Source organism: Curtobacterium sp. MCBA15_004 (assembly GCF_001865055.2).
In the GTDB taxonomy this organism is placed as follows: Bacteria; Actinomycetota; Actinomycetes; order Actinomycetales; family Microbacteriaceae; genus Curtobacterium.
In genome coordinates this window covers 2,347,097-2,404,767 of the sequence record NZ_CP126266.1, presented here as the reverse complement: position 1 = coordinate 2,404,767, position 57,671 = coordinate 2,347,097, and the positions used below count along the sequence as shown (strand labels likewise).

46 protein-coding genes (2 of these 46 running past the window's edge) are annotated in these 57,671 nt (G+C 73.4%); 25 read left to right on the top strand and 21 right to left on the bottom strand.

The features are described 5' to 3' along the window. Together QOL16_RS11125 and QOL16_RS11120 are read left to right on the top strand one after the other, a co-directional pair. Positions 1–1,649, top strand: the 3' portion of a protein-coding gene (locus QOL16_RS11125) for a phospho-sugar mutase (protein ID WP_370692575.1). It extends 43 nt beyond the left edge of the window; only the last 1,649 of its 1,692 coding nucleotides appear in the window; the start codon falls outside the window, past its left edge; its stop codon occupies positions 1,647–1,649. Positions 1,650–2,075: 426 nt separating this feature from the next. Further along, positions 2,076–3,029, top strand: a complete 954-nt coding sequence (locus QOL16_RS11120) for a hypothetical protein (protein ID WP_139266400.1) — start codon at positions 2,076–2,078, stop codon at positions 3,027–3,029. A gap of 157 nt (positions 3,030–3,186) precedes the next feature. Here QOL16_RS11120 and QOL16_RS11115 read toward each other — a convergent pair whose 3' ends face one another. After that, on the bottom strand, positions 3,187–4,956 hold the full coding sequence (locus QOL16_RS11115; RefSeq protein ID WP_071284652.1) for a biotin carboxylase N-terminal domain-containing protein: 1,770 nt from the start codon (positions 4,954–4,956) through the stop codon (positions 3,187–3,189). Positions 4,957–5,052: 96 nt separating this feature from the next. After that, positions 5,053–5,850: a nucleoside triphosphate pyrophosphatase gene (locus tag QOL16_RS11110; protein ID WP_071284651.1), complete on the bottom strand. Its 798-nt coding sequence runs from the start codon at positions 5,848–5,850 to the stop codon at positions 5,053–5,055. Positions 5,851–5,864: 14 nt separating this feature from the next. On the opposite strand from QOL16_RS11110, the gene QOL16_RS11105 reads away from it, so the two are divergent. From QOL16_RS11105 to QOL16_RS11090, 4 genes are all read left to right on the top strand, one after another. Then, complete coding sequence (locus QOL16_RS11105; protein WP_071247664.1) at positions 5,865–7,124, top strand: class I SAM-dependent RNA methyltransferase; 1,260 nt, start codon at positions 5,865–5,867, stop codon at positions 7,122–7,124. A gap of 162 nt (positions 7,125–7,286) precedes the next feature. After that, on the top strand, positions 7,287–8,003 hold the full coding sequence (locus QOL16_RS11100; protein WP_065960621.1) for a response regulator transcription factor: 717 nt from the start codon (positions 7,287–7,289) through the stop codon (positions 8,001–8,003). A 5-nt stretch (positions 8,004–8,008) separates the two neighbouring features. After that, a complete protein-coding gene (locus QOL16_RS11095; RefSeq protein ID WP_071284650.1) occupies positions 8,009–9,301 on the top strand; it encodes a sensor histidine kinase in 1,293 nt (430 codons plus the stop codon). Beyond that, positions 9,298–10,347: a hypothetical protein gene (locus QOL16_RS11090; RefSeq protein WP_071247710.1), complete on the top strand. Its 1,050-nt coding sequence runs from the start codon at positions 9,298–9,300 to the stop codon at positions 10,345–10,347. The genes QOL16_RS11095 and QOL16_RS11090 overlap by 4 nt, the downstream gene beginning before the upstream one ends. Before the next feature lie 490 nt (positions 10,348–10,837). Here QOL16_RS11090 and QOL16_RS11085 read toward each other — a convergent pair whose 3' ends face one another. Both QOL16_RS11085 and QOL16_RS11080 read right to left on the bottom strand, forming a co-directional pair. Beyond that, the gene (locus tag QOL16_RS11085; RefSeq protein ID WP_071247670.1) at positions 10,838–11,098 is read right to left on the bottom strand and encodes an acyl-CoA carboxylase subunit epsilon; all 261 of its coding nucleotides are present in this window, start codon (positions 11,096–11,098) and stop codon (positions 10,838–10,840) included. A 31-nt stretch (positions 11,099–11,129) separates the two neighbouring features. Next, complete coding sequence (locus tag QOL16_RS11080) at positions 11,130–12,725, bottom strand: acyl-CoA carboxylase subunit beta (RefSeq protein WP_065960629.1); 1,596 nt, start codon at positions 12,723–12,725, stop codon at positions 11,130–11,132. 74 nt (positions 12,726–12,799) lie between these two features. On the opposite strand from QOL16_RS11080, the gene QOL16_RS11075 reads away from it, so the two are divergent. The 3 genes from QOL16_RS11075 to QOL16_RS11065 all read left to right on the top strand — a co-directional run bounded on the left by QOL16_RS11075 (position 12,800) and on the right by QOL16_RS11065 (position 15,562). After that, positions 12,800–13,663, top strand: a complete 864-nt coding sequence (locus QOL16_RS11075) for a biotin--[acetyl-CoA-carboxylase] ligase (RefSeq protein ID WP_071247678.1) — start codon at positions 12,800–12,802, stop codon at positions 13,661–13,663. 4 nt (positions 13,664–13,667) lie between these two features. Next, the gene (locus QOL16_RS11070) at positions 13,668–14,186 is read left to right on the top strand and encodes a PH domain-containing protein (RefSeq protein ID WP_065960633.1); all 519 of its coding nucleotides are present in this window, start codon (positions 13,668–13,670) and stop codon (positions 14,184–14,186) included. Between the two features lie 68 nt (positions 14,187–14,254). Further along, on the top strand, positions 14,255–15,562 hold the full coding sequence (locus tag QOL16_RS11065; protein ID WP_071284649.1) for a UDP-glucose/GDP-mannose dehydrogenase family protein: 1,308 nt from the start codon (positions 14,255–14,257) through the stop codon (positions 15,560–15,562). Between the two features lie 93 nt (positions 15,563–15,655). Here the strand turns inward: QOL16_RS11065 and QOL16_RS11060 are convergent, their stop codons facing one another. After that, the gene (locus tag QOL16_RS11060; RefSeq protein ID WP_071284648.1) at positions 15,656–16,291 is read right to left on the bottom strand and encodes a hypothetical protein; all 636 of its coding nucleotides are present in this window, start codon (positions 16,289–16,291) and stop codon (positions 15,656–15,658) included. A gap of 94 nt (positions 16,292–16,385) precedes the next feature. Then, positions 16,386–16,868 (bottom strand): GtrA family protein, encoded by a 483-nt coding sequence (locus QOL16_RS11055; protein ID WP_065960636.1) that lies wholly within the window; start codon positions 16,866–16,868, stop codon positions 16,386–16,388. A gap of 157 nt (positions 16,869–17,025) precedes the next feature. On the opposite strand from QOL16_RS11055, the gene QOL16_RS11050 reads away from it, so the two are divergent. After that, positions 17,026–18,162, top strand: a complete 1,137-nt coding sequence (locus QOL16_RS11050; RefSeq protein ID WP_071284647.1) for a 5-(carboxyamino)imidazole ribonucleotide synthase — start codon at positions 17,026–17,028, stop codon at positions 18,160–18,162. A gap of 70 nt (positions 18,163–18,232) precedes the next feature. Further along, the gene (gene purE, locus QOL16_RS11045) at positions 18,233–18,700 is read left to right on the top strand and encodes a 5-(carboxyamino)imidazole ribonucleotide mutase (protein ID WP_065960703.1); all 468 of its coding nucleotides are present in this window, start codon (positions 18,233–18,235) and stop codon (positions 18,698–18,700) included. 250 nt (positions 18,701–18,950) lie between these two features. On the opposite strand, the gene QOL16_RS11040 is transcribed toward purE, so the two are convergent. The 3 genes from QOL16_RS11040 to rfbB form a co-directional block, all read right to left on the bottom strand. After that, the gene (locus tag QOL16_RS11040) at positions 18,951–20,093 is read right to left on the bottom strand and encodes a glycosyltransferase family 1 protein (RefSeq protein ID WP_065960641.1); all 1,143 of its coding nucleotides are present in this window, start codon (positions 20,091–20,093) and stop codon (positions 18,951–18,953) included. Between the two features lie 142 nt (positions 20,094–20,235). Then, on the bottom strand, positions 20,236–21,087 hold the full coding sequence (gene rfbD, locus QOL16_RS11035) for a dTDP-4-dehydrorhamnose reductase (RefSeq protein WP_065960705.1): 852 nt from the start codon (positions 21,085–21,087) through the stop codon (positions 20,236–20,238). A gap of 14 nt (positions 21,088–21,101) precedes the next feature. Further along, the gene (gene rfbB, locus QOL16_RS11030) at positions 21,102–22,088 is read right to left on the bottom strand and encodes a dTDP-glucose 4,6-dehydratase (protein WP_065960644.1); all 987 of its coding nucleotides are present in this window, start codon (positions 22,086–22,088) and stop codon (positions 21,102–21,104) included. Positions 22,089–22,179: 91 nt separating this feature from the next. Between rfbB and QOL16_RS11025 the strand changes: the two genes are divergently transcribed. Together QOL16_RS11025 and rfbA are read left to right on the top strand one after the other, a co-directional pair. After that, the gene (locus tag QOL16_RS11025; protein ID WP_065960647.1) at positions 22,180–22,788 is read left to right on the top strand and encodes a dTDP-4-dehydrorhamnose 3,5-epimerase family protein; all 609 of its coding nucleotides are present in this window, start codon (positions 22,180–22,182) and stop codon (positions 22,786–22,788) included. Between the two features lie 10 nt (positions 22,789–22,798). After that, positions 22,799–23,662, top strand: a complete 864-nt coding sequence (gene rfbA, locus QOL16_RS11020; RefSeq protein WP_071284646.1) for a glucose-1-phosphate thymidylyltransferase RfbA — start codon at positions 22,799–22,801, stop codon at positions 23,660–23,662. A gap of 91 nt (positions 23,663–23,753) precedes the next feature. On the opposite strand, the gene QOL16_RS11015 is transcribed toward rfbA, so the two are convergent. Beyond that, entirely contained in the window at positions 23,754–24,605 is an 852-nt protein-coding gene (locus tag QOL16_RS11015) for a glycosyltransferase family 2 protein (RefSeq protein ID WP_065960650.1), read from the bottom strand. Then, positions 24,602–25,723, bottom strand: a complete 1,122-nt coding sequence (locus tag QOL16_RS11010) for a glycosyltransferase family 1 protein (protein ID WP_065960652.1) — start codon at positions 25,721–25,723, stop codon at positions 24,602–24,604. Before QOL16_RS11010 ends, QOL16_RS11015 begins: the two co-directional genes overlap by 4 nt. 76 nt (positions 25,724–25,799) lie before the next feature. Between QOL16_RS11010 and QOL16_RS11005 the strand changes: the two genes are divergently transcribed. Next, positions 25,800–27,212: a glycosyltransferase gene (locus QOL16_RS11005; protein ID WP_065960654.1), complete on the top strand. Its 1,413-nt coding sequence runs from the start codon at positions 25,800–25,802 to the stop codon at positions 27,210–27,212. 90 nt (positions 27,213–27,302) lie between these two features. On the opposite strand, the gene QOL16_RS11000 is transcribed toward QOL16_RS11005, so the two are convergent. Genes QOL16_RS11000 through QOL16_RS10990 form a run of 3 tightly spaced genes read right to left on the bottom strand, consistent with a single transcriptional unit; the run spans position 27,303 to position 30,373 of the window. After that, positions 27,303–28,244 carry a glycosyltransferase family 2 protein gene (locus QOL16_RS11000; protein WP_065960657.1) on the bottom strand — a complete coding sequence of 314 codons (942 nt, stop codon included), beginning with the start codon at positions 28,242–28,244 and terminating at the stop codon, positions 27,303–27,305. 5 nt (positions 28,245–28,249) lie between these two features. Then, complete coding sequence (locus tag QOL16_RS10995; protein WP_065960659.1) at positions 28,250–29,458, bottom strand: ABC transporter ATP-binding protein; 1,209 nt, start codon at positions 29,456–29,458, stop codon at positions 28,250–28,252. Between the two features lie 3 nt (positions 29,459–29,461). Beyond that, the gene (locus QOL16_RS10990; protein WP_083230068.1) at positions 29,462–30,373 is read right to left on the bottom strand and encodes an ABC transporter permease; all 912 of its coding nucleotides are present in this window, start codon (positions 30,371–30,373) and stop codon (positions 29,462–29,464) included. A gap of 274 nt (positions 30,374–30,647) precedes the next feature. Here QOL16_RS10990 and QOL16_RS10985 point away from each other — a divergent pair, with 274 nt between their 5' ends. The 3 genes from QOL16_RS10985 to QOL16_RS10975 all read left to right on the top strand — a co-directional run bounded on the left by QOL16_RS10985 (position 30,648) and on the right by QOL16_RS10975 (position 38,676). Beyond that, positions 30,648–32,555, top strand: a complete 1,908-nt coding sequence (locus tag QOL16_RS10985) for a glycoside hydrolase family 99-like domain-containing protein (RefSeq protein WP_254780265.1) — start codon at positions 30,648–30,650, stop codon at positions 32,553–32,555. Between the two features lie 49 nt (positions 32,556–32,604). Further along, on the top strand, positions 32,605–35,655 hold the full coding sequence (locus tag QOL16_RS10980) for a glycosyltransferase (protein ID WP_071284642.1): 3,051 nt from the start codon (positions 32,605–32,607) through the stop codon (positions 35,653–35,655). 282 nt (positions 35,656–35,937) lie between these two features. Then, on the top strand, positions 35,938–38,676 hold the full coding sequence (locus tag QOL16_RS10975; RefSeq protein ID WP_071284640.1) for a hypothetical protein: 2,739 nt from the start codon (positions 35,938–35,940) through the stop codon (positions 38,674–38,676). 545 nt (positions 38,677–39,221) lie between these two features. Here the strand turns inward: QOL16_RS10975 and QOL16_RS10970 are convergent. Beyond that, a complete protein-coding gene (locus QOL16_RS10970) occupies positions 39,222–40,901 on the bottom strand; it encodes a DUF2142 domain-containing protein (RefSeq protein WP_071285280.1) in 1,680 nt (559 codons plus the stop codon). Between the two features lie 213 nt (positions 40,902–41,114). Here QOL16_RS10970 and QOL16_RS10965 point away from each other — a divergent pair, with 213 nt between their 5' ends. Both QOL16_RS10965 and QOL16_RS10960 read left to right on the top strand, forming a co-directional pair. Next, complete coding sequence (locus QOL16_RS10965; protein WP_216093102.1) at positions 41,115–41,876, top strand: polyprenol monophosphomannose synthase; 762 nt, start codon at positions 41,115–41,117, stop codon at positions 41,874–41,876. Then, positions 41,873–43,135: a lipopolysaccharide biosynthesis protein gene (locus QOL16_RS10960; protein ID WP_175473139.1), complete on the top strand. Its 1,263-nt coding sequence runs from the start codon at positions 41,873–41,875 to the stop codon at positions 43,133–43,135. Before QOL16_RS10965 ends, QOL16_RS10960 begins: the two co-directional genes overlap by 4 nt. Before the next feature lie 125 nt (positions 43,136–43,260). On the opposite strand, the gene QOL16_RS10955 is transcribed toward QOL16_RS10960, so the two are convergent. From QOL16_RS10955 to QOL16_RS10935, 5 genes are all read right to left on the bottom strand, one after another. Further along, on the bottom strand, positions 43,261–44,280 hold the full coding sequence (locus QOL16_RS10955; RefSeq protein WP_071285284.1) for a glycosyltransferase family 2 protein: 1,020 nt from the start codon (positions 44,278–44,280) through the stop codon (positions 43,261–43,263). Next, positions 44,277–44,777, bottom strand: coding sequence for a DUF2304 domain-containing protein (locus QOL16_RS10950; RefSeq protein WP_071285286.1), 501 nt, complete (start codon positions 44,775–44,777; stop codon positions 44,277–44,279). The genes QOL16_RS10955 and QOL16_RS10950 overlap by 4 nt, the downstream gene beginning before the upstream one ends. Beyond that, positions 44,774–45,511: a glycosyltransferase family 2 protein gene (locus tag QOL16_RS10945; RefSeq protein ID WP_065960675.1), complete on the bottom strand. Its 738-nt coding sequence runs from the start codon at positions 45,509–45,511 to the stop codon at positions 44,774–44,776. Before QOL16_RS10945 ends, QOL16_RS10950 begins: the two co-directional genes overlap by 4 nt. 50 nt (positions 45,512–45,561) lie before the next feature. Then, positions 45,562–47,028 (bottom strand): hypothetical protein, encoded by a 1,467-nt coding sequence (locus QOL16_RS10940; protein WP_305410840.1) that lies wholly within the window; start codon positions 47,026–47,028, stop codon positions 45,562–45,564. A gap of 213 nt (positions 47,029–47,241) precedes the next feature. Next, positions 47,242–48,555: an O-antigen ligase family protein gene (locus QOL16_RS10935; protein WP_139197499.1), complete on the bottom strand. Its 1,314-nt coding sequence runs from the start codon at positions 48,553–48,555 to the stop codon at positions 47,242–47,244. Between the two features lie 120 nt (positions 48,556–48,675). Here QOL16_RS10935 and QOL16_RS10930 point away from each other — a divergent pair, with 120 nt between their 5' ends. Further along, entirely contained in the window at positions 48,676–50,079 is a 1,404-nt protein-coding gene (locus QOL16_RS10930) for a hypothetical protein (protein ID WP_071285133.1), read from the top strand. Between the two features lie 145 nt (positions 50,080–50,224). On the opposite strand, the gene QOL16_RS10925 is transcribed toward QOL16_RS10930, so the two are convergent. Beyond that, the gene (locus tag QOL16_RS10925) at positions 50,225–51,604 is read right to left on the bottom strand and encodes an O-antigen ligase (protein ID WP_071285134.1); all 1,380 of its coding nucleotides are present in this window, start codon (positions 51,602–51,604) and stop codon (positions 50,225–50,227) included. 56 nt (positions 51,605–51,660) lie between these two features. Here QOL16_RS10925 and manA point away from each other — a divergent pair, with 56 nt between their 5' ends. From manA to QOL16_RS10900, 5 genes are all read left to right on the top strand, one after another. Then, positions 51,661–52,869 (top strand): mannose-6-phosphate isomerase, class I, encoded by a 1,209-nt coding sequence (gene manA / locus QOL16_RS10920; RefSeq protein WP_071285135.1) that lies wholly within the window; start codon positions 51,661–51,663, stop codon positions 52,867–52,869. 84 nt (positions 52,870–52,953) lie between these two features. After that, positions 52,954–53,916: a UDP-glucose 4-epimerase GalE gene (gene galE, locus QOL16_RS10915; protein WP_071285150.1), complete on the top strand. Its 963-nt coding sequence runs from the start codon at positions 52,954–52,956 to the stop codon at positions 53,914–53,916. Between the two features lie 227 nt (positions 53,917–54,143). After that, complete coding sequence (locus QOL16_RS10910; RefSeq protein ID WP_370692522.1) at positions 54,144–54,473, top strand: WhiB family transcriptional regulator; 330 nt, start codon at positions 54,144–54,146, stop codon at positions 54,471–54,473. 140 nt (positions 54,474–54,613) lie between these two features. After that, positions 54,614–57,529 carry a glycosyltransferase family 2 protein gene (locus QOL16_RS10905; protein ID WP_139266486.1) on the top strand — a complete coding sequence of 972 codons (2,916 nt, stop codon included), beginning with the start codon at positions 54,614–54,616 and terminating at the stop codon, positions 57,527–57,529. Further along, on the top strand, positions 57,526–57,671 hold the 5' portion of the coding sequence (locus QOL16_RS10900) for a DUF5719 family protein (RefSeq protein WP_071285136.1). 1,258 nt of this gene lie beyond the right edge of the window; only the first 146 of its 1,404 coding nucleotides appear in the window; it begins with the start codon at positions 57,526–57,528; its stop codon lies off the right edge, out of view. The genes QOL16_RS10905 and QOL16_RS10900 overlap by 4 nt, the downstream gene beginning before the upstream one ends.

Genomic DNA, 57,671 nt, shown 5'->3' with positions numbered 1-57,671 from the left:
CGTCCGACGTGCTCGCGGTCGCGCGTGACTGGGCCGACCAGGACCCCGACGACGAGACCCGGGGCGAGCTGCTCGCGGTGCTCGACCGCGCCACGTCGGGAGACGCCGACGCCGAGGCCGAGCTGCGTGCCCGGTTCGCCGGACGCCTTGCCTTCGGGACCGCCGGGCTGCGCGCCGAACTCGGGTACGGCCCGCTCCGCATGAACCGCGTGGTCGTCTCGCAGGCCGCCGCGGGCCTCGCGCGCTTCCTCGTCGGCACCGGGCGGGACCGCAGCGTGGTCATCGGCTACGACGGCCGCGTGAACTCCGACGTGTTCGCCCGGGACTCCGCCGAGGTCATGCGCGGCCTCGGGCTCGAGGTCACCCTGCTGCCGTCGGCGCTCCCGACCCCGGTGCTGGCGTTCGCGGTCCGGCACCTCGGCGTCGGGGCCGGTGTCATGGTCACGGCGAGCCACAACCCGCCGCGGGACAACGGCTACAAGGTGTACCTCGGCGGGGACGACGACGGCTCGCAGATCGTGCCGCCGGTGGACGGCGAGATCGCGGACGCGATCGCCGCCGTGGCGGCGACGCCGCTCGGCGACCTGCGACGCGCGACGGACTACGTGACGGCGGGCCCGGACCTGGCCGCGGCGTACGTGGCCGCGACGGCCGCGATCGTGCCGGCCCCGCGCCTCCCGGTCGATGCCCAGCCGAAGGTCGTGTACACGGCCATGCACGGGGTCGGGTGGGAGACCGCGCGCGCGGTCTTCGCCGCCGCCGGCTTCGCGGAGCCGGCGACCGTGCCGGAGCAGATCGAACCGGACGGTGCGTTCCCGACGGTCGCGTTCCCGAACCCGGAGGAGCCGGGGGCGATGGACCTGGCCGAGGCGCGGGGCGCCGCGGTCGGTGCGGACCTCGTCATCGCGAACGACCCCGACGCCGACCGCCTGGCGCTCGCGATCCCGACCGGCGACGGGTTCCGGCGTCTCTCCGGGAACGAGGTCGGGTGGCTGCTCGGCTGGCGTGCTGCCCAGCGCGCCGCCGAGGCCGGGACGGGCGGGACGCTCGCGGCGTCGATCGTGTCCTCGCCGGCACTCGCCCGCGTCGCGGCGGCGCACGGTCTGGAGTACCGCGACACCCTCACCGGCTTCAAGTGGGTGTCGCGCGTGCCCGGACTGGTGTTCGGGTACGAGGAGGCGCTCGGCTACCTCGTCGACCCGCATGTGGTGCGCGACAAGGACGGCATCTCGGCGGCGCTCGAACTCCTGTCGCTCGCCACGTCGCTCGCCGAGCAGGGCCGGACGGTCGCCGACCAGCTCGATGCCTTCGCCGCCGAGTTCGGTGCCTTCGCCTCCGGGCAGGTCGCGACGCGGGTCGACGACCTCTCGCGCATCGGCGAGGTCATGGCGGCCCTGCGTTCGAGCGCGCCGACGTCGCTCGGGGGCCGCGCCGTGCAGCGGGTCACGGACTACGACGCGGGGGTCGAGGGCTTCCCGCCGTCCGACATCCTGCGGTACGACCTCGACGGGGGCGCACGCGTCATCGTGCGTCCGAGCGGGACGGAGCCGAAGGTCAAGGTGTACATCGACACCGTCGCGGAGTCCTCGGCCGAGGCGCAGGCCCTCGTCGACGCCATCGCCGCGGACGTGCGCCCGCTGGTGTCGTAGGGCCGCGGCGGCGCGGCTGTAGCGGCGCCCCGGGACGCTCGCGGCATTCGCACAACGGGAAGCACGTCGCGCCACGCAATTGCCTGGTGCGACGTGCTTCCCGTTGTGCGTGTGCACGTCGCACCACCGGTGCGCGGCCGCACCCCGTGCCTCGACGCCGCCGTGCCGGACGCCGCCGTGCCTCGACGCCGCCGTGCCGGACGCCGCCGTGCCCCGTCGCCGCCGTGCCGGACGCCGCCGTGCCCCGTCGCCGCCGTGCCGGACGCCGCCGTGCCCCGTCGCCGCCGTGCCGGACGCGGGCCCTCACCGCGGGGCGCCGCGCTCCTGCCGGCGCGCGTTCCTCCACAGGACGGAGTACCGGCGCGACGGTCCACAGCTCGGCCGTCGCGCTGTCGAGAACGTCGGACGTCGGTCACCGTTGCGGTCATGGCCAGGTTGGAGATCGTCGTCGGCGGTGGTGCGGACCCGAGTGGGAGGCGCGGCCGTGACCTCCGCGACCGCGCGCTCCGGGGTGAGCTCGTCCGGCTCGCACCGGGCCGGTTCGTCGACGCCGACGAGTGGCGACGAGCGACCCCCGGCGAACGGCACATCGCCCGCATCAAGGCCGTCCACGACCTGCTCGCCCCGCGGCTCGTCGTGTCCCACGCATCAGCGGCAGCACTCCACGGGCTGCCGTGGCCGGGGGAGTTCCCGGTCGCGGTCGAGGTGCTCGACCCCCTCCGCACCACCGGCCAGACGCTCCGCACGGTCCACAAGCGTGCCGGAGCCGGACGGCGGTTCCGCACGGACTCGATGATCGCGAACGGGCGCTCGCTCACCGACCGGGCGAGCACGGTCGCCGACCTCGCCGTCGCCTACCCGATCCGGACGAGTGTGCCGGCGCTCGACGTCGCCCTGGCCGCCGGGACCGACCGGGCGGACGTCCTCGCCGCGCTCGACGCCGCCGGGTCGGTGCAGTTCCGTGCCCGCGCGGAGCGTGCGATCGCGCTGGCGGACGGGCGGTCGGGGTCGCCGGGGGAGTCGGTGGCGCGGGTCGCGCTCGACGAGGTCGGTGCGCCGGAGCCGGAACTGCAGCACCGGTTCGACGACGTCGACGGGCTCATCGGCGTCGTCGACTTCTGGTTCCCGGAGCAGGGCGTCGTCCTGGAGTTCGACGGGCGCGTGAAGTACACCGACCCGTCGTTGCGCCGAGCCGGGCAGACCGCGGCCGACGTGGTGGTCGCCGAGAAGCACCGGGAGGACCGGATCCGTCGGCGTCCCGAGGTGCACGGCTTCGGTCGCATCGGCTTCGCGGAGACCGACGACACCGAGCGCCTCCGCGACGTCCTGCGCGTGCTCGGGGTGCCCACGACCCGGCGACGCTTCACGACCGTGCGGTGACACGACATGGTGCGACGTGCCCCCGAACAAGCAGGAGCACGTCGCGCCACGGGAAGCCGTGGTGCGACGTGCTCCGGGTTGTGCGAGGGCCACCAGCGCCGCGCGAGCCAGCGCCGCGCGACGCGCGCGACGCGCGCGAGCGCGCAGCAGCGCCGCGCTACGCCAGCTCGAGCAGCACGTGCCCGGACGACACCGTCTGGCCGACGGGGGCGTTCAGCCCGGTCACGACGCCGTCGCGCGTGGCCTGCACGGGCTGTTCCATCTTCATGGCCTCGAGGACGACGAGCAGGTCGCCCTTCACCACGGTGTCACCCTCGGCGACCGCGACCTTGACCACGGTGGCCTGCATCGGCGAGGTCACCGAACCGGACGACGCGAGCCCGCCCTTCACGGCCGACGACCGGCGCTTCGGGGGAGCCGAGGGACCCGCCGGACGACGACCGGCGACGGACCCGCCGACGATCGACGGCATCGTGACCTCGATGCGCTTGCCCTGCACCTCGACGACCACGCTCTCGCGGGCGGCCGGCTCGGGCAGCTCCTCGGTCGCGCCGCTCCACGCGGGGATGTCGTTCTGGAAGTCGGTCTCGATCCACTGCGTGTAGATGCTGAACGGCTCGTCGTCCGACGTGGCGAACGCCGGGTCGGAGACGACCGCGCGGTGGAAGGGGAGCACGGTCGGCAGCCCGGTGACCTCGAACTCGGCGAGGGCGCGACGGGAGCGCTCGAGCGCCTCCTCGCGCGTCGCACCGGTGACGATGAGCTTCGCGAGCATCGAGTCGAACGAGCCGGAGACGACGTCGCCGGACACGACACCCGAGTCGACGCGCACGCCGGGGCCGGACGGGGCGTGGAAGGTGTGCACGGGGCCGGGAGCGGGGAAGAAGTTGCGCCCCGCGTCCTCGCCGTTGATGCGGAACTCGAACGAGTGGCCGCGCGGCTCGGGGTCGGCGTAGTCGAGCGTGCCGCCCTCGGCGATGCGGAACTGCTCGCGCACGAGGTCGATGCCGGTGACCTCTTCCGAGACGCAGTGCTCGACCTGCAGGCGGGTGTTCACCTCGAGGAAGGACACGGTGCCGTCGGCGCCGATGAGGAACTCGCACGTGCCGGCCCCGACGTAGCCGACCTCGCGGAGGATCGCCTTCGACGACTCGTACAGCCGCTCGGTCTGTGCCTCCGTCAGGTAGGGGGCCGGGGCCTCCTCGACGAGCTTCTGGTGCCGGCGCTGCAGCGAGCAGTCGCGCGTCGACACGACGACGACGTTGCCGTGCTCGTCGGCGAGGCACTGGGTCTCGACGTGGCGCGGCTTGTCGAGGTACTTCTCGACGAAGCACTCGCCCCGGCCGAACGCGGCGATCGCCTCGCGCGTCGCCGAGTCGAAGAGCTCCGGGATCGACTCGCGCGTGCGGGCGACCTTCAGGCCGCGACCGCCGCCACCGAAGGCTGCCTTGATCGCGACGGGGAGGCCGACCTCGTCGGCGAACGCGACGACCTCGGACACGTCCTGCACGGGCTCGATCGTGCCCGGGGCGAGGGGTGCGCCGACCTTCTCGGCCACGTGCCGCGCGGAGACCTTGTCGCCGAGGCGCTCGATCGACTCCGGCGACGGGCCGATCCAGACGAGCCCGGCGTCGATGACGGCGCGGGCGAAGTCGGCGTTCTCGGCGAGGAACCCGTAGCCCGGGTGCACGGCGTCGGCGCCGGAGCGACGGGCCACCGAGATGATCTTGTCGATGACGAGGTAGGTGTCCGCGCTCGTGGTGCCGTTCAGCGCGTAGGCCTCGTCGGCGAGGCGGGCGTGGAGGGCGTCACGGTCCTGGTCGGCGTAGACCGCGACCGACGCCTTGCCCGCGTCGCGGGCCGCGCGGATGATGCGGACGGCGATCTCGCCGCGGTTCGCGATGAGGACCTTGCTGATACGGGGCATGGTTCGTCAGCCTATTCGCGCCGACGAAGCGAGAATTGACCGGCATCCACAAAGAACGACGCCGAACAAGTGCGGATGTCTACGAAGGACCGACGGCTACGCCGACCACAGCTCGTGCCAGGCGACGCCGAAGCCCCGGAGCAGCATCGCGCGCAGGACCGGCAGCGAGAGCCCGACCACGGCGGACGGGGCACCGTCGATCCGCGAGATGTAGGCGGCCGCCCGCCCGTCGATCGTGAAGGCACCCGCGACCTCGAGGGGTTCGCCCGTCGCGACGTACGCGTCGACCTCGTCGAGCGACACGTCGTCGGCGAAGGTCAGCACCGCGCTGTCCACCGCCACCACGTGGTCGCCGGCGGCCACCAGCGTCGACCCGCCGGGCGCGACGTCGCCCAGGTGGCCGGCCGTGCCGAGCGGCCCGCCGCCCGACACGTCCACCTGTCGGACGGGAGGCACGGTGCCGGCCCGCCCCGCGCCTCCCGTCCGTCCGCTGGCCGGGTCGGCGACCCGGTCCGCCCGACGGTCCACGACGCAGTGCCCGCTCCACAGGGTGCCGCCGCCGGCGGCGAGAATCTGCCGCCAGCGCTCACGGGCGACCGCGGGCTCGTGGGGCTTGCCGTACAGGACCCCGTCCACCTCGAACGCGGAGTCGCCACCGAACACGAACCCGTCCACGGGCGCGCCGGCCACCGTGCCGTCGGCGACCGCACCGGCCTTGGCGACCGCGAGCATCGCGACGAGCTCCGGGCCGGTCAGCGGTCGGCCGAGCGCGCCCTCGGCGGCGGCGACCGCGGCGTCCTCGTCGACGCCCGGGGCGACGAGCACCGGCTCGATCCCGGCCTGGGCCAGCAGTGCACGACGGGCGGGGGAGGTACTCGCGAGGTACAGACGCATGGGAACATCGAACCATGGGTGAATCCGTCGGAACGCTGCTCGAACTCGACGTCACCGGGATCGCCCACGGCGGCATCTCGGTGGCACGGCACGAGGGGCGCGTGGTGTTCGTCTCCGACGCCGTCCCGGGTGAGCGGGTCGTCGCCCGCGTCACCGAGGACCGCAAGAAGTCCTTCTGGCGCGCCGACACCGTCTCGGTCGTGACCCCGAGCGAGCACCGCGTCGAGCACGTGTGGGCCGAGGCCGCTCTCGACCGCGACCCCGCCGAGCGCGCCGGGGGTGCCGAGTTCGGGCACATCGCGCTGCCGCACCAGCGCACCCTCAAGCACGACGTCCTCGTGGACGCCTTCGCCCGGTTCGCCCGTACCGACCTGACCGAGGTGCTCGGCCACGACGTGGTGGTCGAGGCCGCGCCCGGCGACGACGCGGCGGGTGGGCTCGGGTGGCGGACCCGCGTGCGCCTGCACGTCGCCGAGGACGGCACCGCCGGCCCCTTCGCCGCACGCTCCCACTCCGTCGTCCCCGTCACGTCGCTGCCGCTCGCCGCGCAGGTCGTGCAGGACGCCGCGCCGCTCGCCCGCGGCGCGATGCCCGGCGCGGAAGTCGTCGACGTCATCGCCCCGAGCGGTGCCGAGGGCGCCCGCCTGGTGATCGACGACCAGGCCCCGTCGGTGGTGCGCGAGCGCGTCGGCGAGCGGTCGTTCGCGGTCGACGACACCGGGTTCTGGCAGGTGCACCGGCAGGCTCCGGCCGTGCTGACCGCGGCCGTGCAGGACCTCGTCGACCGCGACCGCCTCGACCCCGAGGGGCAGCACCTCGACCTGTACGGTGGGGTCGGCCTGCTCGCCGCCGCCCTCGGCGACCTCGTCGGACCGAAGGCGCGCATCACGAGCGTCGAGAGCGCACCGCGCGCCACCGAGCACGCGCAGGAGAACCTGGCCGAGTGGATCGGCGCCCGCGCCGAGACCGGGCGCGTCGAGCGGTGGCTCACCCGGACCGCCGCTGCCGCGTCGCGGCCGGAGCAGGAGCGGTTCCGCGCCGGCACGGTCGTGCTCGACCCGCCGCGCTCGGGTGCCGGACGCGAGACGGTCGTCCAGATCGCGGCGCTCCAGCCGGCGCAGGTCGTCTACGTCGCCTGCGACCCGGTGGCGCTCGCGCGCGACGTCGCGACCTTCGCGGACCTCGGGTACCGCCTGGAGGCGCTGCGTGCGTTCGACCTCTTCCCGCACACCCACCACCTGGAGGCCGTGGCGCGCCTGGTGCCGGTCGCCTGACGGCGGGTGGGCGGTCGCGTCCGCAGCGCCGGAGCGGGCTCACGGGCGGCAGTTGCGTCACGGGGTGGTGCGGAAACGCCGACGACACCCGTCGCCGGTATCCTCTCCCTGTGATCGCTCCCGGTATCAGGGATCGGGAGCGCATCGGAACGAGAGGCCACCGTGGCAACAGGAACGAACACCAGCACCGGAGCGACGAGCGTGGCGACAGGGCCCGTGCGCGTCGCGATCGTCGACGACCACGAGTCCGTGCGGCTCGGCATCCAGGCAGCGTGCCAGAACGAGGGCTTCGAGGTGGTGCTCACCGCCGCGAGCGTCCCGGAGTACATCCAGCAGTTGGGAGACCGCGAGGTCGACGTCGTCGTGCTCGACCTCTCCCTCGGTGACGGCTCGACCGTGACGGCGAACGTGAAGGGCGTGCAGGGCACCGGATCGGCCGTCCTCGTGCACTCCATCGCCGACCGGGTCGCGAGCGTGCGGGAGGCACTGGCCGCGGGGGCGGCCGGCGTGATCCCGAAGTCGTCGGCGACGAAGACGGTCATGGCGGCGGTCGCGACCGTCGCCCGCGGCGACGTGCTCAACAACCTCGAGTGGGCGAGCGCCATCGACGCCGACCGGGACTTCGCGAAGGCCCAGCTCGGCCGGCGGGAGCGCGAGATCCTGCACCTGTACGCCTCGGGGCTGCCGCTCAAGCTCGCGGCCCAGCAGCTCGGGATCGGGTACTCCACCGCCCGCGAGTACCTCGACCGCATCCGCGTGAAGTACGTCGAGGTCGGGCGTCCCGCGCCGACCAAGGTCGACCTGCTCCGCCGGGCCGTCGAGGACGGCATCCTGCCCGGGCTCGACTCGGGCATCGACCCCGACACCGACGGTCGCTGACCCGGATGGACACCACGGCGGCACCGGTGCCGACCGACGGCGACGCGACGGGCGGGGGACCGGCAGGCCGGGCCCCCGCCGTCGCCGAGCCGGCCCCGTTCGGCGTCGACCCGTCGCGGAGCGTGCGGCCCGCCGTCACGCAGGCGTCGGTCGAGCGGGTCTTCGCCGTGGTGATCGCCGGCGCCGCGATCGGCTTCGGTGCCGTGAACGTGCCGAACGTCGTCCGCCAGCTGCAGTACCTCGACCCCGTGTGGGGTCCGGTCGCGGCGGGCGTGATGGCGGCGTCGTTCCTGTTCGTCGGGGTGACCGCGTTCGTGCAGCGGTACGCCCAGGTCGCGCAGATCGTCTGCGCGCTGCTCTTCCTGGTCGTCCTCGTGACGTGGCCGCTCACGGTGCACACCGCGCTGCCGGCCTCCCAGCCGCCGTGGCCGTGGTGGTTCTGCACCGTCGCGTCGACCGCCGCGGCGATGGGCTTCGCACCGTGGCGTGCGACCGTCTACGTCGCGCTGGTCCCGGCCGTCTACGTCGCGATCCGGCTCACCCCGGTCGGTGGCGAGGCCGGCGCCGGCGCAGTGCTGGACGGCCTGTACACGGTCATCCTCAGCGGTGGCGTGCTCGTCATCGCGGTCCTGCTCCGCCGTGCGGCCACCGCGGTCGACGTCGCGCAGGCCACCGCGGTGCGCCGCTACTCGCTCGCCATCCGGGCGCACGCGACCGAGGTCGAACGCGTCCAGGTCGACGCCATCGTGCACGACAGCGTCCTCACGACGCTGCTGTCCGCCGCCCGGGCCGAGACGCCCGAGGCGGAGGCGCTCGCCGCCCGGATGGCCCGGAACGCCGTCGACCACCTCGACGCCGCGGCCGCCGACGTGCCGGGCGACGCACCGCCGGTCTCGTCGACCGAGCTCCGCGCGCGCATCGTCGACGCGGTCGCCGGGCTCGCCGCGCCCGTCGCGGTGCGTGCAGCACCCGTCGGTGGCCTGCGGATGCCCGCGACCGTGGCCGATGCGCTCGCCTCCGCCGCGGTCCAGGCCGCCGTCAACAGCGTGCAGCACGCCGGTGGGCCCGAGGTCGACCGCTGGGTGCGCGTCGAGCAGCGGGGATCGGCCGTGCACGTCGAGGTCGGCGACGACGGGGCGGGCTTCGACCCGTCCGCCGTCCCGGCTGCCCGGCTCGGGGTCCGGCGGTCGATCGTCGAACGCGTCGTGATGGCCGGCGGCACCGCCACCGTGCAGAGCGCCCCCGGCGCGGGCACCAGGATCCGCCTGTCGTGGACGGCGACGGGAGGTCGACCGTGAGGATCTCGGTCCCGGCCGGCATCGCCATCGGTCTCGCGTCGCTGTTCTCCGTGTACCACCTGGTGCTCGCCACGGTCTCCCTGCCGCGCGTCGCCGACGCCGGTCCGGTGGTGGCCTGCATGGTCCTGTACGCCGCGGCCACCGGGGTCGCGCTGTTCCTGCCCGGCCGGGTGCTGCCGGTATGGGCCGCGTGCTTCGCGCTCGCCACCGCGCTCGTGATCCCCGTGATCGAGGCACCGGTCATCGACCTCGCGCGGGACCACGAGCACACCACCTGGTGGGTCGCGGCGGTCGGCACGCTCATGGTCGTGCTCGTCGTCCGTGGGCGGCGCGCGTTCGCCTGGGTCGGCGTGGGGTTCCTCACGCTGTTCTCGGTCGGGTGGGCGGGCCTCCCGGCGCTCCAGTCGCTCGGTGTGGCGGGCAGCGTCGCCTGGGTCGTGATCGCCAGCGGGTTCGCCATCGCGATGGAGCGGGCGGTCCGGGTCACCCGGGACTTCGTGCTCGCCGAGCAGGAGACTGCCGACTGGCAGGCCGCCCAGGACGCGCACGTGTTCGAACGGCAGTTCCGCCTGAGCCAGACCACGCGGATGGCGCTGCCGATGCTCGAGCGGATCATGGCGACCGGCGGGGACCTCTCCGACGACGAGCGCGCGGAGTGCCTGCACCTGGAGCAGGCGATCCGCGACGAGATCCGCGGCCGGTCCCTGCTCTCCGACGACGTCCGCGACGAGGTGATGCGCCTCCGTCGGCGTGGGGCGACCGTGCAGCTGCACGACGACGGCGGTCTCGACGACCTGGAGATCGACGACCTGCGCCGCGTGCACGCCCGACTGGCCGACGCGCTCCGGCAGGCCCGCGAGGCCGACAACGTGATCGTCCGCACGGTGCCCGAGGGCTCGGACGCGGCCGTGACCGTGGTGGGGCTGCGGCTCGACACCGCGGCGAGCGAGTCCGCGGCGCTCGGTGCCGGGCACGACGACGGGGACGGCGACGAGGACGACTCGGTCGTGGTGTGGCTCGAGATCCCGCGTCACGCCTCGGTCTGAGCGCCGGGGGGAAGGGGGAACGGGCCGGACCCCGAGGGGACCGGCCCGTTCGCGACCCGGGCCTGAGCGGCAACCCGAATACCGCCCTGGCCCGTAGCTGGCCGGTGACGTCGTACCCTAGTCAGCCACCGACCAACGATGTTCTTCAACGAAGGACACCGAACACGTACGACTATGCCGTGGCCGTCGACACGTGTCAGTCGTCATTATGGGGGACAATCTGCGGCGTTCCGCGCGATCCGCGTTCTCCGTGCCCCCCGTTCGAGGGCAGACCGACCCCTGAGTGCATCCTGCAACGGCACGGGAACGGGTCGCTGTGCCGCCCGGAGCGGGGTACATCGCCGCGCGTGACGGTGGACGCAACGAGACCCCCGCCGGTCGACGACGGGGGTCTCGTGGGTGTGGGTCGGGTGACGTCCGGCACCGGGTGCGGACCGTCGGCGGGCCCGGACCGACGACGGCGGCGCGGATCGCGACGGGTCGGACCGCGTCAGCGTGTCGCGCGCTGCCAGGCGCCGGGGCCGTGGTCGAGCGGGCGGCGCAGCCCGCGGGCCGAGACCTCCCACCCGGAGCGCGGGGAGACGGCGACCTCGGCGGCACCGAGCGCGGCGGCCTCGTCGGCCTGACGCTGCAGGACCGCGACGACCGCGGCGAGTTCCTCGGGCGAGGGCTCCCCGGCGACGACCCGCACGTCGGCGACCGACACGGGCTCCTCGGGCACCGGCGGGACGACCGCTGCGTGGCGGCCCATCAGCGCACGTCCCCGGTGTGTGCGACCCGGCTCACAGCGGGATGTTCCCGTGCTTCTTCGGCGGCAGCGAGGCACGCTTGCCGCGGAGCGCCCGCAGCGCCTTGATGACGGCGACGCGCGTCGCGTGCGGCTGGATGATGCCGTCCAGCTCGCCGCGCTCCGCCGCGAGGTACGGCGAGGCCACGTTGTACGTGTACTCGTTGGCCAGGCGGGCCCGCACGGCGGCGACGTCCTCGCCGGCCTCCTCGGCCCGCTTGATCTCGGCCCGGTACAGGATGTTCACCGCGCCCTGGCCGCCCATGACGGCGATCTCGGCGGTCGGCCACGCCAGGTTGATGTCGGCGCCGAGCTGCTTCGAGCCCATCACGATGTACGCGCCGCCGTAGGCCTTGCGGGTGATGACCGTGACGAGCGGCACGGTGGCCTCGGCGTAGGCGTACAGGAGCTTGGCGCCGCGGCGGATGACACCGGTCCACTCCTGGTCGGTGCCGGGCAGGTAGCCCGGCACGTCGACGAGCGTCAGGATCGGGATGCCGAACGCGTCGCAGAACCGGACGAAGCGCGCGGCCTTCTCGCCGGCGTCGATGTTCAGGGTGCCGGCCATCGCCTGCGGCTGGTTCGCGATGATGCCGACCGTGCGGCCCTCGACCCGGCCGAAGCCGATCAGGATGTTCGGCGCGAACAGCGGCTGGACCTCGAGGAAGTCGCCGTCGTCGACGAGGTGCTCGATGATCGCCGTGACGTCGTACGGCTGGTTCGTCGAGTCCGGGATGACCGTGTCGAGCTCGTGGTCGGCGTCGGTGGTCTCGAGCTCGGGGACGACGTCGTACGCCGGGGCGTCGGACAGGTTGTTGTCCGGCAGGAACCCGATGAGCGACCGCGCGTAGTCGAGCGCGTCGGTCTCGTCCTCGGCCAGGTAGTGCGCGACGCCCGAGACCGCGTTGTGGGTCTGCGCGCCGCCGAGCTCCTCGAAGCCCACGTCCTCGCCCGTGACGGTCTTGATGACGTCCGGGCCGGTGACGAACATGTGGCTCGTTTTGTCGACCATGATCACGAAGTCGGTGAGCGCGGGGGAGTACACGGCGCCACCGGCGGCCGGGCCCATCACGATCGAGATCTGCGGGATGACGCCCGACGCCTGGGTGTTCAGGCGGAAGATCTCGCCGTACTTGCCGAGCGCGACGACGCCCTCCTGGATACGGGCGCCGCCGGAGTCGAGGATGCCGATGATCGGCACGCCGGTCTTCAGTGCGTGCTGCATCACCTTGACGATCTTCTCGCCGGCGACCTCGCCGAGGGAGCCGCCGAACACCGTGAAGTCCTGAGCGTAGACCGCGACGTTGCGGCCGTGGATCGTGCCGACGCCGGTGACGACCGCGTCGCCGTACGGGCGCTTGGCGTCCATGCCGAACGACGTGGTGCGGTGGCGGACGAACTCGTCGAACTCGACGAACGAGTTGTCGTCGAGGAGCTGCTCGATGCGCTCCCGGGCGGTGCCCTTGCCCTTCGCGTGCTGCTTCGCGATGGCGGCCTCGCCCGCGGCGGTGACGGCCTCGTGGTAGCGGTCGCGCAGGTCCGCGAGGCGACCGGCCGTGGTCGAGAGGTCGGGGGTGTCTCCTGTGGTCACCCGCTCACCCTACCGGCGGCCACGACGGCGCCGGTTGGAGGACCCCCACGGTTCCTGCCCGTAGATTTGCGTGCATGTCCACACCCGAGCAGCCGACCCTCCCGCTTGCCCGGAGCGTGGTCGCGGCCGCCGGCGGGACCTTCGACGCCCCGGCGCGCACCGGCTCGACCAACGCCGACCTGCTCGCGGTCGCCGTCGACCGGCCGCACGGCAGCGTGGTCGTGACCCTCGACCAGACCGCGGGCCGTGGCCGCCTGGACCGCACGTGGTTCGCTCCGGCCGGCCAGACCCTCGCGCTCAGCCTGCTCGTGCGCGCCGACCTCGACGACCGCGACCGCGGCTGGTTGCCGCTCGTCGCCGGGCTCGCGATGCGCGACGCGGTGACCGCGGTCCTGCCGGACGCGGACGACGTGCGCCGCGCCTCCCGGCCGACCGGTGACCAGGAGACGGCGGGCCGGACGCCGGAGCCGCGCGTGCTCGTGAAGTGGCCGAACGACGTGCTCGTCGACGGCCGCAAGGTCTGCGGGATCCTCTGCCAGGTCGCCGCGGACGGCAGCGTCGTCGTCGGCGCGGGCGTCAACCTGACGATCCCCGCGGACGCGCTGCCGACGCCGACCGCGACATCGCTGACGGTCGCGGGCGCGACCGGCGGGGCGGCCGACCTGGCCGACGCGGTCGCGTCCGGCTTCCACACGGCCGTCCTGGAGGCGGTGGCCGCCCTGGTCGCGGGTGGTGCGGCCGCCGACGGGGTGCGGTCGCGGGTCCGTGGTGCGTGCGGCACGATCGGCCGCCGCGTCCGTCTGGAGCTGCCCGACGGCAGCGTCACCGAGGCGGACGCCACGGGCGTCGACGACGACGGCCGCATCACGATCCGGGATCGGGACGGCGCGGAGAGGGGCGTCGCGGTGGGGGACCTCACCCACCTGCGGTATGCATGACGGCATGACCGCCGAGCCGCCGCCCGAACGCGTCGTCGCCCGGCTCCGGCCGCACGCGCGGCGGCTCGTCCGTCCGGCGGTGTTCGTCGTGCTCGTCGCCGCGGCGGGTGGGTTCGGCTTCGGGGTGTTCCGCGCGCAGCTGGCGTGGGTGAACGTCGTGGTCGCGGCGGTGACGCTGCTGCTGGTCGTGCTCGGCGGCCTCGTGCCGCTGTTCCGCTGGATGTCGGAGCGGTACGTCGTCACCACGCGGCGGCTCGTCGTCGTGCACGGCCTCGGGACCCGCACGCGCCGGGAGCTCCTGCACTCGCGGGGCTACGACGTGACCGTCCGGCGTCGAGGCATGCAGGGGGTGTGGCGGTCCGGGGACGTCCTCGTCTTCCCCGGCGACGAACCGCCCGTGGTGCTCGGCGACGTCCCGCACGCCGACCTCGTGGTCGCCGTGCTGCACGACCTGGTCGAGGGGTACGAGGCCCGGCGGCGGCACCGGGAGCCCGACTGGGACGAGATCGTCGGCGGATACTGAGGCGAGCGAGCCTCGACTTCGGCGCGTTCCGCCAGGTTCGCGGCCCCGCGGTCCGGTACCGTCGTCCCGTGCGCATCTCCGTCATCGGCTGCGGGTACCTCGGTGCCGTGCACGCCGCCTCCATGGCCAAGCTCGGACACGAGGTCGTCGCGCTCGACGTCGACCCGGACAAGATCGGACGGCTCGCAGCGGGTGACGCCCCGTTCTTCGAGCCCGGACTGCCCGAGACCCTCGCCGAGGCCCTGGCCTCCGGCCGGATCGAGTTCACGACCGACCCGTCCCGCGTCGCGGGCGCCCGGGTGCACTTCCTGGCGGTGGGGACCCCGCAGGGGCCGAGCGGTGCCGCGGACCTCACCTACGTCGACGCCGCCGTGACCGGGCTCCTGCCGCACCTCGCGCCGGGCGACCTGGTCGTCGGCAAGTCCACGGTGCCCGTCGGGACCGCCGCGCGGCTCGCCGAGCGCGTCCGTGCGGTGCAGCCCGAGGCGACGCTCGTCTGGAACCCGGAGTTCCTCCGCGAGGGCTTCGCGGTCCAGGACACGATCACGCCGGACCGCTTCGTGTACGGCGTGCCCGCCGGCGAGGCCGGGCAGCGCGCGGTCGCGGTGCTCGACGAGGTGTACGCCCGGGCGCTCGCCGCCGGCATCCCGCGGCTCGTGGTCGACCTGCCGACCAGCGAGCTCGTGAAGATCAGCGCCAACGCCTTCCTCGCGACGAAGATCTCGTTCATCAACGCGATGGCCGAGATCGCCGAGGTCGCCGGGGCCGACGTGACGGCGCTCGCCGACGCGATCGGCCACGACGACCGGATCGGCCGGAAGTTCCTGAACGCCGGACTCGGGTTCGGCGGGGGCTGCCTGCCGAAGGACATCCGCGCGTTCCAGGCCCGCGCCGACGAGCTCGGCGTGGGGCAGTCGCTCGCCTTCCTGGGCGAGGTCGACGCGATCAACCTGCGGCGTCGCGCGCACGTCGTGACCCTCGCTGAGGAGCTGCTCGGCGGCTCGGTCGCGGGCCGTCGGATCGCGGTGCTCGGGCTCGCGTTCAAGCCGAACTCCGACGACGTCCGGGACTCGCCGGCGCTCGACATCGCGGCGCGGCTCGTCGAGCTCGGTGCGACCGTCGCGGCCCACGACCCGGCCGCGATCGGCACCGCGCGCCGCCTGCGTCCGGAGCTCGAGTACGCCGACCGCGCCGAGGACGCACTGGCCGGCGCGGACGTTGTGCTGGTGCTGACCGAGTGGGCGGCGTACCGGTCGCTCGACCCGCAGGCCGTCGCCGGGCTCGCTGCCGGGCGCATCGTCCTGGACGGGCGGAACTGCCTGGACCGGGACGCCTGGACGGCGGCGGGCTTCACCTACCGCGGCATGGGGCGCTGAGCGCGGGCGGACGCCCGGGTGCCGTGGTGCTCGGTCCCGTCCGTGCGCCCGGATCCGCCCCGGGCCCGGCGCCGGTGCCCGCCGTGGAGCCGCTCAGCCGACGGTCGCGGTGCCGGTCGTCCCGTCGACGCTGACCGTGCTGGTGGCCGAGCCGTCGGCCACGGTCGCGGTCCACACCGGTGCGGCCGTCGACCCGCCGAGCACCAGGGAGCGCAGCTCGCTGCCCGGCACGGCGGCCTCGGCAGCTGCCGCCGCGGGCCCGGCACCGGTCTGCACCGCTGCCGCGAGGGCGACGGTCGAGGCCTGCGCCGCGGCGTCGACCTGCTTCGGGAACGGACCGGACGTCACGCGGTCGAGGACCGCCGAGACGACCGACTGCGTCTGCGAGCCGTCCGGCCCGACGACGACGACCGTCCAGGAGTCACCCGATCCGGCGATCGAGACGACCGTCCCACCGCCGGCGGCCGCGACGCCCTGCGCCGCGACCTTCGAGAAGTCGACCTCGTCCGGGTGCTCGACGCCGCTGCCGTTCCCGGTGCCGCTCGTCGCGGTCGCGTCGGGCCCGGTGGCGTCGGTGGCCGAGCCGTCCGGTGACTGACCGGCGCTCCGGCTCGGGGCCGGGTCCCCGCCCTCGGTGCAGGCCGCGAGCCCGAGACTCAGTGCGAGTCCGAGCCCGAGGGCGGCGACGATCGGGACGGTGCGGACCGGGACACGGCGGGATCGGCTCATGCCCCGATCCTCGCAGCGTCGGCGCGGACGCACCACGCGCGGTGCCGGAGGGTCGACGGACGGAACACGATCGTGACCTGGCGGGGTCGTCGGCTCAGCTGCCGGACACGACCTCGTCGCGCGGTGCAGCCACCTCGTCGCGGGTCTGGACGTCGCGCTCGGGGTGGTACACCCACACCTTGTAGAGCCAGAAGCGGAAGGCGGTGCCGAGACCGAGGCCGATCACGTTGCCGGAGATGTTGTCGGCGAGGGCCGACGTGAACCCGAGGGCGTAGTGCGAGATCGCGAGGCAGCCGAGGGAGATGGCCATGCCGCCGAGCGACACCACGACGAACTCCACGCCCTCGCGGGTCGCGACCGATCGTCGCTGGTCGCGGAACGTCCAGTAGCGGTTGCCCATCCAGTTCACGAAGATCGCGACGACGGTCGAGATCACCTTCGCCCAGAAGGGTCCCGAGTGCACCTCGTCCGGGTTGAGCACCGTGGCACGCAGCAGGTTGAAGATGCCGAAGTCGACGACGAAGCCGACAGCGCCGACGATGCCGAAGCGTGCGAGCTGGGCAATGAGTCGCCGCAAGGTCTCTCCAAGATCCGTAGAGTTGTCGCAGACCGTGCAGGGTACGGCCTGTCCGGGTCTGCCGGTCGGTCCGCGCCCGACCGGGCGTGGACAACAGCTGCCCAGTATAGACAATCCGCTGTCACCGGACGGTGGGACGACGGAAGGAACACACAGCATGGCGTTGCGGGTCGGGGTCATCGGTGGAGGTCAGCTGGCACGGATGATGGTGCCGGCCGCCGTGGAGCTGGGCATCGACATCCGAGTGCTCGCCGAGGGGCCGGGCATGTCGGCGGCCATCGCGGCGACCGCGGAGGGCGACTACCACGACGCCGAGACCGTGCTCGCCTTCGCGCGGGACGTCGACGTCGTGACCTTCGACCACGAGCACGTGCCGCAGGACGTGCTGCGTCGGCTCGAGGAAGCGGGCGTCGCGGTCCGGCCCGGACCGGCACCGCTCGCGGTCGCACAGGACAAGATCGTGATGCGCCGACGCCTCAGCGACCTCGGGATCGCCGTCCCGGACTGGGCAGCGGTGCACGACGCCGAGGAGCTCGGCCGGTTCCTGGCCGACCACGGGGGTCGTGCCGTGGTGAAGACCCCGCGCGGGGGCTACGACGGCAAGGGCGTCCGGGTCGTCTCGGACCCCGCCGACGTCGCCGACTGGTTCGTCGCGGTCGCCGAGGCCGCCGGTGACCAGGCCCTGCTCGTCGAGGAGCTCGTGCCCTTCACCCGGGAACTCGCGCAGTCCGTCGCCCGTCGCCCGTCCGGCGAGGTCGTCGCCTGGCCGCTCGTCGAGACCGTGCAGCGTGACGGCGTCTGTGCCGAGGTGCTCGCCCCGGCCCCGGACAGCGCCGGGCGACTCGCGGACGTCGCCGAGGAGACCGCGGTGCGGATCGCGACCGAGCTCGGCGTCACCGGCGTCCTCGCCGTAGAGCTGTTCCAGACCGCCGACGACCGTCTGCTGGTCAACGAGCTGGCGATGCGTCCGCACAACACCGGGCACTGGACGATCGACGGCGCGACGACGAGCCAGTTCGAGCAGCACCTGCGGGCCGTGCTCGACCTGCCGCTCGGCGCGACGGGCGCACACGCCCCCGCGGCCGTGATGATCAACGTGCTCGGGGGGCCAGGCGACGGCGACCTCGCGGCGCGCTACCCGGCAGCGCTGGCCGCCTTCCCGGAGGCGAAGTACCACTTCTACGGCAAGGCGCCGCGGCCCGGCCGCAAGATCGGTCACGTGACGGTGCTCGGTGACGACCTCGACGACGTCGTCTACCGGGCGCGCTCGGCCGCCGCGCACTTCGACGACTGAGCCGGCCGGGGCGCTCGGCTAGGCTCGTGCCGTGACCGGAAGCGCAGCCGCCCCCCTCGTCTCGATCATCATGGGTTCCGACTCGGACTGGCCCACCATGCGGGCCGCCGCGGACACCCTCGACCAGCTCGGCATCCCGTTCGAGGCGGACGTCGTCTCGGCACACCGGACCCCCGACAAGATGGTCCGGTTCGCCCGGGCCGCCGCCGGCCGGGGGATCCGCGTCGTGATCGCCGGGGCCGGGGGTGCCGCGCACCTGCCCGGCATGGTGGCCTCGATGACGACCCTGCCCGTGATCGGCGTGCCGGTGCAGCTGGCACGCCTCGACGGCCTCGACTCGCTGCTGTCGATCGTGCAGATGCCGGCCGGGATCCCGGTCGCCACGGTCGCGATCAACGGGGCTGCGAACGCCGGGCTGCTGGCGGCGCGCATCATCGGGTCGTCGGACCCCGCCGTCGCGGAGCGCCTCGCCGAACACGCTGCGGAACTCGAGCAGCTCGTCGAGGAGAAGGCCGCTCGCCTGCGCGACGCGCTCTGACGGCGGGCCGGTCCCACACCGGGCACCGCTCGCCACCGTCGCGATCGGGCACCGGGTGACCGCCCACCGGGCGCAGGCCGGACGGCGGGGCCGACCCGCGCCTCCCGGCCGGGACCCGGTGACCACCGGACGGACCGTCCGCCGCAGGGGCGACCACCAGACGGACCGTCCGCCGCAGGGGCGGCCACCAGACGGAGCACCCGCCGCAGCGACCGCGCCGATCCGTCCGCGCGCCGAGCGGTCGGCGCGCCTACAGGTCCGCGTGCAGCTGCCAGGTCGCGACGGCGCTGTCCCGCCAGTCGTACATGCGCGCCCGGTCCGGCCCGGCGATCGCCATCCGGTCCGCGAGCACCCGGTCGCTGACGACCTGGTAGACCGCCTGCGCGAGCCGCTCCGGGTAGGAGTCCCGCGGGTCCCGCTCGACGGTGACGCCCGCGTCCGCGGCGACCTCGCGCACCGCGGGGTCGTCCGAGTGCACGACCGGGGTGCCGAAGTGCATCGCCTCGATGACCGGCAGGCCGAACCCCTCGGCGAGGCTCGGGAACACGAACACCGTTGCCCGGTCGTAGGCGACGGCGAGGTCGGCGTCCGACAGCCGGCCGAGCACGAGCAGGCGCTCGCGGGGGAGCCCTGCCGCCTCGGCGAGCCCGTACACGTCGACGTCGCCCCAGCCGTCCGGCCCGGCGATGACGAGCGGCACGTCCGAGGGTGCGTCCGGGTGGGCCATGGCGGTGATCAGGTGCCGGAGGCCCTTGCGCGGTTCGAGCGTCCCGACCGCGAGCACGTAGCGCTCCGGGAGCCCGAGGCGCTCGGCGCGCACGTCGGCGTCGACGGGCACCTGCAGTCGCGGGCTCGGGGCGCCGCCGATGACCCGGAGGCGGTCGTCGAAGCGCCGGATCTCGTTGAGGGCTGCGGCGACCGCGTGGGTCGGCACGACGACGGCGTCGGCGTGCTTCCACGCACGGTGCACCATCGCCTTGTGGAAGTGCACGCCGCGGGGCGTGAGCGTCTCGGGGTGTGTCCACGGCACCGTGTCGTGCACCGTGACGACGACCTGTCGGCCGGGCTCGGCCACGCGGTCGTGCCGGACGAGGGGAGCGAGCACGCTCGGCGCGTGCACCAGGCCCTGCGCGGCGGAGCCGACGATCCCGGCCTGCCACGCCAGCGAGAGCTCGCGGCGGGGGAGCGCGAGCCGCTGCAGCTCGGTCAGCCCGGGGAGCAGCGTCGTGATGCGCTCGAGGTCGGCCGGCGAGCACGCGGACACGATGCCCTCGACCTCGCAGCCGGACGGTGCGGTGGCGATGAGCTGCCGGGTCAGTTCCTCCGCGTAGCGGCCGATCCCGCCGGGGACCGGGGCGATCACCTGGTCCACGATCATGCGGAGGGTCGTCATTCGGGTGGTTCCTTCCGGGGCGGACCGACCGGCGGCGCGGCCCGTCGGGCCCCGACACTACCAGGGGCGGTCTGGAGGCTCGGGGCCGGGTCGCGGGGGCGCACCCGGCCCGTCGCGCGGCGACGGGCCGGGTACGGGTCGGTCAGCGGCTGAGCGCGCCGGCCTGGACGGCCGCGGTCAGTGCCTCGCGCCAGTCGCGCATCGGTGCCATGCCCGCGCGCGCCCAGCCCTCGTGCCCGAGGACGCTGTACGCGGGCCGGGCGGCGGGACGCACGAAGGCGCCGCTGTCGGTCGGCAGCACGCGCTCCGGGTCCAGACCGTTCTCGGCGAAGATCGCCCGGGTGAAGTCGAACCAGGACGCCTGGCCCGCGTTCGTGCCGTGGTAGATCCCGGCGGGAGCGTCCGAGCGGGCGAGCTCGACGATCCGGGCCGCGAGGTCGCCGGTCCACGTCGGCTGCCCGACCTGGTCGGTCACGACGCTGACGGTCTCGTGCGAGGCGGCGAGCCGGAGCATCGTCGCGGCGAAGTTCGGCCCGTGCGCGCCGTAGATCCACGCGGTCCGCACGACGTACGACGAGTCCGGTGCGATCTCGCGCACCAGGCGCTCGCCGTCGGCCTTGGTGCGGCCGTAGGCGTTGATCGGGTCGGTCGGGGCGTCCTCGGCGTAGGGCGCGGTGCCGTGGCCGTCGAAGACGTAGTCGGTCGACACGGTGATCAGTCGCGCACCGTGTCGCACCGCCGCACGGGCGAGCAGCTCGGGCCCGGTGGCGTTGACCGCGTGCGCGTCGTCCTCGTGCGTCTCGGCGTCGTCCACCTTGGTGTACGCGGCCGAGTTGATGACGACGTCGTGCCCGGCGACGGCCGCGTCGACCGCGTCCGCGTCGGTGACGTCCAGGTCGGCCCGGCCGAGGGCCGTCACCGACTCACCCGCGAGGGCGTGCTGCAGGTCCTGGCCGAGCATGCCGCTCGCGCCGGTGATGAGGTACCGGGTCATGGTGTCGGTCCGGCTCACGCGAGCGCGGCCCGCTCCTTCAGCGGCTCCCACCACGAACGGTTGTCGCGGTACCACTGCACGACGTCCGCGAGGCCCTGCTCGAAGGGCACCTGCGGCTCGTAGCCGAGCTCGGCCTGGATCTTCGAGATGTCGACCGAGTAGCGGAGGTCGTGACCGAGGCGGTCCTGGACGCGGTCGACGTACGACCAGTCCTTGCCGGTGGCGTCGAGGAGCAGCTGGGTGAGCTCCTTGTTCGTCAGCTCGGTGCCGCCGCCGATGTTGTAGATCTCGCCGGCGCGACCGCGGGTGAGCACCATCGCGATGCCACGCGTGTGGTCGTCGACGTGCAGCCAGTCGCGGATGTTGTCGCCCTCGCCGTAGAGCGGCACGTGGCGGTCGTCGATCAGGTTCGTCACGAAGAGCGGGATGACCTTCTCGGGGAAGTGGTACGGCCCGTAGTTGTTCGAGCAGCGCGTGATCGAGAGGTTCAGCCCGTGGGTGCGGTGGTAGCTCCGCGCGAGCAGGTCGCTGCCGGCCTTCGATGCCGAGTACGGCGAGTTCGGCTCGAGCGGGCGCTCCTCGTCCCACGAGCCCTCGCTGATCGAGCCGTAGACCTCGTCGGTGGAGACGTGCACGAAGCGCTCCGTGCCGTGGCGCAGCGCCGCGTCGAGCAGACGCTGGGTGCCGACGACGTTCGTCTCGACGAAGATGCCGGAGTCGCGGACCGAGCGGTCGACGTGCGACTCGGCGGCGAAGTGCACGATCGCGTCGACGGTCGGGACGACCTCGTCGAGCTTCGCGGCGTCGCGGATGTCGCCCTGCACGAAGGAGTAGCGCGGCGAGTCGGCCACCGGTGCCAGGTTCTCGAGGTTGCCCGAGTAGGTCAGGGCGTCGTAGACGACGACCTCGGCCCCTTCGAGGCCGGCGTAGGCGTCCTCGAGGGTTCTGCGGACGAAGTTCGAGCCGATGAAGCCGGCCCCTCCGGTGACGAGGATCTTCACGCGCTTGTTCCTAACAGTGATCGGTTCGACGGTCGGCGGGCAGTCTAGCGGGAGCGTGTCCGCACCGACGGCCGGTTGCTAGGGTGTCCGGGTGCAGATCCGCGAACTGAAGATCCAAGGCGCGTGGGAGTTCACCCCCGTCCAGCACGGCGACGCACGGGGGGCCTTCCTCGAGGCGTACCGTGCCGACGTGCTGGAGGACACCGTGGGACACCCGCTCGACCTCCGCCAGGTGAACATGTCGATCTCGGCGCGCGGGGTCGCGCGCGGGATCCACTACGCGCTCGTCGCGCCGAGCCAGGCGAAGTACGTCACGGCCGTCCGCGGGGCGTTCATCGACTACATCGTCGACATCCGGGTCGGCTCGCCGACGTTCGGCCAGTGGGACTCCGTGCGCATCGACGACGTCGACCGCCGGGCGGTGTACCTGTCCGAGGGCCTCGGTCACGCGATCGTCGCCCTCGAGGACCAGTCCACGGTCAACTACCTCGTCAGCGCCCACTACGACCCGCAGCGCGAGAAGGGGATCAGCATCCTCGACCCGACCGTCGGTCTCGAGCTCCCGAGCGGCATCGGCGAGCCCGTCCTGTCCGAGAAGGACACGAGCGCACCGACGCTCGAGCAGGCCGCCGAGCAGGGCCTGCTGCCGACGTACGAGGAGTGCGTCGCGTACACCGAGTCCCTCCGGACGAAGCAGTAAAGGGGTCCCCGTGAAGGGCATCATCCTCGCCGGGGGTTCCGGCACGCGTCTCTGGCCGATCACGAAGGGCATCAGCAAGCAGCTGATGCCGATCTACGACAAGCCGATGGTCTACTACCCCCTGTCGACGCTCATGATGGCGGGCATCCGCGAGGTCCTGGTCATCACGACGCCGGAGTACAACGAGCAGTTCCGCGCCCTGCTCGGCGACGGCTCGCACCTCGGCATGACGATCGAGTTCGCCGTCCAGCCCTCGCCCGACGGTCTCGCGCAGGCGTTCGTCATCGGCGAGGAGTTCATCGGCGACGACAGCGTCGCGCTCGTCCTCGGCGACAACATCTTCCACGGCACGGGTCTCGGCACGAACCTGCGGAAGAACACCGAGGTGGCCGGTGCCACGATCTTCGCGTACCAGGTCGCCGACCCGACCGCGTACGGCGTGGTCGAGTTCGACGACGAGTTCCGCGCGCTGTCCATCGAGGAGAAGCCGGAGCAGCCGAAGTCCGACTACGCGGTGCCCGGTCTGTACTTCTACGACAACCGCGTCGTCGAGATCGCGAAGACGATCGAGCCGAGCGCGCGCGGCGAGCTCGAGATCTCGACGGTCAACGAGCGCTACCTCGAGGACGGCTCCCTGAGCGTGCAGGTCCTGGACCGTGGCACGGCGTGGCTGGACACCGGCACGTTCGAGTCGATGATGCAGGCGTCCGAGTACGTCAAGGTCATCGAGGACCGCCAGGGCAGCAAGATCGGCTGCATCGAGGAGATCGCCTGGCGCAACGGCTGGATCGACGACGACGCGCTCGCGCAGATCGCCGCGCCGCTGGTCAAGAGCGGGTACGGCGTGTACCTGCGTCGACTCCTCGGCCGCTGACCGCGACCGTCCGACGGGACACCTGACACGGGACGCCCCGGCCTCGACGAGGCCGGGGCGTCCTGCACGTGCCGGAGGCGTCGGGACGGGGTCAGCGCTGCCCGCGGGTGACCCAGCGCGCGCGTGCGGTGAGCCCGACGCGGAGCACGAGCCGCAGGGGCGCGAGCCACCACGCGTCGTACCGACGGGACAGGAAGCGGTAGGCGCTCCTGTGGTGCTCGCGCTCCATCCGCTTCACGTTGCGGGCCGTCGAGTGCGCGCCGCTGTGCGTGACGACGGCGCTCGGGACGTACCGGTTCGCCCAGCCGGCCTCGGTGACGCGGGCGCCGAGGTCGACGTCCTCGAAGTACATGAAGTAGCCCTCGTCGAACCCGCCGAGCGCCGCGAAGCGGTCCCGCCGGACGAGCAGGCACGCCCCGGAGAGCCACCCGGCGTCGCGCTCGCGGTCGGTGTCACGTTCGGCCTTGTACCGCACCGACCACGGGTTGCCCGGCCACATCCGTCCGAACGCGGCGTGCCCGATCCCGGTCCGGATCGACGGCAGGTTCCGCGCCGACGGGTACACCTCGCCGTCGGCGTCGATGATGCGCGGGCCGAAGACGGCGCCGTCCGGGGTCCGGGTCGCGGCCTCGACGAGTGTTCCGATCGCACCGGGGGTGACCTCGACGTCCGGGTTGGACACGAGCACGTACTCGACGTCGGCGCCGAGCGTCGCCACGCCCGCCGCGACACCGCCGCCGTAGCCGCGGTTGTCGGGCAGGTCGACGAACCGGGCACCGTGGCGCTCGGCGACGGCCCGCTCGGCGGCCTGCTCCGACGAGGCGTTGTCGACCACGACCACGTCGACGTCGGCGTACCCGTCGGACGCGCGCACGCTCGCGAGGAAGCCGTCGAGGGCGTCGGTCGAGTCGTACGCGACGGTGACGACGGCGACGCGGCTCATCGCGCGCTCCGGAAGGCGTCGAGGTGGGCGCGCGCGGTCGCGGCCCAGGTGAACCCGGCGGCGCGGGTGACCGCTGCCGTGCCGAGTGCGTCGCGGCGGTCGGGGTCGGCGAGGAGCGAGCGGAGCGCCTCGGCGATCGCTGCCGCGTCGGGTTCGGTGTACGCGACCGCGTCGCCGCCGACCTCGGGCAGTGCGGTGCGGTCGGTGGTCAGCACGCACGCGCCCGTCGCCATCGCCTCGAGCACGGGCAGCCCGAAGCCCTCGGCGGAGCTCGGGTAGGCCACGACCGTGGCGCCGCCGAGCAGACCGGGCAGGGTCTCGACGGGCAGGTAGCCGACCTCGTGCACGCCGTCCTGCGGCCCCACGGCGTCGAGGGCGGCGGCCGCGACCGGGTCCCACCCGCGCTGTCCCGCGACGACGAGGTCGGGCGTGCCCGGGTGGTCGCGACGGAGCCGGCGGTGGGCCTCGACGAGCGGGCCGACGTTCTTGCGCGGTTCGATCGTCCCCAGGAACGCGATCCACCCGCGCCCGCGATCGAGGCCGACCTCGGCTGCCGCGGCCGCGACGTCGGCGTCGCTCGGCTCGTGGAAGACCCGGCGGTCGACGCCGTGGTGTGCCACCGCGAGCTCGGCCCGCACCGGTCGGACGTGGGCGCGGAGGGCGTCGGCGGTCGCGGCGCTCGGCACGAGGCAGACGCGGCGACGAGCGAGTGCGGCGCGGGTCCAGGCGCGGAAGAACCAGCGCTTGACCGGCACGTGCGCGCCCGGGTCGGTGAAGAAGGTCGCGTCGTGCAGCGTGACGACCGTGCGGTGCGCCAGGAGCGGGAACGTGTAGTGGGGGGAGTGCAGCACCCGGGCGCCGGCGCGCAGGCGGAGCAGGGGGAGTCCGAACTGCTCCCAGACGAAGCGCAGCGGTCGCGAACGGATCCAGTCCGGGGCCACGGTGATGCGCGCCGACGGGGCGATCGCCCGGAAGTGCTCGACGTGTCCGCGGCGCAGGACGAGCGCGAACGGCGCACCGAGTTCGTGCAGGCCGGCGACGAGCCCCTCGAGGTAGCGCCCCACGCCCCCGAGACGTTCCGGCACCGCCGTCCCGTCGATCAGCAGCGGAACGGTCATGGAGCTGTACGGTTCCTCTCGGCTGGCAGGGCAGCGTCAAGCATAACGGACCCCGCCAGCCGCTACGCTCGCTCAGGTGACCACAACCCGTGTCCCTGCTCGCGCGCGCGTGCTCCTCATCGTGGGCGAGCCGATCTCCGAGCGCCTCGCCGGCCCGGCGATCCGCGCGTGGGAGATCGCCCGCGCGCTCACCGCCCGCAACCACCACGTGACCATCGCGTCCTCACGGTCCGTCTCGCGCGAGGGCGAGGGCTTCCGCGTCGTCGAGTTCCGCGGCGACAACGCCGAGGCGCTGGTCGACGAGTCCGACGTCGTCGTCTTCCAGGGCGGCTTCTACGCCTCGATGCCCTGGTTGGCGGTGCGCCCGCAGATCCAGGTGATGGACCTCTACGACCCGTTCCACCTGGAGTTCCTCGGGCGCCAGCACGGCTTCGACCGCGATGAGGAGACCCGCGTCGTGAGCGAGCTGACGAAGGAGCTCAACGCGCAGCTCTCCCGGGCCGACCTGGTGCTCTGCGCCAACGACCGACAGCGGGACCTCTGGATCGGCCAGCTGGCCGCGCTCGGTCGGGTGCGCCCGGTGAACGGTCGCGCCGGCGCGGCGGCGGGTGACGGCAGCGGGAGCATCGACGACCTCGTGCGCATCGCCCCGTTCGGGGTCACCGACCAGCCCTTCGAACCGACGACGGGTGTCCTGCGCGGTGTCGTCGACGGGATCGGCACCGACGACTTCGTCCTCGTCTGGGGCGGCGGCATCTACGACTGGTTCGACCCGCTGACCCTCATCCGCGCGGTCGACGTCGCACGGCACGAGGTCCCCGAGCTGCGGCTGTTCTTCATGGCGAAGGTGCACCCGAACGCCTGGCTCGACGGACACGCGGTCCCGGACCAGGCGGTCAGCCTGGCCCGCGAGCTCGGGATCCTCGGGACGCACGTGGTGTTCAACGAGGAGTGGGTGCCCTACGACGAGCGCGCCGGCTACCTCGCCGAGGCCGACGTGGGGGTCACCACGCACCCCGCGGGGCTCGAGACCCGCTTCAGCTTCCGCACCCGCAACCTCGACTACCTGTGGGCCGGCCTGCCGATCATCACGAGCGAGGGCGACGTGTTCGCCGACCTCGTCGAGCAGCACGGCAACGGGATCACCGTGCCGGTCGGCGACGTGGACGCCCTGGCCGCGGCGATCGTCCGGGCTGCCCGCGACGCACCGGCCCGCGAGGCGTGGGCGGCTGCGTCCCGCGACCTCGCGACCGCGATGACCTGGGAGCGCGTGCTCGGCCCGCTGCTCGACTTCATGGACGCGCCCGAGCGCAGCCAGGTGCCGATCTGGAACATGGTCGAGGACCCGCCGCCGCTACCGGCACGCACCCGTCTGGACGACGTGCGGACCTTCGCACGGCTGCTGCGGCAGGGCGGGCCGCGCCTGGTCGCGGAACGGGTCCGGGACCGCGTGCGCCGCGAGGCGCTGCGGCTCAGCTCCAAGCGCTGACCGCGCCGCGCTGCGCGCGGACTGCGTCGCGTCCGGGACGACGACGGGCCGGACGCGACCAGCGGAGGCGGGGCGCGCCTCCCGGCCGGGTCAGCCGTCGAGTCGGGGACGCGGCGCGGTGGCGGTCCGGTCGATGGTGCGTCGGGCGCGGAGCGCGGCCGGGAGGCGCGTCACGGCCTGGGCGATTCCGTGCCGCTCGGCGCGCCCACGGTCGCGTGCGCGCGGGTCGCGGGCCGCGCTGTCGAGGGCGGTGCGGACGACCGTCCGCGCCACGGCGCGGGCGACGACGCCCCACGGGGCGTTCTTGACCGCCACGACCACGCGGTTCCGCGTGTTGGCGGTGACGAACCCCGCCGACCCGGTCCCGAGCGAGGACGCGTGCCGGTGCACCGCGACCGCGTCGCCGACGAACCGGACGCCGTGCCCGAGACGGCGCAGTCGCCAGCTGAGGTCGGTGTCCTCGTAGTACATGAAGAGCGACTCGTCGAACCCGCCGGCCTGGCGGAACGCCGGCATCGCGATCGCACAGGCGCCGCCGCAGAAGCCGAACACCTCCGGGTCGGCGTCGGCGGGGTGCGGGACGAGCCAGTCCCGGTCGCCGCCGTTGCCGGACCGGTCGACGACGTTGCCGGTCGAGTTGGTGCGGACCGGTTCGCCGGGCTCGGCGCGCAGGAGGATCCTGGCCGTCGTGGCGCCGGTGACGCTGCCGTCGAGGACCGGGGCGGTCAGGGCCCGGAGGAAGCCGGGCCGCGCGACCGCGTCGTTGTTGAGCAGCACGAGCACGTCGGCGGTCGAGGCACCCGCGGCGAGGTCGACACCCGCGCCGAAGCCGCCGTTGACGGGGCTCTCCAGGACGCGCACCCCGGGCAGGGCGCTCCGCAGCCGCTCGACCGAGCCGTCGCCGGACGCGTTGTCGACGACCGTGACGACGGCGTCGACCTCCGCGAGCTGGGGGAGGAGCGACTCGACGCACTCGATCGTCAGGTCCGCGCGTCGCCAGTTGACGACGACGACCTCGACCGCAGGCGCCACCGGCGTCAGAACTGGATCGCGGCTGCGGCGCCGATCGGACCGTACGAGCTGCTGTTCGGGCGGACCGTGAAGGTCGCGCCCTCGGTGAGGCGGTGGATCTCCTGGCCGCCGCGGCCGAACAGCGCGCTGGTGACGCGGTACTCGCCGCCGCCGAGACGGACGTCGGAGAACGTGAAGCGCACCGTCCGGGAGCCCTGGAACGACGGTGTCGGCACCTTGAGCATGTCGGTGTGCGTGCCGACCACGACCTGCCCGAACGGGTTGTCGACGTGCACGCCGATGCCCCAGTCGTCGAGCTGCGTCTTCGCGTCGAGCTCGACGTCGATGGTGAGCGGACGGTCCGGGGCGACGACGACCTGGTCGGTGCTCCGGTCGTGCTCGCCGTCGACCACGATCGAACGCACCCGGGCGATGTCGAACGCGGGGGTCGCGGCCTGGGCCGGACGCTCGGCGTTGGCGGCGTCCGCGTCGATGGTGGTCTGGAACCCGGAGCGCAGCACGCTCACGGCGTCCGTCGGGTCGCCGTCGAACATGACGTTGCCCCGGGCGAGCACGAGCGCGCGGGAGCAGAGGTCGGTGATCTGGTTCAGCGTGTGCGTGACGAGCACGATCGTCCGGCCCTCGGCCTGGAACGACGCGATCTTGTCGAGGCACTTCTTCTGGAACGCCTCGTCGCCGACGGCGAGGACCTCGTCCACGAGGAGCAGGTCGGGGTCGACGTGCACCGCGACGGCGAACGCGAGCCGGACGTACATGCCGCTCGAGTAGAACTTCACCTGCGTGTCGATGAACTCCGCGATGCCGGAGAAGTCGACGATGTCGTCGAAGTAGCGGTCGGTCTGGGTGCGCGAGAGCCCGAGGATCGACGCGTTCAGGTAGACGTTCTCGCGGCCGGTCAGGTCGGCGTGGAAGCCCGCGCCGAGCTCGAGCAGCGCGGCCATCCGACCCCGGCGCACGACGGAGCCGCTCGTCGGCTGGATGATCCCGCCGATGGTCTTCAGCAGCGTCGACTTGCCCGAGCCGTTCGGCCCGATGAGCCCGACCGTCGAGCCGGAGTCGATCTCGAGGTCGACGTTGCGGAGGGCCCAGAAGTCCTCACGGAACGCGCTGTTCCGACCGGCGCTGAGGACGCGCTCCTTGAGGCTCTTCTCCTTGTGCAGCACGAACCGCTTGGAGACGTCCTGGACGCGGACGATGGGGGTGGCGGGGGACATCGATCAGAGCTCCTGGGCGAAGTTGCCCTGCAGGCGGGAGAAGACCCGCTGCGAGACGAACAGCAGCACGAGGCCGACGACGAGCGCGACGAGCATGCGGGTGGCGAGGTGGTCCGGCGTGGTGCCGTGGCTCGTCTCGCCCCACATCGCCTGCTGGAAGCCGATCACGGCGATGGTGACGGGGTTGTTGAGGTAGATCTCGGTGAGCCAGCCGGGCACGCGGTCGGCGACCTGCGTCCACGAGTAGACGATCGGCGAGCCCCACATGGCGAGCATGAGCACGACCTCGACGAGGTACTGGACGTCGCGGAGGTACACGTTCAGGGCGCCGAGCAGGAGCGCGAGCGCGACGGCGTACACGATCGTCAGGACGAGGGCACCCACGCCGTAGAGCAGGTCCCAGCCGAACGCCACGGTCTGCAGCGCGAGCGCCGCGACGAGCAGGATGGCGAACTGGATGAGGAAGTTGAACAGCGACGACCCGACCGAGGACAGCGTGAAGATCTCGCGCGGCAGGTAGACCTTCTTGACGAGCCCCGCGTTCACCACGATGGACGCGGTGCCGGCGCCGACGATCTCCTGGAAGACGGTGAAGATCGTCAGGCCGGAGAAGATGTAGATCGCGAAGTTGTCGATCGCCTTGGCGTTGCCGAGGAACGTCCCGAGCACCACGTAGTAGATGAACAGCTGCGTGAGCGGCCGGGCGAGGCTCCAGAGGAAGCCGAGCGACGAGTCCTTGTACCGGGCCTTCAGCTCGCGCTTCGTGAGCATGCCGAGCAGTTCGCGCTGGACCCAGATGTCGCGGACGGTGTTGGCGAACCCGACGAGTCCGCTGCCGTTCGCCCCGGCGTGCTGCCAGGGCTCGGTGGCGAGCCGCTCCGCACGTTCGTTGGCCACTGCGCTCGCGTCTGGCATGTGCTGCGGTCTCCTCACGGGGGCTTCGGTCACGCGGACGCGCAGACCGGCGGCGACCTGACGATCGCCGCGGAGATACTACGATAGACCGCCTGGAGCAGCGGTCCGACCCTCGCTCCTCGCGATCGGAAGGGGCGACATCATCAGGATCCGAACGTGGGCCGGGGCGAAGCGACGCCTGGGGCGGTACCGCATCAGCCTCGGACGGGCACTGCTCCGCGAGGCCGCCGCCGCCGAGACCGCGGCCCTGCCGTCCTACGACTTCGGCACCTGGGTGCAGCGACGCTCCGGCGGCCGCTTCGTCGGGTTCCCCGAGCACTGGCGCGACCTGGTCGCCGCGGCCGACCGCGATCGCACCCCGGCGGAGCGCGACGCGCCCCCGCGCGTGGCGGTCGTGCTGCACGTGCACTACCCGGAACTGCTGCCCGGGCTCGTCGAGCGGCTGCGGTCCGTGCCCGAGCCGTTCGACCTCGTGGTCACGGTGACCGAGGGCGTGGACGTCGCGGTCGACACGAGCGCGCTCGACCTGGTGCGCCGCGTCGTCGTCCTGCCGATCGAGAACCGCGGTCGCGACGTCCTGCCGCTCGTGTCCGTCGTGAACGCCGGGCTGCTCGACGGCTACGACGCCGTGCTCAAGGTGCACACGAAGCGATCGGCCTGGCGCGCCGACCACGAGTCGCTGCAGGGGAGCGGAGCCGACTGGCGCGGCGAACTGCTCGACGCCGTGCTCGGCGACCGCGACCAGGTCGCGCGCGTGATCGAGGCGCTCCGGCACACCGACGCGGGCATGGTGACCTCGGGCGCGTCCATCGTCGGCGCCGAGCACTGGGGCGCCGACGAGCACGGCGTCCGGTCGCTGCTGCGACGCCTCGAGCTCGAGGACCTCGTCATCGACCTGCGGTTCCCGGCCGGCTCGGTGTACTGGACGAAGGGCTTCGTGCTCCGCGGCCTCCGTGCCCTGCGGATGGACCGCGACGACTTCCCGGACGAGCGCGGCGAGATCGACGGCACCACGGCGCACGCCGTCGAGCGGCTGCTCGGGGTGCTCACCGTGGAGAGCGGTCTGACCGTGTCGGCCGTCGACGACCTGCCCGCACGACGGCCCGAGCCGGCGGTGCGCGCCGAGCTCGTGCCCTTCTACCTGCCGCAGTTCCACACCTTCCCGGAGAACGACGCGTGGTGGGGCGCCGGCTTCACCGAGTGGACGAACGTCACGCGCGCCGTCCCCGACTACCACGGGCACGCGCAGCCGATGCTGCCCGGCGCGCTCGGGTTCTACGACCTGCACCGCGACGAGGTCCGGGCCGCCCAGACCCGCCTCGCGCGGGACGCCGGCATCGGGGCGTTCATGTACTACCACTACTGGTTCGCGGGCAAGCGCCTGATGGACATGCCGCTCGAGCGCCTCGCCGCGAGCGACACCGACCAGCGGTTCTGTGTGATGTGGGCGAACGAGGACTGGACCCGCACCTGGGACGGCCGGGGCGACAGCGTCCTGATCGCCCAGGACTACGACCAGGTCCCCGCCGAGGACTTCATCGACCACCTGCTCCCGCTGCTGGGCGACCCGCGCTGGTTCCGCATCCGCGGCGCCGCCGTGATCGCGGTGTACCGCCCGGCACACCTGCCGGACCACCGCGCGACCATCGCGGAGTGGCGTCGGCGTGCGGACGCGGCCGGCGTCGGACCGCTGCACGTGCTCGGCGTGGACGTCGGCGCGGTGTTCGACGGGCTCGACGCCGACGGCATCGAGGACTCCGGGCTCGACGGACTGATGGGCTTCCCGCCGCACAACCACGAGTGGCACTGGAAGGAGCAGGGGCAGCTCGGGGTCCGTCCGGACTTCGCGGGCCGCATCCTCAGCTACCGGGGCACGGCGGACGGGGCGATCTCGCGCCTGCGCCTCCCGGAGGGGTACGGCGCGGTGGCCCCCGGCGTGATGGTCGGGTTCGACAACACGGCTCGGCGGCAGCTCGCTCCCGACGTCTGGTACGGAGCGAACCCCTTCACCTTCCGACGCTGGCTGGCCGAGGCCGTCCGGTCCGCGGAGCGGGTGACCCCGGACGCGCCCGTGGTGTTCCTCAACGCCTGGAACGAGTGGGCCGAGGGGGCCGTGCTCGAGCCGACCGAGCGGTACGGGGCGACCTACCTGGACGCCGTCGCGTCGGTCGGCGCCCGATGAGCACCCCCTAGACTGCCGGAGTCAACCGCCACCAGTGGGAGAAGGATCGTTGCTGCACAACTTCAGGGTCTGGGCCGTCGAGAGCGCACGGAAGTCGCTCCCGATGAACTCGCGAGGCCGCGGGATCGCGATCGCGAGCTACCACTCCTACAAGGGCGCGCGCTCCTGGGTGGCCGACACCCGGCAGCTGTTCGCCAAGGTCCCGCAGCGCTCCGCCGGGTTCGAGTCGTACCACGACTTCCTCGCGCAGCAGCGTCGCATCCCGCACGCACCGCTCGAGCGGATGTCGGAGACGCGGTTCGCCGTGGTCGTCGAGTCCACGGACCCGAAGGCCGACCAGGAGACCCGCGAGAGCGTCCAGGGTCAGCGCGGTGACGCGGACGTGCAGGTGGTCGTCGTGCCGCGCGGCACGACGTTCGAGCGCATCCTCGAGCAGACCGACGCCGACTTCTACATGTTCCTGCGCGGTGGGAGCGTGCTGCGCTCGAACGCGTTCACGGACATCGCCCGCCTGCACCGCATCGACCCGGCGCTCCGGCTCATCGTGCTCGACTCCGACCACATCGGCAAGCGCGGCCGTCGGACCTCGCCGCGGTTCCGCCCGATGTGGTCGCCCGAGATGCTCCTCGGCGCGAACTACGTCGGGCGCGCGTTCGCGGCGAGCCGGGCGACCGTCGCCCAGGTGCCGGAGGCGGACCTGTCCGACCGCGGTGTCTGGCGGTTCCTGCTCTCCGCCGACCTCGAGGAGCGCACCGTCGGCAACGTCTCGCGCGTGCTGCTCTCCGAGCGCGTCGACGAGACGGCGTGGCGCGCGCTGCCCGCCGACGCGGCGATGGTGCGCGAGGTGCTCGAGTCGCAGGGCCACACCGTCTCGACGCGACCGCAGGACGGCGTCGTCCGGGTCTCCTTCGAGCCGCAGGCGTGGCCGAAGGTGTCGATCGTCATCCCGACCCGGCACAACCGCGGGAACCTCGACCGCCTGCTGCCGAGCCTGGCCCGCACCGACTACCCCGAGTTCGACGTCACCGTCGTCGACAACGGCGGCGAGACCGAGGAGCGCGCGGCCTGGTACGCGGCCGGCGAGCACGGCATCGTGCCGAAGGTCATCTGGTGGACCGAGACGCCGTTCAACTACTCGCGCGTGAACAACGTCGGCGTGCGCTCGACCGACGGCGACGTCGTGGTGATGCTCAACGACGACACGGAGATCGTCGACCCGACGTGGCTCCGGGACATGGTCGGCATGCTCGAGCGCGACGGCGTCGCGACGGTGGGCATGCAGCACCGCCAGGGCGACGGGCTCATCCAGCACGGCGGCGTGATGGTCGGCCCGAACGGGTTCGCCGACAACCTGTTCACGGGCATGCGTCCCGGGAGCGAGACGCTGCTCGGCTCGACCCGGTGGTACCGCGACTCGCTCGCGGTCACGGGCGCGTGCGTCGCGATCAGCCGCGAGCACTTCGAGGCGGTGAACGGCCTCGACGAGCGCTTCATCCTCACCGGTAGCGACGTCGTGCTCGGCCTCGACCAGATCATCGCGGGCCGCCGCAACGTGGTCATCCCGTTCGACATGGTGCGCCACTACGAGTCGATCACCCGCGGCACCTCGGTGCCGATGGAGGACTTCTACGCCAGCTACTGGCGCTACCACCCGTGGCTCCAGAACGGCGACCCGTACTCGTCGCCGAACGTCTCCCGGCTGTCCGCGGTGCCGCGCTTCGCGAGCACCCGCGACCCGAAGCCGGTCCAGCTCGCCTTCGCGGTGCTCGGTCGGGCCTACACGAAGGTCGCGCAGAGCTCGTCGATCTCCGACGAGGCGAAGTCGCTGCTCGGCGTCGCCTCGATCACGCACGGGACCGTCGAACGCGTGCACGAACTGCACGCCCGGACGACGGGCCCGCGCGCCGTCCGGACGATCAACTGGTTCATCCCGGACGTCGACATGCCGTTCTTCGGCGGCCTGAACACCGCGTTCCGCCTGGCCGACAAGCTCACGCGCGAGCACGGCGTGCACCACCGTTTCATCGCGTACGCGCAGCCGAACGAGGCGTACATCAAGTCCGCCATCGCCGCGGCCTTCCCGTCGCTCGCCGAGTCCGAGGTGATGTTCTACGACGGGTCCGACGAGCAGATCGCCGCGGTGCCCGAGGCGGACGCCGCGATCGCGACGCTCTGGCTGACCGCGATGCACGTCGCGCGCTCGGACAGCGCACCGCGCAAGTTCTACCTCATGCAGGACTACGAGCCCGCGTTCTACCCGGCGTCGAGCATGTTCGCGATGGCCGAGGAGAGCTACCGGCTCGGCCTGTACGGCATCTGCAACACCGAGAGCATGCACCGCATCTACTCGGGGGAGTACGGCGGGAAGTCGATCCCGTTCACGCCGGCCGTCGACCGTTCGATCTACCACCCGGACGGCCGCCGCGAGAAGGGTGAGGACGAGCCCGTCACGATCTTCGCCTACGCGCGCGACCACTTCCGCAACTGCTGGGAGCTCGTCTTCCAGGCGCTCACCGAGATCAAGCGCCGGCACGGCGACGGTGTGCGCATCGTCGCGGCCGGGGCACGGTACCTGCCGCAGAGCGCCGACTTCATCGACATGGGGCTGCTCGACTACCGCGCCACCGGTCGCGTCTACCGCGAGACCGACATCGGGCTCACCATGCAGATCTCGCGCCACCCGTCGTACCTGCCGCTCGAGCTCATGGCGAGCGGTGTGCCGATGGTCGCACCGGACAGCGAGTGGTTCACCTGGCTGTTCCGTGACGACGAGAACTCGCAGCTCACCATGCGGTCGCTCGACGACATGGTGGAGAACCTCGACACGCTGATCCGGGACGCGCAGCTCCGCCGGAAGCTCTCGGCGGGCGCACTGCGCACGATCGACGAGCACCACAGCTCGTGGGACCACGCGCTCGAGCACATCTACCCGTTCCTGGTGGACCCCGAGGGCGTCCTCGCCGAGCAGGCGCCGGCCCAGGCGCCGGCCGGCACGCTCGCGGCAGCCGAGGCAGAGGCCGAGGCCGGTGCCGCAGCGCAGGCCGCACCGGCGGCGCCGGCCGCCGACGCGGCGAGCACCGCGGCCAGCAGCACGGACTGACCGGAGCGGATCGACCGGAGCGGTCGCCGACGCGAGCAGCGGGGCGGACGGGAGGCGCGCTTCCCGTCCGCCCTGCCGTGTCCGTCAGCAGGTGGTCACCCCGCCCGTCGTCGCATGCGACCACCTGCTGGTCACCCGGACCCCCCGATCGCGGGAGGCACGTGGGACTGATGTGAACTCGTGTTATCGCATAGCATCTGACTGTCCATGTCTGCTGGGTCCCGGTCAGCAGGTGATCAGGCGCCGTGTGGACACACGGCGGACGCCCGAAGGGGAAGCACCATGGCAGCGCTGCTGCGATCCATCTGGTTCCGAGGAGCCATCGCGCTCGCGCTCGTCGCGACCGTGGTCGGCGGTCTCGTGGCCGTGCAGTCGAACTCCGCCGGGGCCGCGACGTTCCAGGCCGGCAACTTCATCTCGGACGCGAACTTCTACAACGCGAACGCGATGTCGCAGGCGCAGATCCAGTCGTTCCTCGAGGCGAACGAGCCCTCCTGCGGGAACGGCAACTGTCTGCGGCTGAAGCGGACCGACACCTCGTCGCGCTCGGGCGACGCGATGTGCGGCGCCTACCAGGGCGCGGTCGGCGAGCTGACCTCGTCGATCATCTTCAAGGTGCAGCAGTCCTGCAGCATCAGCGCCAAGGCGCTGCTCGTGATCCTGCAGAAGGAGCAGTCGCTCGTCACGATGAGCGCCCCGTCCGACGCGCGCCTGGACCGGGCGATGGGCTACGCCTGCCCGGACAACACCGCGAAGCCCGGGTGGTGCGACCCGGCGTACGCGGGCCTGTACAACCAGATCTACCTCGCCGCGTGGCAGCTCAAGCGCTACGGCAACCCGGCCGGAACGAGCAACTACTTCACCTGGTACCCGATCGGTGTCCCGTCGGCGGTGCGCTTCAACCCGGACCCGGGCTGCGGCTCCAGCCAGGTGACGGTCCAGAACAGGGCGACCGCGGCGCTGTACTACTACACGCCCTACCAGCCGAACGCGAACGTGCTCGCCGGCCGTACCGACAAGGCGTGCGGCGCGTACGGCAACCTCAACTTCTTCACCTACTACTCGAACTGGTTCGGCTCGCCGACCGGTGCGTCGCAGCCCTTCGGCAACGTCGAGTCCGTGACCGCCGGCGTCGGGACGGTCAGCGTCGCCGGGTGGACGATCGACCCGGACGCACCGAAGACCCCGACCCAGGTCCACGTGTACATCGACGGCAACGCCGCCGGGGCACTCACCGCGAACCTGGCTCGAGCGGACATCGCCGCGGCGTACCCGGCGAACGGCGCTAACCACGGGTTCTCGGGCACCTTCCGCATCGCGGGCGGGCAGCACCAGGTGTGCCTGTTCTTCATCGACACGCAGGGCGGCGGGAACACCGGCGCGGGCTGCCAGACCGTGGACGTCCCGACTGGCAACCCGATCGGCAACCTGGACTCGGTCACGACGTCCGGCAGCACCGTGACGCTCCGCGGCTGGGCGATCGACCCGGACACGACGGCCTCGATCCCGGTCGACGTCTACGCAGGCGCCCAGGGCCAGCACGCGACGGCGGACCAGTCCCGTCCGGACGTGGCCGCGGCCTACCCGGCCTACGGTGCGGCGCACGGCTTCCAGACGACGATGACCCTGTCGCCGGGGACGTACGACGTCTGCGCCTTCGGCATCAACCAGGGCGCCGGGAGCGCGAACACGACGCTCGGCTGCAAGACCGTCACGATCGCGGCGGCGAGCGGCAACTCGCCGGCCGGTGTGTTCGACTCCGCGACGGCCACCGACGGCGGCATCTCGGTCAGTGGCTGGGCCTTCGACGCGGACGCCACCGGTCCGCTCACCATCCGGTTCACGGTCGGCTCGACGGTCACGACGATGACCACGAACCAGACCCGCAGCGACGTGCAGAAGGTCTACCCGAAGGCCGGCGCATCGAGCGGCTTCGCGGGCAAGGTCGCCGCGCCGGCGGGAGCGCAGACCGTGTGCGCCACGGCGGTCAACGTCGGATCGGGCAAGGACACCGACCTCGGCTGCAAGACGGTCACCGTGCCGCAGCCGGTCGTCGACCCGGGCACGCCGCCCCGCGGCAACGTCGACTCGGTCGTCGCCGCTCCGGGCGGGATCGCGGTGCGGGGTTGGGCGTTCGACACCGACACGCCGAAGACCCCGCTGACGATCACGGCGACGGTCGGCTCCACCGTGACGAAGATCACGGCGAACGGCACCCGCACGGACGTCGGCAACGCCTACCCGGCGGCCGGATCGGCACACGGGTTCGAGACGACCGTCCCGGCCCGCACCGGGGTCAACCAGATCTGCCTCTCCGCCGGCAACACCGGAACGGGCGGCGACGCCTCCCTCGGCTGCTGGACGGTGACCGTCGCCGACGCCGGCAGCAAGCCGATCGGCTGGTACGACGGGGCCACCGCGGTGTCCGGCGGTGTCCGGGTCTCCGGGTGGGCGTTCGACCCCGACACGGCGAAGCCGATCGCCGTCCGCGCCACCGTCGGTGGGACCACGACGACGATCACCGCGTCCGGCGCGCGGACCGACGTGCCGAAGGCGTACCCGGCCGCGACCGGGACCACCGGGTTCGACGCGACGATCCCGGCGGCGACCGGCACGCAGACCGTCTGCCTCACCGCTGTGAACGACGGGGCCGGCGGTGACACCGACCTCGGGTGCCGCCAGGTCACCGTCGCCGGTGACCCGGGGACCCCGCCGCGCGGTGTCGTCGACTCGGTCAGCGGCGTCGCGGGCGGCATCGCCCTCCGCGGCTGGTCGTTCGACGCGGACACCCCCGCGACGGCGATCACCGTGAACGCGCAGGTCGGCTCCACGGTCACCCCGCTGACGGCGAACGTCACCCGCACCGACGTCGGGAAGGCCTACCCGGCCGCCGGCGCGCAGCACGGGTTCGAGGCGACGGTGCCGGCGGCCTCGGGCACGCAGCAGCTCTGCGTGACCGCCGTGAACACCGGTGCGGGCGGCAACGTCTCGCTCGGCTGCTTCACGGTCACGGTGCCCTGACCACCGGGCGACCGCTCGACGCACACGGGGACGGCCCCGGTTCCGCGAGGAGCCGGGGCCGTCCCCGTGTGCGTGGCGGTGTCCGGTCGTCCGTTGCGGTGCCGGCCCGTCCGCCCGTGACGGTGTTGGTGGAGCCGCGGCCGCGGCCGCGGGGTGTGGAGTGGGTGGTCCTGGTCCTGGTCCTGGTCCTGGTCCTGGTCCTGGTCGTCGACGTCCCGCCCGTCCGGAGCCGGCGCCGTGCCGCGCTGTCGGGGCCGGTCGGACCCGGGAGGTCTGCCGCGCTCGTGGCGGGCGGTCGGAGGGTGGAGCCGGGGTGCCGGGACGTCGGCTCACGGGCGGGCCGGATCCGTGCCTCCCGTGCCGGTGGCGCGTCGGACGACGGCCGGTCCCGTGACGGGTCGGTCAGGGGTGGAGCCGGGGTGTCCGGAAGTCCGCTCGCCGGAGGGCGGGAGCCGCGCCTCCAGGCCGGAGGCACGGCCGTCGGCCGTCGGCCGGCAGGACGACCGGCGCGAGTGGCGGACCGCCGCGCGCCGGTCGTCCGAGGCTCAGCGAGCCTCGTGGCCCGGTGCGGTCCCGTCAGCGGTGACGATCCGCGTGGGAGCGGTGTCCGCGGTGGCGTCGTCCTCGGCGGACGCAGCGGTCGTGGTGGTCGTGCCCGTGCCCAGCGGGCGGTCGTCGTCGACGACCCCGTCGCCGTCGATCGGCAGCGGTGCCACGGGGGCGGCCGCGGCCCGCATCAGCAGGAACCCCCCGACGATCACCGCGAGCGTGAGCACCCCGACCCACACCGGCCAGCCGAGCGGCGGCTGCCACTGCGGCTCGGTCACCATGGCGCGCCAGCCGAGGTGCGCGCCGACGACGTAGCGCTTCAGCGCCCAGATCGAGCTGTGCACGTGCAGGACGGCGAGGGTGGCGAGCATGAGGCCGAACAGCCAGCGCACCCGGGCGTTCGAGAACGCCGTCGGGAACGCGCGGTCCAGGGTGACGCCGGCCGCGATGACCATGCAGGCCAGGAGGGCGAGCACGTAGCGGGCCTGCCAGATGTAGCCGTACTCCGTGACCGCGAACCCCTGCACGACCGGCGGGACGAGGACCATCGCGACCGCCAGGAGCGCGACACCGCGCCGGCGACGGCCGTGGCCGAACACGAGCGCCCCGATCGTGAGCGCGAGCATCAGCCCGCCCCACAGCGACACCGTGGACGGGGGAGCGGGGGTGTCGATCCAGCCGAACAGGCCGATGTAGCCGTCGGAGTTCTGGAACGTCAGCGCGAACATGTGCACGAACCCGCGCAGGTGGCTCGTCCCGGCACCGACGTAGGGGATGCCCGGACCGAGGCTGTTGCTGCCGAGGGTCCACGCGAGGCCGGCGATCGCGGCGACGGCGAGCACGGCGGCCGCGATCCACACGGCACGGTCCCGCACGAGTCGTGCCAGGAGCCGGAGGTCGAGGAGCGTGGCGACCGCCACGAGGAGGAGCCAGAGCAAGGCGATGCTGCGCGTGTTCGCGAGCAGTGCGCCGGAGACCGCGACCGCGGCGGCGTGGGACGGCGCGACCCGCGGTGCCCGTCGTTCGGCGATGCGCGTCAGCCAGCAGAAGAGCATGACGGTGGCCGAGATCTCGAGGGCGCTCGGGTTCACCGAGCCGAGGATGAACAGCACCATCGGCGTCACGGCGACGGCGAAGGCGCCGAGGGCCCACGTCCGTGCCCGGAGCCCGGCCAGCGCGACGACGCCGAGGGCCAGGAGCGCGGAGCACCAGAGCAGGCTGGTGCCGCGCATCGCGTAGAGGGCCGCCTTGCCGTCCAGCACGAGGGAGGGCAGGCCGACGACCGCGTAGTAGACGGGGTTGTACGTCCCGGCGCTCGTCGTCGCGGTCCGCTCGGCGTCCGACTCGGTGACGGGCTTCTGGCAGTTCGCCGCGATGCCCGGGTCGAAGGCGAAGCACGCGAGGTCGGTCGTCTGGGCGGCCCAGGCCGGCACCTCGACGTCGCTCGCGCCGCGCTGCACCGACGACTTCGCGCCGACGAACTCCCCGCGGACGACGGCCGCGGCGTGGATCGTGTGCGCGGGCTCGTCCGGCGCGGACTCGAGGGGGCTGGTCATCGCCCAGCTGCCGGCCATCGCCGCGATGACGAGGAACGCCATCAGGAACACCTGCCACCCGGGGCGTCGGGCGCCGGTGGCGCGGGTCCGGTCGGTCGCTCCGAGCGTGGTTCCCGTCATCGGTGTTCCTGTGTCTCCTCACCCGGCGGTCCCCGCCGTCCGCCCACCGGTCGCGGGCCACGCGGAACTCTAGCAGCGACGGGTCCTCGACCCCCGTCCCGGCGGGCGGTGCGGGCCCGGCGCATCGAGCCGACCCGCGGACGCACGGTAGGCCGCCGAGAGCCCGTCGGCTACGATCACTCGGCGTACATCGACGAAGGAGCGGACCGAACAGTGGCCGAACACCAGGACGACGCGTCCGCCCCCAGCGCCCTCGTGGTGGTCCCGACCTACGACGAGGTCGAGAACATCGAGACGGCGATCGCCACCATCCACCAGCACGCACCGCAGGCGCACGTGCTCGTGGTCGACGACGCGAGCCCGGACGGCACGGGCGACCGCGTGGCCGAGCTCGCGCGGACGGACGACCGGCTGCACCTGATGCGGCGCACCGGCAAGCTCGGCCTCGGCACCGCCTACGTGGCGGGCTTCGGCTGGGGTCTCGAGCGCGGCTACGACCTGCTCGTGGAGATGGACGCGGACGGGTCGCACCCGGCCGACCGGCTGCCGGCGCTGCTCCGTGCGGTCGCCGACGCCCCGGCCGACGACGTCCAGCTCGCGATCGGGTCGCGCTGGGTGCGCGGCGGCTCCGTCGTCGACTGGCCGAAGCGCCGTGAGCTGCTCAGCCGGACGGCGAACCTGTACGCCCGGCTCATGCTCCGCGTCGGTGTGCACGACGTCACCGCCGGGTACCGGGTGTACCGCGCGGACGTCCTCCGCCGGATGGACCTCACCGGGGTGGACTCCAAGGGCTACTGCTTCCAGGTCGACATGACCCTGCGCGTGCACGACCTGGGCGGGCGCATCGTCGAGGTGCCGATCCAGTTCCGCGACCGCGTGCTGGGCACCTCGAAGATGGACCGCTCGGTGATCGTCGAGGCGATGCTGCGCGTGACCCAGTGGGGCGTGCAGCGCTGGTTCCGCGGGCGTCGGTGAGCGTTCCCGGCGAGACCGGTCCGGCGTCGCCCGTCATCGCGACCACGGGCAACCTGGCACGGTCCGCTGCGTGGTCGACCGGTGGGATCGTCGCGCAGGGCGTGGCCCGGCTGGCGTACACCGTCCTGATCGGCCGGGCGCTCGGGTCCGCCGACCTCGGGCACGTCAGCGCCATCCTGTCCCTGTCGATCTTCGCCGCACTCGTGTGGCCCACCGCCGCGGGCAACGCCGCCAGCCGGTTCATCGCGTTCGCGGTGGCGCGGGGCCACGACGACCGCGCGGTCGTGCGGCTCCTCACCCGCACCTGGGCGGTGTCGGTCGTGGTGCTCGGCGCCGTGGCGGTCCCCGTCGCGTGGGGGTGGACGCACGACGGCGTGCTCGCCGCCACGGCCGCCTGGGCCGTCGCCGGGTACGGGGCCTACGCGTACGCCCGCACCGGCACGCTCGGACGGGGCCGCGCACGTCGGGTCGGGATCGCGGACGTCGGCACCGGCGTGCTGTCCGTCGCCGGGCTCGTGGTCGTGCTCGCCCTCGGTGCGGACGCGTTCGTCCTCGTGCCGATCTCCCTCGGGTACACGGTCTTCGCGGTGCTCTGCTGGCCGACGGGTGTCAGCGGCGCGACGGAGCTGCCCCGGACGGGCGTGCTGTCCTTCGCCGCGTGGAACGTCCTCGCGGGCCTCGCCACGAACGGTCTGCTGCAGCTCGCGATGATCAGCGCCGAGGTGTTCGCCGCGCCGGCACAGGTGGGCGTCTACGCGGCGGCCTTCACGATCGCGACCCCGGCCTCCATGGTGGGCCAGGCGGTCAGCCAGATCATCGTCCCGGCCTTCGCGCACGAGGCGGGCAACGGCTCCCTGCGCGACCGGCGCCGGCTCGGGGTGTTCCTGGCCTTCGCGGCGGGCTGCCTGGTGCTCTTCGGTGCGGTCGCGGCCCTCGCCGGGATCGTCATGCCGCTGTTCTACCCGGAGCAAGGCGTCGCCGCGGTGCCGGTGCTGCGCGGGCTGCTCGTCGGCGTGTACGTCTTCACGATCGCCCTCGTCCCCGCCGCGTTCCTGCTCGCCGCGGGGCGCTCGGGCGAGGTCGCGGTGGCGTCGCTCACCGGGCTCGTGGTCGGCGTCGTCGTGATCCTGCTCGCGGCCCCGGCGTCGCCGCTGACCGCCGGGACGACGGGCTTCGTCGTCGGGTCGGTCGTCAGCCTGGTCGCGCTCGTCGTGGTCGGCCTGCGGGCCGGACCTGCCGGAGCGGTCCGGCGGGACTGATCCGGCACCGGCGGGACGCTTCCGCGCCGGTGCACGCCGACGGTTCCCCGCCGGTGCGCAGTGACGGCCCGCCGGTGTAGCGGGGACGCGCCGGTGCCGCGGTGACGAGCCCGCGCGGCGAGGACTCAGACGAACCGGCGGACGACGCCCCAGTAGGCGCGCATCACTGCCTGCAGGACCCCGGCACCCGGGGGGAGCGGGAACACCTGCTGGTCGAGCGTCGCCGTGAGCAGGCGCGCCATGCGGCGGTCGTCGACCACGGCCGCGGCCTCGACCCGGGCACGGCGCTCGACGAGCCACTGCCGGTTGTCGCGGATCCAACGCCGGGCCTCGTGGTGCTGCGGACCCCATCCCTGCGCGCGGGCGACGAGTCCCATCGCGAGCCCGATCGCCCACGCGGGCAACGCGGTGGCTGCTCGCAGGCGCGGGCCGTAGAGCGTGGTCAGGAAGATGCGGCGGTTGCGCTCGAGCAGGAACATCTTGCGGGCGTTCCGGCTGAACTCGTAGTGGTGCAGCACGACCGCGTCGGGGACGAACACCACGCGGAGCCCGAGCTGCCAGGTGCGCCAGCTGAGGTCGACGTCCTCGTGGTAGGCGAAGTAGGTGTCCTCGAACCCGCCCAGACGCTCCCAGAGCTCGCGCCGGAGCACCAGACCCGCACCCGACGCGGACGCGATGTCCTGCTCCGTGGTGTGCGCGCTCGCGGGCTCGCCGTACGCGCCGGCCCAGCTGAGGCCGACCACGTGGACCGGGTTCCCCGCGGAGTTCATGGTGTCGGGACGGTCGGCGAGCCGGATGCTGCCGCTCGCTATGCCGACGTCGGGGCGGGCCGCCACCCGGACGAGTGCGGCGAGGGCGTCGGGCCGGACCTCGGCGTCGGAGTTCACGAGCCCGAGGTACGTCGTCGTGACGCCCTCGGCACCCAGGTTGACGCCGCCGGCGAATCCGAGGTTCTCGTCCGGCGTGCGGACGGTCAGACGGGGGTCGTCCGGCAGGGTCCGCACGGCGTCCGAGGTGCACCCGTTGTCGACGAGCACGATCGAGACGTCCACGCCCTCGGAGTCGAGCACCGAGCGGACGGCGGCGTGCAGGACGGGTTCGTCACCGTACGCCAGCATGACGACGGTGACGTCCGGCGCGGTCATGCGTCGTGGTCCGTGCCCGCGTGCCCGGTCGGTGCGTCGGCGGGCAGCGCGACGCGCTCACGGGTGACGGACGGCGACCCGGCGACGGGAGCCGCGGCGGGGCCGGCCGCGACCGGTGCGGAGGTGTCTGCGGGGACGGTTCCGGCGGCACGGCGCTCGAGCCGACCGATCCGCTCCTCGAGCAGGGCGCTCTCCTCGGCCAGCACGCGGGTCTTGTCCTCGAGCACGGTGAGCTCGGCGCTCTGCGACACCGACACCATGAAGAGCAGCACGAGGCAGACGAAGAAACCGAGGTTCGTCGGCACCGAGAAGCCGAGGGCGGCGGCGGTCCCGACGAGCAGCCCGGGGAAGACCGCGACGACGAGGGCCACCACGCCGGCCACGATCCACCAGAGCGCGTGGCGCTCGCGGAGCCGGCGACGACGGAGCAGCTCGACGACCGCCACCAGGACGAGCAGGGCGACGACGATGCCGAAGACGTAGGTGGTGACGTTCACGAGCCGGGCACCTCCACCGTGCGCAGGGAGAGTCGGGGGCGCCACAGGGCGACGACGAGGGCCATCGCGGCACGACCGAGGTAGATCATCGCCTTGAACGGCGCGTGCGAGGGCGTTCCGCCGGCCCGGACGCGCATCGCGACCGGGATCTGCTCGATCGAGCAGCCGGCGCGGGCGGCGAGCACGAGGGACTCGACCGTGTCGCCGAGGTACTCGGCGGGGTAGTGCTCGGCGAACAGCTCGAGGGCGCGGGGACCGGCGCCCCGGAAGCCGGACGTGGTGTCGGTCAGCTTCGTGCCCGCGATGCGGGACACGACCGACGCCAGGACGACCATCGCCCACCGGCGCGGCCCGCGGGTCTCGTAGTCGCCGACGCCGGCGAAGCGCGCGCCGATCACGACGTCCTTGCGCTGCAGCGCGTCGAGGATCTGTGGCACGCCGGACGGGTCGTGCTGACCGTCGGAGTCGACCTGGACGGCGTAGCGGAAGCCGTTCGCGACGGCGTACTTGAAGCCCGCGCGCATCGCGCCGCCGACGCCGAGGTTGAACGGCAGGTCGAGGACCGTCGCGCCCGCACGTCGCGCCACCGCGGCCGTGTCGTCGGCCGAACCGTCGTTGACGACGAGGACGGTGGCCCCGGGCAGCGCTGCCTGGACCTCGCGCACCACGTCGCCGACCACCGCGCTCTCGTTGAACGCGGGCATGACGATGAGCGTCTGCTGGAGCAGGGACATGCCGACGATGCTACCAACCGCGGGCGAGCCGCCGGGCGCGCCGGGGACCGTCACGCGGGGTGCACCGTGGCGTCGTCGTCGCGGTCGCCAGCGGCACGACCGGACACGCCGACGGGCACGCCGTCCGCCGCGTGGTCGGACACCCGCTCGGACGCACCGGAAGCACCGGAAGCACCGGAAGCACCGGAAGCACCGGAAGCACCGGAAGCACCGGAAGCACCGGAAGCACCGGGCGCACCGTGCCCACCGCGCGCCTCGGGTGCACCGGGCGTCCCGTCGGCCACCGGCCGCGCACCCGGCCGGTCGGTCGCGACGCTGCCGACCCGGAAGAACACCACCGCGAACGCGACGAGCAGCGCCGCGCGACCCCAGATGCCGACCGCCATCGCCTGGTTCGCCCACGTCGAGGTGCCGATGCCGACGGCGATGTAGAACGTGTTGCGGAAGAACCCGACGAACGCGCAGATGTCCGCGACCAGGTACGCGGCGATCCACCACCCGCCGATCCGCACGACGACGAAGAACGGCAGCAGCCACAGCACGTACTGCGGCGAGGCGACCTTGTTGCACACCATGTAGACGGCCAGCAGTGCGGCCGCCGACTCGATCCACGGCGTCGTGCCCCGGCGGAGCGCGAGCACGACCGTGACGACGAGCACCGCGAGGATGCCGATCGCGGTCGTCACGGTGGACAGCGTGCCCATCAGCGTCTGGAACGAGCCCTCCGGGGCCATCGACCAGGGCATCAGGCCGTAGAACCAGATCGACATCGTCGACGGGCTGATCGGGCGGCCGGCCTGGAACCGGAACACCGAGAGCCACCCGTCCAGGTTGATCAGCGCGAACGGCACGTTCGCCGCGAGGACGACCCCGATCCCGCTGCCGAGTGCCGCGACGGTGCGCTTGACGCGCGCGGCGAGGGCGACGTCGCGGTCGAGCAGCGCCGCGATCGCCAGCGGGGCGAGGAACATCAGCGGGTAGAGCTTGAACGCGCCGCCGAGGCCGAAGGCCAGCCCCGCCACGGCGTACCGGGTGGTCGTGGACCAGCGTGCGGGCGGACGGACGACGGCGACCAGACCGACGACCGTGCAGACCACCGGAAGCAGGTCCCAGTTCGAGACCGCGTAGAGCGCGAGCGGGGGCGTCGCCGCCCAGATCCAGGCGCGGCGCCCGGCGATGCGGGCGAGCAGGAGCGTCACGACGACGACGATCACGACCGCGACGGCCGCCGTGACGACGAGGAAGCCCCGCGCCGTGTCCACCGGCAGCGCGGTCAGCCAGATCCAGACGCCGGTCAGGGTCGGGTACTCGACGGTGCCGTTGCCGATGTCCGACCCGGTGACGTACGGGAACACGTGCGAGGCGAGCTGCCGGACGTCCCACAGGAACTCGACGTCCGAGAAGCAGCCGAAGCGCGACACCACGGCGTCGCGGGGCAACACCGAGGGCGCGGTGTCCGTGCACGGCAGCTTGAGCAGCAGGTTCAGCACGGTCAGGACGGCGGCCACCACGCACATGGCGAGACGTTCAGGAAGTCGGGGGTGCACCCGGACACGGTACCCGCCACCGTCGCGGTCGTGGGACGCGACGGACGGGAGGCGCGGTGCCGGACCGGTGTCGCGCCTCCCGTCCGGTGGGTGGTCGCCACCAGCGGACGGGAGGCACGGTGCCGGACCGGTGTCGCGCCTCCCGGCCGGTGGGTGGTCGCGACCACCCACCGGAGCGCGCGGTCAGGCGGGGTGGTCGGGACGCGGCAGGTGCCGCCGCCAGGAGCGGCGGCGCGCCGCGACCACCAGGACGGTCGTGAAGAGCATGAGCCCCGCCCCGTGCAGCAGGTAGCTCTCGGCGGTGCTCGTCACCCCGAGGAGCACGAGGATCGCGGCCGGCCAGACGTACGCCACCCCCGGGAAGGTCGTCGCGGTGACCCAGGCCCGGGCGAACGCGAGCAGGGCGGTGGCGAGCAGGACGAGCATGCCGGCGAGCCCGATCTGGAGCCACGCGTCGACGAACGCGTTGAGCCCGGAGGTGAAGCGTTCGCCCGTCGGCCCGATGAACGTCGAGTAGGGCACGACGGCCTCGTGCGGCCAGGTCCCGACCCAGCCCCATCCCTGGACCGGGTACTGGTCGACGAGCACGCGGATCTGCTGCCAGAGCTGGAGCCGCGTCGCGCTGCCGCCAGCCGCCCCGATCTCGGCGAGGATCCGGTGCCGGGCGATCACCCCCACGACCGCCATGCCGACCACGACCGCGCCGAGCACGGTGTTCGCCACCGGCCGGGTGCGGGGCCGGGCGTGCCGGAGCGCCCACAGGGCGAGCGCGGTCACGGCGAGGGCGATCATCGCGAGCCCGGTGATCGGCGACTGCACGAGCATGAGGGCGATCACCGCGAGCGCGGTGGACGCGACGGCACGCCACGTCGTCACGGAGCGGGTGAGGAACTCCACGACGAAGGTGACCAGCGCCACCGCGGCGACGAAGCCCATGAAGTTGCGGGTGCCGCCGATGCCCTGGATGGGACCGCCGTACGCGATGGCGCCCTGGATGTCGAACGCGGGGAAGGGCACGTCGAGGACGAGCCCGGACAGCACCTCGAGCCCGAGTGCGACGACGAGCAGGATGCGGAAGGCGTCGCCCGCGGCGCGGATCACCTGCACGAGGTCGCGGCCGAGCGCCAGGTAGAGCCCGAGCCCGACGAAGCCGACCATCGCCACGAAGCCGCGGAGCGCCACCCAGGAGTACGGGCTCCAGAGCACGCTGAGCGCGCAGTACCCGACGAGCGCCAGGAGCGAGAGCGGCAGGACGCCGTGCCACTCGATGCGGTAGCGCTGTCCGAGCAGGCTCAGGCCGGCGAGCACGACGAGCGTGACGAGCACGGCCCAGGTGCCGGCGCTCCCGACGAGGACGCGCACGGTCGGCTCCCCGAACGCGAACAGGACGATCACGGTCGCGAGGGCCTGGCTGAACCGCCCGCCCGCCGAGAACCCGATCCAGGCGGACAGGTAGCGGCGCGCGAGCGCCCGCCTGCCCACCCTGATGTTCGTCACGGTCCCATCCTCTCGCACTGCTCTGCGAGGTTCCGACGGACGCCGGGGCCGCGGACGCGGCGGGGCATCGCGGAGCGTCGATATAGCGGGATGCAATATCGCGACTATGTTCGATCGTCGATGAAGCGCACGCAGCAGACCCTGACGACCACCCTCGCCGCCGTGGTCGTGGCCGTCCTGGCGACCGCGTACGCCTGGTACCGGCTCGGACCCGTCGCCCGCGCCACCGTGTGGGCCGAGGACGGCGACGTGTTCTTCGCCGAGCACCTGCGCTACGGCTCGGTGGGGTCGCTGCTGCACCCGTACGCCGGCTACCTGCACCTGCTGCCGCGGCTCGTCGCCGACCTGGCCGTGCACCGGCCGATCGAGCAGTACGCCGTCACGGTCTCCGGGGCCAGCTGCGTGATCGCCGGGATCGTGTGCGCCGCCGTCTTCGTGCTCGCGAAGGACGTCGTGCCGGCGTGGCCGCTGCGGCTCGTGCTCGCCGTGGTGCCGGTCATCGTGCCGATCGCGCCGATCGAGGTGCTCGGGAACGCCGCGAACCTGCACTGGTTCATGCTCCTGCTCGTGCCGTGGCTCTTCACCGCCCGGGTCCGCACCTGGTGGGCGTCCGCCGCGGTCGCGGTCCTCGCCGCCGTCGCCGTGCTCACCGAACCGCAGACGCTGCTGTTCGTGCCGCTCCTGGTCGTGGCGTGGTGGCGGACGCCGCGGACGGCGGAGGACGAGGGGGCCCGGCGACGGGTCCTCACCGCGCTGCCGGTCACGGTCGTGACCGTCGTCGGGCTCGCGATGCAGGTCGTCACGGCGCTCACCACCGACCGTCCGACGGCGGCCGGGAACCCCGCCGTCGCGGACGTCGTGCAGGGCTACCTGTTCGAGCCGCTCGCGGGCACGTTCCTCAAGGAGTCGTTCCGGGTGGCCGGCGCCGTCATCGCGCACGGCCCCGTCGTCCTCCTCGTGCCGATCGTCGGGATCGCCGTCGTGCTGGTCGGGGGACTCGTCGCCGGGTCCTGGCGCGCACGCGTCCAGATCGTCGCGCTCGTGGTCGGCTCGGTCGGCACCTGGACCGCGGCCCTCGAGGCCAACAGCTCGGGCGACCGCGGGTGGAGCCAGCCGAACGGCCTGTTCGCCGCGACCATGAGCGCCCCGACGCGGTACGCGGCTCCCGCGGCCATGCTGCTCACCGCGGCCCTCGTCGTCGCCGCAGCGGTCCTGATCGGCCCGCGACCGGCCCTGCGGTCCGGCGCGCTGCGGCTGGTCGACCGCAACCGTGTGCTCCGCATCGTCGCCGCGGTCGTCGGCTGGGGTGCGATCGCGGTCGTGGTCGCGGCGGCCGTCGGCTCGGCGGCCCCGGGGCTGTCCTACCGCAGCGACGGACCCGCGTGGCGCCCGCAGCTCGAGCAGCAGACGGCGCTCTGCCGCGCCGACCCGTCCGGCGCGGCGGTCGTGCAGAACGCCCCGAAGGCCCTCGACCGGGTCTGGCAGACGAGCGTGCCGTGCGTGCTCGTCGTCGTCGACCGCTGACGGGCACCGTCCCTGGCACGACCTGACCTGGCCGGTCCTGGCCCGGCGGGGCCCGGCGAGGCCAGGACCGGCAAGGCCTGTCCTGGCCTCGGTGCTCGGTGCTCGGTGCTCGGTGCTCGGGCCCTCGCCCGTGCCGCGCTCGCGGTCAGCGCGCTCCGGCCTGACGGAAGGCGCGTGCGGCCCGCGGCGTGCGCGGCCCGTCGCCGACCGAAGCCGGCTCCTCGCCGACGAGCACGTTCCGGGTCTTGACCGCGAGCACCGCGAACAGCACCCAGTTGCCCTGGTAGAGCAGGCGGGACTCGGCGACCGACTGCACGAGCAGCGCGACCACGACGAGCAGCGGGAAGAGCGACACCGGGTCGAACGGCCGCGGGCGCAGGTCCGGACCGAAGGCGACCCGGGTGGCGCTCGACCACGACCGCAGCAGGGTGGTCAGGACGTAGGCGACGAACAGCACCAGGCCGACGACGCCGGTCTGCATCCACACGTCCAGGTAGGCGTCGTGGGCCTGCAGGTAGGTGACGCCGTTGCGGTGCGCGATGTCGGCGAGCTCGGGGATGTTCGGCCACCAGTAGCCGATCCACCCCGACCCGACCACCGGGTGCCGGGCGACCAGGCCGAGCACGGCGTCCCAGATCTCACCCCGCCCGGTCAGGTCCGAGGTCTTGCCGAGCAGGCCGGTGAGGGCGCTGCGCGCTGCGACCCCACCCGCGACGACCACCACGGCGGCGACCGCGAGCAGGAGGTACCGCGGCGTCCGGCGCTCGGTGGGGACCCGGCGCAGCCACACCGCCACCAGCGCGGCCAGCACGACGGCCACGGCCGCGACGAGCACCGTCGACGAACGGGTGAGTCCGAGCACGACGACCGCGAGCGCGAGCCAGACGAGCCCGCGGGACCGGCCGATCCGCCCCTCGGCGAGCTGCACCGCGACCGCGACGGCGGCGAGCAGGGCGACCATCGCGAGGAGGTTGGCGTTGCCCGGCAGCCCCTGGATGCGCCCGCCGGTCAGGAGCTCGGCGCGCGAGAAGTAGAAGGCGTCGGGGATCTTCCGGTCGCCGTAGTCCGTCCAGATCGGCGCGATCGGGTGCCGCACCACGACCGCCACGACCGCCTCGAACACGAGCGACAGGCCGAGCACCCAGCGCATCGCGACCGAGACCGCGTCGAGCAGGCGCCGCCAGCTCAGGGTCGAGGCGATCGCGAAGGCCACCACGACGCAGACGACCTGGGCGACCATGCTCGCGAGCGTCGCGGGGCGCCAGTGCGACCAGGCGACCGTGACGAGGCACCACGCCAGGAAGAACCAGAGCGACCGGGGCGTACGGGCGATCGGGGGCCGTGCGCGGACCACGACCGACACGCCCCAGGCCGCCTCGAGCGCCCACACGGCGGCGGCCCCGTACCAGGTGAGCACGTTCGGCACGGCGTCGCCGGCGAAGAGGGTGCCGACCACCGCGACGGCGAGGGCGAACGCCTCGCGCTCGGACACGGTCCCGCGGGCGATCGGCCAGGTGTTCGTCACGGCGACAGGCTACCGCCGCTCGTCGGGCGGTCGGGGCGTCCCGGTACGCTCGGGGCATGTTCCTCGGCATCACCAACACCCCGCGCGACTACGCCTGGGGATCGACCACCGCGATCCCCGAACTCCTCGGGCGCACGGTCACCGGAGCGCCCCAGGCCGAGCTCTGGCTCGGCGCGCACGCCGGGAGCCCGAGCGTGGTGGTGAACCCGGCGATGGTCGGCGGCGCGGACACCCTGCGCGAGTGGATCGCCGCGGAGCCCGAGGACGCCCTCGGACCGGACCGCACCGGCCTGCCCTTCCTGCTCAAGCTCCTCGCCGCCGCGGCACCGCTCTCGCTCCAGGCACACCCCACGCCGGAGCAGGCGCGCGAGGGCTACGACCGCGAGGAGGCAGCGGGCATCCCGCTCGACGACCCCGCGCGCAACTACAAGGACCCGTTCCCGAAGCCCGAGCTCGTCGTCGCCCTGAGCGAGCGGTTCGAGGCGCTCAGCGGGTTCCGGCCGGTCGCCGACACCGTCGCCGACGTCGAGGCGCTCGACGGCGGGACCGGTCGGCTCGGTCCGCTCCTGGTGCACCTGGCGCACGGGCTCGAGGACACCGTGCGCTGGCTCGAGACCGCGGACGCGTCGGCGCTCGCCGTGGTGCAGGCCGCGAGCGACCTCGCCGCGGCCCTGCCGGAGGACGCGCACACCCCGAACACCCGCACGGTCCGGGACCTCGCGGCGACCTGGCCGGGGGACCCGGGCGTCGTCGTGTCCCTGCTCATGCACCGCGTGACGCTCCCCGCGGGCGAGGCGATGTACCTGCCGGCCGGGAACGTCCACGCGTACCTCGACGGCCTCGGCATCGAGCTGATGGCCCCCTCGGACAACGTGCTCCGCGGTGGGCTCACCCCCAAGCACGTCGACGTCCCGGAACTCCTCCGGGTGCTCGACTTCACCGCGCACCCGGCGCCGCTGCTCGAACCCGAGCACCTCGCGCCGGGCGTCGACCGGTTCGCCCCGGACGGCGTGGGCTTCGCGCTCCTGCGGGTCACGGGCGAGGGCCGTCCGGTCGGGCTCGCCACGGGCGGGGTCGCCCCGCTCTCGGGCCCGTCGATCGCGGTGTGCACCGCGGGCGTGGTGACGCTCGTCGGCGCGACCTCGGCGACCCTGCTCCGCCAGGGCGAGGCGTGCTACGTCACGCCGGACGAGGGCGACGTCACGGTCGAGGCGGACGCCGGCTCGGGTCTGACCTCCACCGTCTTCATCGCGACGGGTGCGTGATCCCGCAGCCACGGGACCACGCGTGCGTGGACACGCACGCCGGTGCGGCCGGGGGAGACCAGCCTGTCCGCTAGCGTGACGAGCATGAGTTGGCTGGTCACCGGCGGTGCCGGGTACATCGGGTCCCACGTCGTCCGCGCGCTGCGCGCCGCCGGCATCGACACGGTCGCGTTCGACGACCTGTCGAGCGGCTTCCGCGCGTTCGTCCCCGAGGACGTGCCGTTCGTCGAGGGCACGATCCTCGACGGCGACCTGGTCGCCAGGACGCTCCGCGAGCACGACGTCACCGGGGTCGTGCACGTCGCGGGCTTCAAGTACGCGGGCGTCTCGGTCGAGCGCCCCCTGCACACCTACGAGCAGAACGTGACCGGCATGACGACGCTGCTCCGAGCGATGGCCGAGCAGGGCGTCACGAAGGCCGTCTTCTCGTCGAGTGCCGCGGTGTACGGCACGCCGGACGTCGAGACGGTCGTCGAGTCCACGCCGAAGGCCCCGGAGTCGCCCTACGGCGAGTCGAAGCTCATCGGCGAGTGGCTGCTGCGCGACATGGAGGTCGCCGCGGGCTTCGCCACCACCTCGCTCCGCTACTTCAACGTCGTCGGGTCGGGGGAGCCGGACCTGTACGACGCGAGCCCGCACAACCTCTTCCCGCTCGTGTTCGACGCCCTGTTCGCCGGTCGCACCCCGCGGATCAACGGCGACGACTACGCGACCCCGGACGGCACGTGCGTGCGCGACTACGTGCACGTCGCCGACCTCGCCCACTCGCACGCGGTGGCCGCACGCAAGCTCGAGGCGGGGGAGCCCCTCGAGCGTGCGTACAACCTCGGCAGTGGCGACGGCGTGAGCGTCCGGCAGATCATGGACGCGATGGCGACCGGCACCGGCATCGCGTTCGAGCCCGAGGTGGCCCCGCGGCGTCCGGGCGACCCGGCCCGCATCGTCGCGACGGGTGAGGCGGCGGCCCGCGACCTCGAGTGGTCGATGCGCCACACGCTCGACGAGATGGTCAGCAGTGCGTGGGAGGCCCGGCGCCGGATCGGCTGAGCCGCGTGCGCGACCGCGTCGACGACACCGCCGCGGACCGTCCGCCCGGGCCCGGTGTTGTCCCCCGATCGGCGGACAGATCGACCGCGACACGCCCGTACGGGGGACATGACACGCCGGATCGGTCAGCGCCTCCTATGATCCGCGACTTGACTCTCGGGAATCACACCGCTGTAATTACAGCAGCGACCACGTGTCGAACGTGGTCCGCAGCCGAGACGTCAGGGGTGATCAGGGTGAACAGCGCCGAATTCCACACCGGAGTGCCGGAGGACTGGCACGTCGACCCGGTGGCCCTCGGGGTCCCCGGGGTCCGACGAGCCGACGCCGACGAGGAGAACCCGCTCTCCTGGCAGGTCGACTCGCTCTGCGCGCAGACCGACCCGGAGGCGTTCTTCCCCGAGAAGGGCGGCTCCACGCGCGAGGCCAAGAAGATCTGCGGATCCTGCGAGGTCCGGACGCAGTGCCTCGAGTACGCGCTCGAGAACGACGAACGCTTCGGCATCTGGGGCGGACTGTCGGAGCGCGAGCGCCGCAAGCTGCGCCGTCGCGCCTAGGCGGACCACCCCACCGCCACCCGGCCGGGAGGCACGGTGCGCGCCCGCCCCGCACCGAGCGGTGACCAGGTGCACAGGTTCACGGCGCGCCGTCGTCACGGACCGGCGCCGCGCCTCCAGACCGTAGAGTGACGCGCGTCATGCAGCCCAGTCCCGCGCAGTCCCGGCCCCAGTCCGACCGGTCCCGGTCGGACCTCGACCAGCCACGCTCCGGACGACCCCGCGTCACCGCGGTCCTGGTCGCCGCGAACGGCGGGGAGCAGGTCGACCGCACCCTCGACGCCCTCGTCGCACAGACGCGGCACCCGGACAACCTCGTCGTCGTCGACCTCGGGTCGACCGACGGCTCGACCGCCGACATCGCCCTCGGCGGTTCCGCGGGCCTCGTGCGCCTGCCCGCCGGACGTCCCTTCGGCGAGGCCGTCGCCCGCGCCGAACGCGAGGCGCCGCTCGCCGAGGACGTCGCCCCCGCCGACGAGTGGCTCTGGGTCCTCGGGCACGACAACGCCCCGGCGCCCACCGCGCTCGAGGCCATGCTCTCCGCGGTCGAGATCGCCCCCTCGGTCGTCGTCGCCGGCCCGAAGCTCGTGTCGCCCGACGACCCCTCGGTGATCCGAGCGTTCGGCGAGAGCACGACCCGCACCGGCCGGTCGATCACGCTCGTCCAGGACGAGCTCGACCAGGGCCAGCACGACCGGGACACCGACGTGCTCGGCGTCGCGGCGGCGGGCATGCTCGTGCGCCGCTCGGTCTTCCGCGAGCTCGGTGGCTTCGACCCGGCGCTGCCCGACGTCGACGCCGCGCTCGACCTCTGCATCCGCGCCCGGCTCGCCGGGCACCGCGTCGCCGTCGTCCCGGACGCCCGCGTGGCGAGCGCCGGCCCGATCGAGGAGTTCGGGCGCAAGCGCGTGTCCGAGGCCCGTCGGGTGCGCATGCACCGGCAGGCCCAGCTGCACCGACGCCTGACCTACGCACCGGCCGGGCTGCTCTGGCTGCACTGGCTCACCCTCGTGCCGTTCGCGATCGGGCGCGCCGTCGGACACCTCGTCGCGAAGCACCCCGCCGCGGTGTCGGGGGAGCTCGCGGCTGCGTTCGCGGTGGCCTTCGGCGGCGGCGTCCGTCGTGCGCGCCGCAGCATCGCCCGGACCCGACGGGTCGGGTGGGCCGCGGTCGAGCCACTCCGGGTCAGCTGGCGTCGCGTCCACGAACACCGGACCACCTCGCGCGACGTCGAGCTCGCCCGGGTCGAGGACGCCCCGATCGCCCGCGCCTCGTTCCTCGGCGACGGCGGCGTGTGGGTCGTGCTCGCCGCGGCCGTGGTCAGCGCCGTCACGCTGTGGCCGCTGCTCGGCAGCCCGGCGCTCACCGGCGGGGGTCTCCTGCCGCTGAGCACCGACGTCGGACGGCTCTGGCAGAACGTCGGCTACGGCTGGCACGCCGTCGGCACCGGGTGGACCGGTCCGAGCGACCCGTTCGCCGCGGTCGTCGCGGTGCTCGGCACGCTCACCTGGTGGTCGCCCTCGACCTCGGTCGTCCTCGTGATGCTGCTCGCGATGCCGGTGGCCGCGCTCGGTGCCTGGTTCGCCGTGCGCAAGGTCACGACGCGCACCTGGGTCCCGGTGATCGGTGCGACCCTGTACGCCCTCGCGCCGTCGCTCGTCGGCGGCGTCACCACGGGGCACCTCGGCGCCGTCGTCGCCCACCTGACGCTCCCGTGGCTGCTGCTCGCGGTCCTCGAGGCGCACCGCTCCTGGGCGTGGGCCTCCGGGGCCGCGCTGCTCTTCGCGGTCGTCGCGGCGTCCGCGCCGTCGCTGCTGCCCGTGCTCGTGATCGGGTGGTTCGTCTCGGTCGTCGTCGGCTGGCGACGGGCGCACCGTCGGGTGTTCATCCCGGTCCCGGCCGCCGTGCTCTTCCTGCCCCTCGTGCTCACGCAGGTCGCCCGGGGCAACCCGCTCGCGATCGCCGCCGACCCCGGTGTCCCCTCGGCGACGCCGGTCCCCTCCGCGCTGCAGCTCGCGATCGGTCAACCGCTCCCGGACTGGAGCGGGTGGCTGCCCGCCGTCGCCGGGGTGGACGCCGCGCTGGTCGCGGTCGTGCTCCCGGTCGTCATGGCCGTCCTCGTGCTGCCGGTCGCCGCGCTCGCGGTCGGTGCGCTGCTCGGGCACCGCTGGGCCGTCGCCGGTACCGCGCTCGTCCTCGCGCTCCTCGGGTTCGCGACCGCCTTCGCCGCGACGCACGTCACCGTGACCGGCGTCGGGTCCACGACCGCGATCGTGTGGCCGGGCAGCGGCCTGTCGGTGTACTGGCTCGCGCTCGCCCTCGCCGCGTGCATCGGGGTCGACGTCCTGCCCCGGGTCGCCCCCGTCGCCGGGCTCGTCGCCACCGTCCTCGCCGGGGTCGCGGTCGCGCCGTCCTTCGCCGCGTTCTTCCTCGGCACGGCGGTCATCCAGCCGACCACCGGCCGTGTCCTCAGCGCCTACGTGAACGCCGAGGCGCAGGCGAACCCAGAGGTCGGCACGCTCGTGGTCTCGCCGCAGACCGACGGGTCGCTCGCGGTCGCGCTCGAGCGCGGGCAGGGTTCGACGCTCGACGACCAGTCGACCCTCGACGCCACCGCGCTGCGGCTCAGCCCGGCCGGGGCCCGCCTGACCACGCTCGCCGGCAACCTCGCCAGCCGGAGCGGCTACGACCCCGAGCCCGCGCTGCGCTCGCTCGGCATCTCGTTCGTGCTCCTCGAGGGCGCACCCGACGACGCCTCCGCGCAGGCCGTGCACGACCGTGCCGTCGGGGCCATCGGGCAGGACGCACGGTTCACGAGCATCGGCGAGACCGCCACCGGCCGCCTGTTCCACTACGAGGGCGACGTCGACCGCGTGTCGACCGGCTCCGCCGCCACCCAGGCGACGCACGTGCTGTACCTCGTGGTCCTCGGCGTCGTCTTCGGCGCCGCGGCCCTGCTCGCGGTGCCGACCGCCCCGCGCCGACGCCGCGCCACCTCGAACGTCATCGAGGCCGAGGAACCCGCCACCACCTTCGACGAGGAGCGCGACGAATGAGCACCGGTCCCGCCACCGTCCGCCGCTGGCTCGTCCGCGGCACCGCGACCGCCGTCGCCGTGGTCGTCGCGGCCGGCGCCGTCACGGCGGCCCACGCGATCGGCACGGGGAGCGACCCCGCCCGTCCCGCCGGCCGCACCGT

Coding starts and splice junctions, on each gene's coding strand:
- QOL16_RS10970 (WP_071285280.1), bottom strand. CDS start 40,901: ATGACGGGAACCACGCTCGGAGCGACCGACCGGACCCGCGCCACCGGC.
- QOL16_RS10945 (WP_065960675.1), bottom strand. CDS start 45,511: ATGTCCCTGCTCCAGCAGACGCTCATCGTCATGCCCGCGTTCAACGAG.
- QOL16_RS11040 (WP_065960641.1), bottom strand. CDS start 20,093: ATGACGACCCTCCGCATGATCGTGGACCAGGTGATCGCCCCGGTCCCC.
- manA (WP_071285135.1), top strand. CDS start 51,661: ATGTTCCTCGGCATCACCAACACCCCGCGCGACTACGCCTGGGGATCG.
- QOL16_RS10975 (WP_071284640.1), top strand. CDS start 35,938: ATGGCAGCGCTGCTGCGATCCATCTGGTTCCGAGGAGCCATCGCGCTC.
- QOL16_RS11095 (WP_071284650.1), top strand. CDS start 8,009: ATGGACACCACGGCGGCACCGGTGCCGACCGACGGCGACGCGACGGGC.
- QOL16_RS11110 (WP_071284651.1), bottom strand. CDS start 5,850: ATGCGTCTGTACCTCGCGAGTACCTCCCCCGCCCGTCGTGCACTGCTG.
- QOL16_RS10995 (WP_065960659.1), bottom strand. CDS start 29,458: ATGTCCCCCGCCACCCCCATCGTCCGCGTCCAGGACGTCTCCAAGCGG.
- QOL16_RS11075 (WP_071247678.1), top strand. CDS start 12,800: ATGTCCACACCCGAGCAGCCGACCCTCCCGCTTGCCCGGAGCGTGGTC.
- QOL16_RS10905 (WP_139266486.1), top strand. CDS start 54,614: ATGCAGCCCAGTCCCGCGCAGTCCCGGCCCCAGTCCGACCGGTCCCGG.
- QOL16_RS11070 (WP_065960633.1), top strand. CDS start 13,668: ATGACCGCCGAGCCGCCGCCCGAACGCGTCGTCGCCCGGCTCCGGCCG.
- QOL16_RS10930 (WP_071285133.1), top strand. CDS start 48,676: ATGAAGCGCACGCAGCAGACCCTGACGACCACCCTCGCCGCCGTGGTC.
- QOL16_RS11050 (WP_071284647.1), top strand. CDS start 17,026: ATGGCGTTGCGGGTCGGGGTCATCGGTGGAGGTCAGCTGGCACGGATG.
- QOL16_RS11060 (WP_071284648.1), bottom strand. CDS start 16,291: ATGAGCCGATCCCGCCGTGTCCCGGTCCGCACCGTCCCGATCGTCGCC.
- QOL16_RS11115 (WP_071284652.1), bottom strand. CDS start 4,956: ATGCCCCGTATCAGCAAGGTCCTCATCGCGAACCGCGGCGAGATCGCC.
- QOL16_RS11015 (WP_065960650.1), bottom strand. CDS start 24,605: ATGAGCCGCGTCGCCGTCGTCACCGTCGCGTACGACTCGACCGACGCC.
- QOL16_RS11120 (WP_139266400.1), top strand. CDS start 2,076: ATGGCCAGGTTGGAGATCGTCGTCGGCGGTGGTGCGGACCCGAGTGGG.
- QOL16_RS11105 (WP_071247664.1), top strand. CDS start 5,865: ATGGGTGAATCCGTCGGAACGCTGCTCGAACTCGACGTCACCGGGATC.
- QOL16_RS11010 (WP_065960652.1), bottom strand. CDS start 25,723: ATGACCGTTCCGCTGCTGATCGACGGGACGGCGGTGCCGGAACGTCTC.
- purE (WP_065960703.1), top strand. CDS start 18,233: ATGGGTTCCGACTCGGACTGGCCCACCATGCGGGCCGCCGCGGACACC.
- rfbD (WP_065960705.1), bottom strand. CDS start 21,087: ATGACCCGGTACCTCATCACCGGCGCGAGCGGCATGCTCGGCCAGGAC.
- QOL16_RS10955 (WP_071285284.1), bottom strand. CDS start 44,280: ATGACCGCGCCGGACGTCACCGTCGTCATGCTGGCGTACGGTGACGAA.
- QOL16_RS10990 (WP_083230068.1), bottom strand. CDS start 30,373: ATGCCAGACGCGAGCGCAGTGGCCAACGAACGTGCGGAGCGGCTCGCC.
- galE (WP_071285150.1), top strand. CDS start 52,954: ATGAGTTGGCTGGTCACCGGCGGTGCCGGGTACATCGGGTCCCACGTC.
- QOL16_RS10940 (WP_305410840.1), bottom strand. CDS start 47,028: ATGTGCGTGGTGGCCGCCGTCCTGACCGTGCTGAACCTGCTGCTCAAG.
- QOL16_RS11085 (WP_071247670.1), bottom strand. CDS start 11,098: ATGGGCCGCCACGCAGCGGTCGTCCCGCCGGTGCCCGAGGAGCCCGTG.